The sequence below is a fragment of the Mucilaginibacter aquatilis genome (assembly GCF_009755275.1).
Taxonomy (GTDB): Bacteria; Bacteroidota; Bacteroidia; order Sphingobacteriales; family Sphingobacteriaceae; genus Mucilaginibacter; species Mucilaginibacter aquatilis.
Genome location: NZ_WQLA01000008.1, coordinates 115,344 through 173,014 on the forward strand (window position 1 = coordinate 115,344; position 57,671 = coordinate 173,014).

Genomic DNA, 57,671 nt, shown 5'->3' on the forward strand with positions numbered 1-57,671 from the left:
AATTATTTTTACCCGATTTGGTAGTAATTACAATAACACCGTTAGCTCCACGTGAGCCAAATATGGCTGTAGCTGATGCATCCTTAAGTACCTCCATTGAGGTAATGTCTGACGGATTGATACCTGCAAGCGGATTAGTTAACGATGTGCTGCCCCTGCCCGAACTGGCGGCTTCGGCATTGTTTACATCAATTTGCACCCCGTCAATAACGTAAAGTGGCTGTGTACCTGCGTTAAATGAGTTGGTACCACGTATGGTTACGTTAACGGCACTACCCGGCTCGCCCGATGATGAGGTAACCTGTACACCCGACAAGCGGCCTTGCATGGCCTCCATAAACGATACTGACTTGGCTTGTTGTATCTCGCGCTCCTTTATACCTGCTACCGAACCGGTAACATCTGATTTGCGCTGCGTACCATAGCCCACCACCACAATATCATCAAGCCGGCTACTTATTTGCTTTAGTGTTACGGTAACCGGCGTATTATCAGCAGGTACCTTAACCTCGCGCGATTCAAAGCCAACCATGCTAAATACCAGTATGGCATTAGCATCGGGCACACTAATACTGAACTGACCTGTTGCCGAGGTTACCGCAGCGACACCGCCCCCTTTGAGGCGAATATTAACGCCGGGTAAGGGTTTCTTGTCTTCATCGGTAACGGTACCTTTTATTTGTAAAGCCGCCCCAGGAGCATTTTGAGTTGGGCGAATAGGTATTATCGCAATGGTTTTGTTTTTAATAACGTAAGTAAGCGGTTGATTTTCAAGGCATTTTTTTAATGCCTCATCAACACTAACCTGCTCTACTGTAATTGATATGTTTTTGACTTGCTTAATCAGTTCAGCATCATACAAAATTTCGTATCCGCTCTGTTTCCTGATTTCCTCCAGCACCACTTTTAAGGTGGCATTGCGTTGTGTAATACTTACTTTTTGAGCTATGGCAGTAGCGCTCACTTCCAAAAGAGCAAGCAGCAGCAACGCGAAAGTAAGTTTCATAATTAGTAAAGGTTTTTGCGCATAGAAATAGCACCTGCAAATTTTTGCAGTTAAATTTTCATACATTTGGTTTAATTAGTTTAGTAATTGGTTTGTGTCGATTACATTCTTATTTACGGCTGATTTAAAAATGCCGGGAGCGTTGCAGCGCTTTCGGCTTTTCCTTTTTTCAACCGCCGGTGAAAATTATTTCATGACGGTTACCTTCCTTCCTGTAATTTTGTAGTTAATGCCCCCTGTTAGTTTAATGAGTTCCATAAAATCGGTTAGGCTGCGGTTTTGTGATACGGTACCACCAAAGGTTTTATTTTTAACATCATCGGCAACTTCAATATCGACACCGTACCAGCGGGCTGCAATTTTCATTACTTCGCAAATATTCTCATCACGAAAAACGAACAGGCCGCCCTTCCAAGCCATAGTTTGATCAATATCTGCATCCTCAACCTTAAAACTTTGTTTTACCGGATCAACAATGCCAATTTTTCCCGGAGATAATAAAGTTTTATGTTCGCCGGCAACCAACTCAACCGAACCTTCAAGCAACGTGGTATTTACAGTATGCTCGCCCGGGTAGGCAGAAACATTGAAATGGGTGCCTAAAACGCGTATAGCAGTTCCGTTAACAGACACGGTAAATGGTGCGACTTTATTTTTTGCTACCTCAAAGTAGGCCTCGCCGCTAATCTCAATATCGCGATGGGATTTACTAAACAACACCGGGAACTTTACCGATGATTGTGCATTAAGCCAAATTTTGCTACCGTCTGATAATTCTAACTCATAATGTTCGCCAACCGGAGTGGCAACAGTATGATAAACCAATGGTTGCTGATCAGTTGCAACGCCTCCGCGGTATTTGATATGACCTTTGGTTACCTGCTCAATTTGCGCAGATTTATTGTTTAAGCTTTGTGATTTACCAGTGCTCAAATCCACTTGTTCGCCATTGGCTAATATGAGTGCAGTGCCTTTATTTGCAACGGGTTTTTTTGGCTTGTAGGTGATTTGTATAGTTGCAGTAGGCCGTGGAAAATTTAAGATCAACACTGCTCCTAAGGCAAAAACTAATATGGCAGCAGCAGCGCCTATCCATTTAAAGTAGCGGACATTGTTGCTTTTGTTAACCTTAGTTTTTTGTATGTGGTTGTCTATTTTTCCTTTTAACAGCTTGTAGGCAAATAAATGCTTTGCCGGTATCTCATCTGGTTGATCGTCATCAAATGATATACCGTCAGAATAAGACATCAATGCAGCCTCCTCTTCAGGGGTGCACTTTCCGTTTAAATATTTAGCTGCAAGTTTTAGGTATTCTTCCCGGTCCATTTGGTGTGGTTCTGTTATATGAGTGCCAAATCAATATGGCTGACTCACACGCTTTTGAAAATATTTTTTGGAAAAGCTTTTTTTGAAAAGTCATATTATTTTTTGTTATTTGGGATAACCAATTATATGTCCAAACTATTTGATCCTGAATTGTGGTCGGCTATACAAGCCGACGATGATCAAGCTTTTCGTGAGCTTTTTGAAAAGTATTGGTATAAACTTTTTAAAACCGCTATAAAGTACCTGGATGATGAACATACCAGTTTGGAAATAGTGCACGACATATTTATAACGCTTTGGAACCGCAGACACCAATTGGTAATTACATCCTTCCCAGCCTACTTGCTTACAGCAGTACGATTTAACTGCTACAAGCACTTAAAAATTAATGCCGCTAAACCGCATTTGGTTGATACATCAGAAAATGATATAGATTATTTGTTGCCTGTTGTAGAAAACATTGCCGTTAACCGTTATGGTAAAGACGAGCTTTTTTATAAGTTAGAACAATACCTTAAGCCCCTCCCTGCCAGGTGCAGAGAGATTTTTATTTTAAGTAAAAAGGAGGATCTGTCTAACGATGAAATTGCGGAACGCCTCAAAATCTCAAAAAGAACAGTTGAAAATCAAATAAGCCAGGCTACACGTTTTTTGAAAAGTCATATTGAAATTACCGACTTACTTTACATACAACTGTTAGCTACTCTCATCGTATTTTAAAACGGTGGAGGATGCCTGCCTATGCATCCCATCACAATGCTTCTGACTTAAAAAACTAACTTCTCGGCATTTACTTATCGCGTACGCACCTAAAACCTAAGTTACTCATACCCGAGTCGAAGCTGCTTTTCATGCGACGTGCCGAGCGGTAACCGGAGCAATAGCTATCATTGCACATAAATGATCCGCCTCTGGTCACTTTCTTTTTTGCGTAAGGCTCCTCGGGGTCATAACTACTTACAGGTCCTTTAGGGTTGTTTACTACTGCAGGCAAGTTTTTGTACGCATTAGCACTGTACCAATCAGCACACCATTCCCAAACGTTACCTGCCATATCATAAAGCTTGTACCCATTAGGTTTAAAACATTTAACAGGTGCCAAATTGTAAAACCCGTCATTTAACGTGTTGTTGTTGGGGAATTCCCCTTGCCAAGTATTGGCCTTGGGTTTACCCGCATCAATGTGCTCGTTACCCCACGGATATATATTATTATACAGGCCGCCACGTGCTGCATACTCCCACTCGGCCTCGGTTGGTAAGCGTTTACCTACCCATTTGCAATAGGCTGTAGCGTCTTCCCAGCTTATATGTACAACGGGGTAGTTCTCTTTCCCTTTTATATTACTATTCTTTCCGTCAGGGTGCTTCCAGCTGGCACCGGGCATCCAACTCCACCATTGGCCATAGTCTTGCAAATTAACTGCATGGCTTGGCGGTGTGAATACCAGTGAGGCTGGTTTAAGCAGGCTATCTGGAGGCTCAGGCGTTCCGGGTGGTAATTGTTGTTTTAACTGGCTCCATTGCGGTTTGCGTTCGGCGGTAGTAATATAGCCCGTTGCACCAACGAACTTAGAAAACTGTGCATTGGTTACCTCATGTTCGTCCATCCAAAAAGCTTTTAACTTAACTTTATGTTTAGGTAGCTCATCGTCTGCAGCTTCATTGCCGTCACCTCCCATCATAAAGCTGCCTGCTGGTATAAGTACCATATTTTCAGCAGCTATGTCTCCATTTGTTTTTACGTATATAACTTCAACTGCGCTTTCTGTTACTTTTTTCCTGGCGACGTTATTTTTATTTGATGGACTATGGCATGAAAATATGTCTAGCAAAAGTACAGCGCTAATAAAGCTTATAAAGAAATCAGATTTAAAATGCAAAAACTTCATGCAGAGGATTCAGCTAAGCCCAAAGGGTATTTAAATTATCTTAAGCAGAGAAAAAAAAGCTAATATACTGTACATTCACTAAGTATCTGCGGGTGCAATAAATAATTCATGGTTGTGCCGCGCTGTAAGTACAAGTTAGTATTGTTTTAAAACTTTATATTCCCATCTATATTTTTCATTACTTAAACATTTAAGCCTTTTATTTTTTATAGAATATAAATCAATCTTATTGAAAAGCCACGCACATCAGTCTTGATGACCTCTGTATGTAGCCTTTTATGACGGATAACTAATTAGCTACACAGATAGGTACTTTTTAATATGAATATTTTATTGGTGTCAGGTCCTGGCATATCACTGAAAGAGCCATACAACAGCGGTATTGAAGCGTTTATGGTTTCACTTGCCAACCAGCTTATTGATGAAGGGCACAATGTTGATATTGTTGCCGAAGAGGCCGATGCTGATGCAAAATTCACACTCGTAAATCCGTTTTCAGCCTCCACCTCAAAGCAATTTGAATACAACAATATTGCGGAAGAAAAAAGTCAGTTTGAAAGACTCAGCACTGATAAATATGATGTTGTGCATTACAACATGTTTTACCCTCACCTGATAACTGCTGGGTTGAAATTTAATAAACCTCTGTTTTTAACATTGCACTCACCGGCAGACGACAAACGCGTCTCAGCGTATCAGGAACTGGCTCAATGTGGCAATATTACATTTATTGCGATATCGGAAAGAGTAAAACAACAATGGGATTATGCGCTTGGCCTGGATATACCGCTTATATCTAATGGTATAGATATAAACTTATGGCCTGCAAATGGCAAAAGGGGTGGTAAATATCTGCTATGGTCGGCACGTATTAATGAAGAAAAAAACGTTGCCGCTGCCATTAGCCTGGCAATATATATGCAACTACCGCTCATTATTGCCGGAAGGATTACGGATCAGCATTACTTTGATGAAATGGTTAAGCCTCATCTCAACAGTCAAATTCAATATGTTGGGCATGTAACACAACGAGAACTTCGCAGCTTAGCCAAAAATGCGATAGCTTACCTTGCCACCGCCACTTGGCAAGAACCTTTTGGCCTGGCGGCGCTGGAAATGCTGGCAAGCGGCGTACCTGTTGTGGGTTTCACCACCGCAGTACCACCCAACTGGAAACATGAAAGCGTTTTAACCATAGCTCCCCCCCGATGGCAAGACCTGGCAGAATTAGTTGAGCAAAGCCAAATCATTAATTCAGATACCTGCAGAGTATTTGCATCAAATATGAATGTTAAAAGTATGACTGTTGAATACCTCGACCTCTATAAAAAAGTATTGCTAAATGAAACTGTATTTATGGAAGACATATTTACAGACAGCTGCATAATGCAAATTGCCTCTGAGCAACCCCAATCTTCAAATTAAGCTGGCTCATGAAAATTGCCGTTATAGCCAAAACCCGATTACCCATAGCCGAACCCTTTCGCGGAGGCTTGGAGGCTTTTACGCATTCACTGTGTAAAGCCTTTATAAAATTGGGGCACCAGATAACCTTGTATGCTCATGCCGATAGTGACCCTGAATTAAACGTTAAAGCATTTTACGGTAGCGAACACAGGGAAGACAAGCAGTTTGAGCTTTACGAAAATGATGAGTATTTATCCATATTAAGGGATATTGAACAACAAAACTTCGACATCGTTCATAATAATTCTACACATGAGTTACCTGTAATTTGGGGCATGAAGGCTCAAATTCCAGTAGTTACTACCATACATACGCCTCCAACCAATAAGCTGAAAGCTGCAATTAAAATATCATCGCATTCAGCAAACCTGCATTTTATTTTGCCTTCAAAATCTTTTCAAAGCACTTGGGCGCCGTACACTAACAATGGCTCAACGGTTATTTATAATGGTGTAGACCTTGATAAATGGCCACTTGTACGCACTAGCAGCAACTACCTATTTTGGTTTGGGAGGATTGTACATGCCAAAGGACTTGATATAGTTTTAGATGCCGCGCATGAATTGAATATGCCCTTAAAGTTTGGCGGGCCAGTTGATGATGTGGAGTATTTTGACGAACAGATTAAACCACGCATGACACCTGATGATACGTCCCTTGGGCATTTAACACAAGCAAATACGCTATCAAACATGAAGGGAGCAGCGGCAATGGTGAATGCTGTTAGATGGGAAGAGCCGTTTGGCCTTACAAATATTGAAGCCATGTCGGCAGGGGTGCCTGTAGCGGGTTTTAATCGCGGAGCTTTTCATGAACTTGTAGATATTGACAGCGGAGTTGTTGCCGATCAAAAGAACGTAGCCTCTCTTACAAAAGCAATAAAAGAGGCCATGTTGCTTGACAGCGAAAAGGTACGGCAACACGCGCAAAAATTTTCTTTAACTACAATGGCTGAGCGCTATATAACCTACTTTGAGAAGTTATTATGAAGATACTCATAGTTGCAGGACCATTTATTTCGCTGCGCGAACCATATAGCGGAGGTACCGAAGCGTTTATTGTTGAACACGCCAACGAATTGGTGCGTACCGGGCATACAGTAGATGTGATAGCAAAAGATGCTGATGAAAGGAACCTTTTCCAGGTAATTGAATTTGGGGAAAGTGAGCTTAGCATGAAAGATGATTCGTACAGGCCAACCAATGAGGAGGTCGGGCAGCAGAACTACCAAACGCTACAATACGGAGCATTTGACGTTAGCGGGTATGATGTTATCCATTATAACTCATACATACCTGAAATTTACTCACTGGGTGCGCTATTTAAAACCCCGGCCGTACTTACCGTGCATTTACCCCCATCAGAACGGTTTGAACTGATGTACAAGTTTTTTATAAAGCATGCTCCGGTTACACCTATCGGAATTTCAGGCAGAATGAGCGAACAGTGGAAGACATCTCTAGGTCAGGACGTGGAGGTAATTTTAAATGGAATACCACTTGAAAATTGGGAGGTAAACGCACGTAATACCGACGGGTATTTACTCTGGAGCGGGCGTATTGCCAAAGAAAAGAACGTTGAAGCCGCTATTCATCTGGCAAATCACTTACAACAGCCACTTAAAATAGTAGGCTCTATTTTCGACCAGAACTATTTTAATGACCATGTTAAACCACAATTGAATGAGCATATAGAATACATATCTCACGTTACACAGCAACAGTTACGTAAATTGGTGGCAGGCGCTTCTGCATTCTTAGCAACCGCTACCTGGGAGGAGCCTTTTGGTTTAGCCACCATTGAGATGCTTGCCAGCGGTTTACCTGTTGTAGGATTCAGCAGTGCTATACCACCTGAACTCCGAGATCCGCAAGTTTCAATTACTGCTGATTCTCACAACTGGCAGGATTTGATAGAACCACTCCAAGTTGCTAAAAAGTCAACTCCTGAAGCCTGCAGAAACTTCGCAGCATCGTTCGATATGGCAAAAACTACTGCAGCCTATGTTAGGGTTTATGAACGCTTGGCTAAAGAGGCACATTCATGAGCAAGCCTACCCTATTTTACTTTGTGCACGCACACGGCAACGGGCATAGGGCAACGTTTAATATGTTATACCCTGCATTATTAGAGTTTTTTGACGTAATAGCAGTAACTACAAACAGTGAAATAACCGGTTATATTAACGGTAAGCATGATGTTAAAGTAATTGAGCTGCCCCCAAAATATCCTGACGGCTACGTAATACCTGAGCATACGTTTTCTAGAGCTTTTGAAGTTACCCCATACGCTGTTGAACCTGCCCAACGTGCAAAAGCACTTGCCGAAGCCATAGAACATTACCGGCCGAAAGCATTTTATTGCGATGGCGTTCCTGAGCTGGCCATTATGGTAAGAGGCATGGGTGTACCTGTTGTTTTAGTCCATTTGCACGGTGATGTTACGGATGACCCCACTCAGGTGTTTGCACATCAACTTGCAGATCATATCATAGCACACTTCCCTTCATTTGTTGAACAGGAAGACTATCAATTTGCATTTAAAACCTTTTATAGCGGATATATCTCAAAGTATGCCGAACTTGATATAGAACAAAACTCACTACCTGAAATCAATAACGTGACCGTACTATTAGGCTACGATAATTGTGAAGAGCGTATACTAAAAAATATTACCCAGGATGAGAACACCCGTTTCACTATCGTAGGCAATAAGCAAAGTTATAATTTAGGTAATAATTGCACACTGCTTGGCAAAGTGGATGATGTTAGCAAAGCTATTGTTGCAGAGATAGTAATTACTGCAGCCGGACAAAACACCATTGCCGAATTGCTGTCGCTTAACAAACGTTTAATTTTACTGCCTGAACCTCGGCCTTACAATGAGCAGGCAGTGCATGCTCAGGTCCTAGCAAATAAGGGTATTGCGCTCTTGGCTGAAGAAACTTTTAACGCAAAACAGTGGCAGGAGCTGATAGCAAAAGCTAAAACTTTCAAACCTAAAAAAAGCCTAACAAGTGCATCATCACCCCAATTAATAGCGCAACAAATGAAAGAGTGGTATGCCTGAATTTAGTATTGTAACCATTGTTAAAGGAAGGCGTAAGCAATTAGCTAACCTGCTTCAGTCTGTGCAAGCTTCAACTCTCCTACCGTATGATGTACAGGTTGTTTGTATGGACAATGCTGATGAAATTATGCCTCCTTCCGGCCTGAATGTGAGCATTCATGTAATAGATGATTCGCACAAGCTGCCATTAGCTGCCGCACGCAATGCAGGTATAAAGGCTACAAAAACAGGCAATATTATTTTTATTGATGTAGACTGCATTGTATCGCCAACCTTATTTGAAAACATGCTGGCGCAATTACAACCTCAAAACATTATTACAGCTTATCCTTTATATCTGCCGTTTGTTCCGGAGACAGGCAATTATGCCGCACTAAAACATGAAGCAGTTAGCCACCCTGCGCGGGAACATTTACCGGTGGGCGAGCCGGTTGAGCATCTGCAATTCTGGTCGTTAATTTTTGGGATTCAAAAACAAACGTTTGAAAATATTGGAGGCTTTGATGAATCTTTTTTAGGTTATGGTGCAGAGGATACTGATTTTGCCATGATGTTTAATCAGCAGGGAATCAAGTTATTCTTTGTTCAAAATTATGTACTGCATCAGTATCATGATAAGCACGATCCACCTTTAAATTACTTTGATTCCATCATTGAAAACGCCATGCGGTACCGTCAAAAATGGAATATTTTGCCCATGCAACGCTGGTTAAAAGCATTTCAAAAAATGGGCTTAATTAAAATGGATCAGGCAGATAACATAACCATCGTTCAAAAACCCACGGATGAGCAATTGAGAGGCAGCATTTCGCAAAATCCATATTAAAAGCCCATTTTCACATAATGTTATTTACGCTGGTGCTCCAACTCTTCAATTTGATGTTCTAACTTCTTAATGTTTAAAGCGCGAAGGTTAATAGCACATAAAATCATCATAACAGCAAAAAACAAAAAAGATACTTCCCAGCTAAAGTTATTTTTTGCGGGACTGATCAACGCCGCCCCTACCATCGATCCTACTGCACCTATAGTCATGTAAAATGTAAACTGACTTGCAGATACCCGCTTTGAGCAGCATTGCATAGCAATGGCAAATACACCAATTTTAGCAAAGGCATTCACCCAACGGTAAACAATTATATAGCTGTACAGGTAATTCGAATCCTTCCAGTATTGGCTAAGAGAACTCAGCAGTAATGTTTGTGCGCAGATGAAAAAGAAATAAATATAAATCATGCGCTTGATACCGAAACGCTCAATAAGCCATCCGCCTAACAAAATACCGGCAATGCCGCCGGTAAGGTCGGCCACGGCAAACGCATTTGAATAATAAACATGCGTCCAGCCGGTAATCTTCACTGCGAATATTGGGAGCAGCTTTTCAAAATAGTTATATGATCCTTGCGACAAAAACAGTAGCGAAGCCAGCAGAAAGGCATTTTTCAGACTAAAGGCAGCGTACAGCGAACGGTACATTTCAACCCAACTGTTAATCTGGATTTCCTTATTAACGGGGTTTGCCTGCCCCTCCGACCACGGAAGCAGTCGTTCTTCCTGGTGTTCCCTTATAAGTAATGGCACTAACGTAACCAAGCCTACCATAATCCCTATGGTAGCTGTTGATACAAAAAAGTTATATTTTTCGAGCAACCAAGTGCTTAAGGCTAGCGCACATGAGCTTCCAATCATCCTTGCGCCGCCCATAAAAGCATTGGCGCGCGCTTGCTCTTCAGCAGGTATGTTATCTACAGCAAGACCATCGGTTGCAGCATCCTGCGCAGCCCCAAAAACCGATACCAGGAACCCGCCTGCAACCAGTAACGATAAATGGTTGAGCGGATCTTTTATACATGCCATTATCAGCAAACTTATAAATAAGCCTAACTGGCATATAATTACCCAGGGGCGCTTACGGCCCATGGGTAAAAATGTATATCTATCCATCATTGGCGCAATAAAGAACTTAAAAGTCCATGGCATGGCACAGGCCACATCAAAGGCACCAATTTCTGTAACGGTTTTATTGTTCATGGCCATCCAGGCCGGTATACCGATAAACAAGATGCCCATGGGCAAGCCTTCGGCAAAATACAAAGCAATAAAGGTAAAATATCTCAACGAAACACGTTCCGCCAAAGTAGATAACCGTTTGTTTAATTTCATAGGTAGCGGCTGAAATCTATCTCTCCTGATTAAGGAAACACCGGAAGTTTAGTAAACTGACTGGCAAGCGGCTTAGGCACATTTGGGTTGGTGTTAATTTCAACCTGCGGGTAAATAAACCGCTGTGGCTTTTGCGTACCGATATACAACGGAATAGGCAATTGCACCACCGGCACAGCACTTGCCAGGCGGCGGTAATCATTAAATGCCTCATACTGCATCAGGAAACAAATGTAACGTTGTGAAATAATTTCATACAGTAAAGCTACCTGCACATTAGCCGCACCTGTACTATTAGCCAAGCCAGCAACACCAAAGTCGGCAAGTGTGTAGGCATCATACCTGCGGCCGGTTGCATCAAAAGTGCGTCCGTTAATAATGCCATTGTTTAAGCTTGCCCTCACATTATTTAAAGCGTTCAAAGCTTCGTTATTTTGCCCTAACCTTGCCTGTGCTTCGGCCAAAATTAATTGGTTTTCATAGTAAGTAACCAACGGCTGAGGCGCAGCTGCCACAAACGCGCCATCAACGGTATTACCATCCAAACTGTTAGTAGCTGTAATACCCTTTTTAAAGAAGTAGTTATACAGTGCGGTTTCATCTGTTTTAGTATTGGCCGAACCTATGCGCGACTGCATCAGTTTTGGTAAATAAGCGCCATCAAAACCGGTATCGCCAATCCGCGATACGGCAAAGAAATCATAGTTCTGATTAATGTCAACTCCTATAGCGGTGCCGTGAGGCATCAACGCATCGCCAGCAGAACTGCTTATGCCCTGCTGTGCATATCTTACAGCCTGTGCATAGTTGCCGGTATGCAGGTACAAACGCGCTTTAAGAGTGTTAGCGGCGGCAAGCCATTTTTTAACATCGCCTTTGTAAATAAAGTCTTTTGCAGGGTAAGCAGAGCCTGTAGCTGCCGAAAGGTTGGTAATGGCATTGTCCAATGTAACTTGCAGCGCACTATATACATCAAGTTGCTTGTCAAATGCTGGTGTTGGGTACCTGGCAGCATCAAAAGCCTGGCTGTAAGGCACATCTCCGTACAAGGCTGTAGCTTTGGCTAGAACCATAGCTTCTAAAACCTGTCCAATTCCTTTTCCCCAGGCATTACCTATGGAGTCTGCCTTCAACTGCATCAGCCTTGCCTGGCCAGCCACCGGGTATAGCGGGCTCCAGGTGAAGTTTTGGGCAGATACAATGTATTGCGAATAACCGAGGTGAGCGCGCGCCAATCCGTTCAATTCGCCCGCCCACATGGAGGCTATCCTTACATCGGTATCTTCATGCAGCAAACCTACTCCTAATAAAGTTCCACCCATTAGTGTGGGCAAATCCACATTGGTTACGGCATTAGGGTTGGTATTGATATCGGGGTTTTCAAATAATTTTGAACAGCTGCTTAACACGCTACTGGTGAAAGCGGCACATATAATGATTACAGTAGTTAAATTCTTCATATATAGCTTAAATGCAAACCGGAATTAAATTAATACCTGATTTGTAATGAAAATAATAAGGAGCGGGTGTTAGGGTTATTGAACCAGTCCTGACCGCGGGACAGACCGGCTCCTGTTACATTAGTCTCAGGGTCAACGCCGGTGTACTTGGTCCAAAGCACCATGTTTCTTCCCGTAACGCTAAAATCTACCGCAGCAAGATGTGTTAAACGCTGAAATGCCGGCGAGTTCAACGTGTAAGTAAGTGTAACCTCACGTAAACGGGTAGCACTGCCATCTTCTACGAACTGTTTGTACGAAGCCGTGTTACTGGCCGAGCCACGCCCCTGCCACCACGCCTGGTTAATAGCTACCGGGCCTGCACCAAAATCGGTAACATAGCCCTGGAACGAAGTACCTGCCGGAATCAATGCACCACTTACATCTCTAACACCCCCTGCAGGTGCAATGGCTGTTTGCCCTTGATCAGCATGAGTACCTATGCTGTACAGCGAACCACGTGTACCGTTAAAAATTGCGTTACCTGCAACCCTACTGAACAGCACGTACAACGACAGTTTCTTGTAGGATAGCGTAGTACCCAGGCCTCCCTGCCACTTAGGGTTAGGGTTACCCACAATTTCGTTACTTATACCCGGCTGAGGAAAACCATTATTATCTAAAATATACTTACCCGACCCGTCTTTAAGGAAATCGGTAGAATAAAACGAGCCAAACGCCTGACCCGGTATGAGTGATGCTAATCCCAGGAAGGCATCAGGCAAGGTATACACCGTAGTACCGGCCAAAGAATTCACCTTGCTGCGGTTGGCTGAAAAATTAGCCGACAGGTTCCATCTGAAGGCGTTAACATTCAACACGTCAGCACCTGCATCAAACTCAATACCTTTGTTTGACAACACGGCTGCGTTGGTATTGCGAACGGTAAAGCCTGTTTCGTTAGGTACGTTAAGCGACAGGATAACATCTTTGGTTTTATTGGTGTAAACGGTAGTTGAAAAAGTTACGCGGCTTTTAAACATGCGTAAATCAAGGCCTAATTCCGTCTCAGTTTTACGCTCAGGCTTTAAGTAGTTGTTACCTTCAACAAAGCTTCGGCTGTAACCTCCGCCGTAAAGCGCACTTGCTGATGAAAGGCCACGGGTAAAGGTATCGCCATAAATTGCCGGACTAAATGCCGTAAAGTTTTGATAAGGTTGCGGCTGTATACCCACTTGTCCCCAGGTTGCACGCAGCTTGGCAAAATCAAGGAATGTAAGATTATTGAACGCCTTTAATTTAGTTAATTGCCAGGCCAGCGCTGCCGACGGAAAGAAAAAGCTGCTGCTGGTTTTGTTGCCAAAGGTGGAAGCACTTTCGCTACGGCCGGTTAGCGTTAGGTAAAACATATCAAGCGCTTCAACATCAGTTTGAAGGTAGTAAGCGTAAGTTCTTATGAGTGAAGTGGTATTGCCGGCTATTAAATTAGAGTTAAGGGCATTGGTTAAAATATCAGGCGCTGTAGGAACAATTAAATTTGAAATAGCATCTGAGCGTGTGCTGCGTCGTCTGTTGTTGTAATTAAAACCTACCAGCAATGTGCCTTTAAACTGGTCGCTCCAGGTTTTATTGGCACTGGCAAAAACGTCAGTATTAAACTGTTTTTCCATCAGCAGGTTTTTTGATAAGTAACCGTTTAAAAACGTAGCCGAGTTGCGCGCAAAGCGCTCGGTACGGTCTTCGGTAAAGTTATCAATACCGGCACGGCCTGTAACGCTTAGCCAGTTTACAGGTGTAATGTTCAGTTCAAATGTTCCGGTGAAACGGTCCACATCGCTGCTGTTGCGATTATTGTACAAATTCCATATTGGGTTGGCATATATCGTTCCGAGATCTTTTCCCAACGGGTTACGGTATGATACATGCGCATTTTGGAACATCTCTCCTGTTGTGCTGGTGTAGGTTCCGGTATAGTAACGGTTATCAAAATCGGCCGGTGTGCGGGTGGCCGCCAGCATCAGTCCATCCACGTTGTCGCCTTCCTGGTTACGCTGTGAATTGATTTTTGCATAGCTGATGTTGGCAGATCCACGCAGCCAACTATTAAATTGTGAGGCAGCATTAACGCGGGCGGTATTACGGCCATATTTGCTAAATGCTTTGGCAACACCATTTTGGGTAAGATTACCATAGCTCATCAAAAACGTTGATTTGCTATCGCCACCACTCAGCGTAAGGTTATTCTCCCAAAAATGGCCGGTTCTGAATATGTCTTTATAGTGGTCGTAAGTTTCGGTAGAATTTTTCCCACCGTGTGGATTAGCCGCATTACCTGATGCTATGGCGTATCGCTGCGATCCGTCAGGGAAGGTAACATAACCCTGGTAGCCTGAAGCGTTTGGTGATGTGATGTAAGTATCGCTTCCACCTGTACGTGATGCAATTAAATCACCAAAGCTTACTTTGTTACCCTGATTGTAAAACCCACCGGAACCTTGCCCGTAAGCAGTTTGTAATGAAGGCAGTTTATTTACCCGATCAAACGAAATGGTTGATTTATAAGTAATATTTAACTTTCCGTTAGTGTTTCTACCGCGTTTGGTTTTGATGATGATTACGCCATTAGCCGCACGGGTACCCCATAAGGCCGCAGCCGAAGCACCTTTTAACACCTCCATGCTTTCAATATCCTCAGGGTTAATGTCATTAATACGCGATTGCTGTACAATACCATTTGCAGCAGCGGCACCCAAATTATCATTAGAGTTGCTTACCGGCATCCCGTCTACAATAAACAAGGGTTGTGCGTTGCCGTTAATGGTATTTTGTCCGCGTACCTGTATGTATCCGCCTGAGCCCGGGTCACCGCCGTTACGGGTAATTAATACCCCTGAAAGCTTGTTGCTCATTCCGGTTAGCAGGTTGGTTTCGCCGCTTTGCGCTATGTTTTTACCTTTTACTGTTGATACTGAAGACGCAAATTTATCGCGCTGGGTTTCAACACCAATAGCGTTGACAATCACTTCGCTCAACTGCCTGCTATCAGGCTTAAGCTGAACGTTGATTACATTTTGATTATTAATGCTTATTTCGGTGGGCTGCATGCCAACCTGTGTGAAAACCAACACGCTTGCGTTGGACGGAACGCTTAGAGAATAGCGCCCCTCGCTATTGGTATTTACCCCAATGGTAGTACCTTTTACGGTAACAGAAACCCCGGGTAATATTGCACTTGTTTCGCTTTCGGTAACCTTTCCGGTTATTATTCGTTGCTGAGCAAAGATGTTTGAAAACGAAAATAGCACAACAATACTTAACAGTAAAGTTTTGATCATAAATAGTGATTAGTAGTTGAAAAAATATAAAATGAAATTTTAATAGGTGCGTATTTTAAAAAGCCCGGCCAGGCCCCTCTCCGTAGTGCAGCTAAAGGAAAAAGCGGTAAACATAGACAATTAAATTTAAAATTAAATTGGTGTCTTAACTAACTGGCTACATTACTTACAACGACTATGTTTAAAGATTTAAGTTAATATACAGGACGCACTTTTTGTGATAAGTTAGCTGCCAACCATTGTTGTTAAAAGATATTAATAATCTCAACAATTACTATAAAAGCCTGTTGCTTCATAACATCAAAATTTATCTATAAAGAAAAACATGTCAGAATCAACACAAAGAAAATTGGAGAACCCGGCGGGTAAGTACCCTGCTCCTCCGTTTAACAGACAGCCGCAACAGGCACCCGGTTTAGCCTCAAAAATGGAACCCCTGCCAGATCATGGTGAAGAAAGCTATAAAGGATCAGGAAGACTACAAGGCCGTAAAGCTCTGATTACGGGTGGTGATTCGGGGATTGGCAGGGCAACCGCTATTGCCTATGCACGTGAAGGCGCAGATGTTGTGATAAACTATCTTCCGGAAGAACAAAGTGACGCCGATGAAGTGATTGCATTAATACAGGCAGCCGGACGCAAAGGAGTAGCCATACCTGGAGATATCACAGACCCGGAATTTTGCAAAGAATTGGTGTCAACAACCGTATCAGAACTTGGCGGGTTGGATATACTGGTGAACAATGCGGGCAGACAGCAGGCCATTGACTCTATATTAGATATAACGGAAGAAGGGTTTGATGCTACCATCAAAACCAACATTTACGCGCCGTTTTGGATTACCAAAGCTGCGTTGCCGCATTTACCTGAAGGTTCGGCAATTATTGCCACCTCATCGGTACAGGCATATGATCCGTCGGAGAACCTTTTTGACTATGCACAAACTAAGGCAGCCAATGTTGCTTTCGTGAAGTCTTTAGCTAAACAATTAGGTTCAAAAGGTATACGTGTTAACGGCGTAGCACCCGGACCGGTATGGACCCCGTTGCAGGTAAGCGGTGGCCAGCCTCAGGATGCTATTGAAAAATTCGGTTCCGTTACACCGCTAGGCCGCCCGGGTCAACCTGCAGAGCTGGCTTCAATTTTTGTGCAGTTGGCCGATGCTGATGCAAGCTATGCTACCGGCCAGGTTTATGGCGCAGCAGGTGGTAACGGTCACCCATAAAATTGTTTATATAAAATTCCTTTTATTGCCGGGCAGTTCTTACTGCCCGGCTTTTATTTTAGCCGCTAAAACCCATGAAACAACCCGATATTTCCTCACTGGCGGTAATCAGTGACCGTAATACCTGTGCCCTGCTTGATAAAGATGCCACCATCAGCTGGTATTGCCCCGGCGCCTTTGACCGTGCGGCACTCTTATCATCCCTTATTGATGAATATAAGGGTGGGTATTGGGAAATTGAATGTGATAACAAAAACTTTATTGGTCGGGCTTTTATTGACAGAAGCAGTGTACTGCAAACCAACTTTGAGGTAAATAGCGGCAAACTATCAATAACCGATTTTATGCCGCTTGCGTCAAAATTTAATGGCATATGCCGTAAAATAAGCCAGGCACCGGCAACTGTTACCGGCCGGATTCGGTTGGTAGGGGATTTTGGCTTAAAACCCTTAAGCCTGCACCATTCATCCACTCATACCATTGTATTGCCCGAGCAGCAATTGTGGCTTCATTGTTCACATACCCTAAACATTGTTAATGATATCATTCAATTTGACGCTCCGGCTGGTGACCCATCCTGGATAGCGCTGATTGACAGCGAACAGTTTGATTGCAATATGCTTGACGATGCGCTGGCATCTACTTTGGCGGCTTGGAAAGAGATTGAAAAACATATTGATTACAGCGGTTCTTTTGAGGCGGAAGTGCGTGACTCTTTACGTGCTTTGCAGCAGTCAGTTTACGAGCCAACCGGCGGCATTATTGCCGCTTCTACAATAGCACTGCCCGAAGTTGTTGGTGGCAAGCGCAACTACGACTACCGTTATGTATGGATGCGCGATGCAGCACTGATCACTTCATCGCTGGTAGCATTGCAAACTGACGGACAGGTGGAGCATGCATTCATGTCATTTGTATCAAGTGCCATGAAGAAAAATAATCAATCGCATGTATCCTGTTTTTACGGAATTGATGGCTCCGTACGCACGGATGTTAGAGAACTGCCTTTGATGGGCTACAAAAACAGCAGCCTTGTGATGGAAGGCAATGCCGCGGCAGATCAATTTCAATTAGATGCGGAGGCTAGTATACTACTGGCTTGCGGTGCCATTTACGCAAAAACAGGCGAACGCCCTGAATGGGAAACGGTTGAAGCTATTGCAGACTATATATGCAAAAATTGGGAAAGAAAAGATAACGGCATATGGGAAGAAGAGCGGGTGCAGCATTATACATCAAGCAAGGCATTAGCAGCACGCGCTTTAGAAGTTATGGCTCCGTATCAAACCAATACCGAAACAGCTGAACGATGGTTGTATAACGCAAAGCTTATCCGAAACTTTATTAAGGAAAATTGTATAACCAGTTACGGTGCTTACGCTGTGCACGCCGGATCGGAAGACGTTGATGTAGCATGTGCCCTTTTTGCACCATTTGGCTTTGACGAGCCAGCCAACCCCCATCTGCAAAAAACAATAGCAACTATTGAAGAGCGTTACGAAGAAGGCAATTTGTATCGCCGGCATTTACTTGAATTTGATTCGGCAAAAGAGGGTGTATTTTTAGCTGCCAGCTGTTGGATGGCGCATCATTATGCCCTTGCCGGGAAGATTGAAAAATCAGAGGCCATATTACAGGCTGTACAAAGCTGTGCCAATGATCTTGGTTATTTCAGCGAGGAGTTTGATTTAAAAGAAAACATGATGTTGGGCAATTTTCCACAAACGTTTGTACACTCCTCATTTATATGTGCTGTCAACGGTTTAAATGAATGTTCGGAAAAGAATATCTAAGCTCTTATGCAGGTACACTCTAGCTTTAACAGGTGACTCTTTAATTATTTGTACTTCGCCTTATTGCACTTGAAAAATCTTCTATGAACACTTTATAGATAGTTGGTTGCTCAACTATGCCATCATCTTCATAAGACAACACATTATTGTGTATACTGCCACTCCATCTTAAAGCTTCACTATACATGTTAAGCGATAGTAAAGTTCCTCCAGCAATAGTGCTAAAACGCATGGTGACTGTTCTACGCTCTCCAACTTTAGATGACAGAATTTTTTTGTCTTTAGTATACGACTTGGCCCTTATAAAACCACTGGATTTATCTACGTCCTCAATAAAGTAATCATGATTCTCAAGATAGTCAAGGGCTTGTTTAAAGCATGTATCGGCGTTAAGTGCAAGCTTTGCATGTTTAAAATCTTTTGATTGAGCAAAGGCAGTGTTGATTCCGGAGAATACAAACAACGCCAGTGCCAGAGTGATAAGTATTTTGCAGGTCATAAGGTAGCTTTAGTAGTTAACGCTAGATTGAAGCAGTTAGTGTAACTGATTTTATCGGACATTTTGAAGTTTACTATCACGCATCAGCAGCTAATTAGTGGCATATCACAACAGTTTCAACCGTTCATCATTTTATGTAGCCGTTCAACACAAATTATTATTAAGTAATTTAGCCCACATGCATATTTGGCTTAAATAATAACAAAATGAAGAAGATACTTTTAACCTGCATCCTTGCACTTGTTACACTTGCCACTTATGCTCAAACCATTACCGGCACTTGGTATGGCACCCTCAAAATTGGCGAAAACCCTTTGCACGTAGTATTCCATGTTACCAAAAGCGGAAATGACTATGTAACAACTATGGATAGCCCCGATCAGGGTGCAATGGGCATAGCAACCGATAAAACGCAATTTTTGAACAATGAGCTTACCATAGAAGCTGCAAAGTTTGGTATGAAATATACCGGTACTTTTAAGGCTGATAGTAATAAAATTAACGGCATCTTTAAACAAGGCCCAGCAAGCCTGCCACTTGTACTAACACCAAACAAACCGGCGGATAGTAAAAAAGCATCCGTTAAGCGCCCGCAAGATCCAACCTCGTTTCCTTACAAGCAGGAAGACATTACTTTCAACAATGTGAAAGCCGGCAACATACTTGCTGGTACGCTTACTATACCTACAGGTAAAAAGCCGGAAAAAGTAGTCATATTAATCAGCGGATCGGGTCCGCAAGATCGTAACGAGGAGGTAGCGCAATTTAATCACAGGCCATTTTTGGTATGGAGCGATTGGCTGACCAAACAGGGTATAGCCGTATTGAGGTACGATGACAGAGGTGTTGGAAAATCTACCGGGAAATTTGGTACTGCCACCAGTGCGGAATTTGCAGATGATGCTGAAGCAGCGGTTAACTATCTACAGTCGAGGCCAGAGTTTAAAGGTATTTCGATTGGCCTTATGGGCCATAGCGAAGGCGGTATGATTGCGCCAATGGTTGCAGCACGCAATAATAAAGTAAAGTTTGTTGTACTACTGGCAGCGCCTGGCGTGCCTATCAATGAACTTATGGTGCAACAAAGCACTGACCAAATGCGCCTTTCAGGTGCGCCTGAAAATATCATAACACAATCTGTATCCACAAACAGCAAACTATTTAAGGCAATGAGGCAGTTTAACAACCTACCCGAGGCTGCCTTTAAAGCAAAAATGGATACGGTAATATATCAGCAATTAAGGGCAACACCTAAAGAAGCCCTTGGTGGTCAAAGCATTGATGATGTAGCAAAACGTACAACCAGCCAAATTTATACGCCATGGTTCAGGTACTTTATAGCGTACAATCCTGCTGCTAACATTGAAAAGCTGCGTTGCCCTGTGTTGGCACTTAACGGAACGCTTGATATGCAGGTGCAAGAAAAGGCAAACCTTGCCGGTATTAAAGCTGCGTTAATAAAAGGTGGAAATAAACATTTCGAAGTTGTAACCTTACCGAAACTTAACCATCTTTTTCAGCTGGCCAGCACGGGGTCTGGCAGTGAGTATGCAAAAATAGATGAGACCGTTAACCCATCAGCATTGGTTAAAGTTAGTAACTGGATAACCCAGTTGAAGTAATGGAAAAAAAACAGTCATGGTTTTGGCCGGTTCAAATTAGCTGCTGGCTGCTCATCGGCTTCCTGAACTGGATTGTTCAGTACTCCAGCGGATCGTTTAGTAACGTTAATTTGTACTTAAACCTGGCCGGTATGTGCGCGGGAGGCTTTGCAGTTACCAGCCTCTACCGTGCGTACTTCAGAAAATACAAAGCAACAATTGAAATTAACGCGCCTAAGCTTATTGCATTTTTATTTGCATCGGCCTTTGTACAAGCGGCGTTATGGTTAGTAATACTCATAATTATGATGCTGCCTTTTTTGGGGAACAAGCCGCTATCAATAATGCCAATACTGTTTCAAATTGTTCCGTTAATGGGTATAATGCTGGCTTGGGATTCGGTTTACCTTGGCTACTATCTTGTAAGGCGCTATCACTCAGCCGAGGTAGAAAAGTGGCAGCTTGAGGCCGAGGTACGTCAAGCTCAGTTAGGCACATTGCGAGCTCAAATAAATCCGCACTTTTTGTTCAACTCCCTAAATAACATAAGGGCGCTAATTTTAGAGGATCCAGGCCTCGCGAGACAAACTTTGACCCGCTTTTCGGAAATATTCAGACATGCTTTACAGCATACAGACGGACGGGAAATTAACTTGGCCGAGGAGGTTGATATACTAAAACAGTATCTTGAACTGGTTAAAATTCAATATGAAGACAAGCTTACTTACCATATTAATGTAGATAAAGCTTGCCTCACAGAGTGTATTCCGCCCATGGTGCTGCAACTGTTAGTTGAAAACGCCATTAAGCATGGCATTGCACTGCAAAATGATGGTGGCGAGATACGAATTAACATTAGCCGTAACAGTAACGACATGGTTTTAATGGTTACCAATACCGGCACCTTGACTATTAACAACCGGCTGGAGGATAGTCTTGGCATCGGTCTTAACAACATCAAAGAAAGGCTTAGACTGCTTTATGGCAACAACGCAGCTCTTGAAGTAGTAGAGCAGCCACCTTACGTAACTGTAACTATTATGATTAAGAAATGATTAAAGCTGTAATTGTTGAAGATTCGAGGTTGGCGCGTGTGGAATTGAAAGAATTACTGCGTGCTCATGGTAACATCAATATAATTGGCGAGGCAGATTCTGCCAATAAGGCATTAGAGCTAATCAAACTTACAAGTCCCGACCTGGTATTTTTAGATATTCACTTGCCGGGAGCAAGTGGTTTTGATGTACTAGAGAAACTTGACTGTTTACCTGCAATAATATTCACTACAGCGTTTGAGCAGTATGCCCTACAATCATTTGACTATCATACCATTGACTACCTGTTAAAACCGATTGTACCGGAGCGGTTAGCCAAAGCTATTCTCAAAGCTTCGGCTCATTTTGTCTCTAAGCAAGTACCGGATAAAACACCCGATGAGGATAACCGGATATTTATTAAAGACCAGCATAAAGCGTGGCTGGTGCCCTTAAAAGATGTCAGATATTTTGAATCGAAAGGCAACTATATTCAGGTGTTTTTTAGCAATCAAAGTCCGCTTATGCTGCGCACTTTGCAGCAACTGGAAGAAACACTTAACCAAAAGCATTTCATAAGAATAAACAGGCAGCAGATTGTAAACCTAAAGCACGTTGTAAAGGTTGATTTATCATTAGGAAACCGGCTGAAGCTTACATTAAGCGATGGCGTTACAACCGAAGTATCACGCAGGCAAGTAGCAAAATTTAAAGAGCAGTTTGAACTCAATATCTAACAGATTACTGCTTTTTATAAGCCAAAAATTCGACCTAAGCGCCGTCTTTCGCCTGATCGGCAAAGGCGGCGTTATAGTAGCTATTAGGCTTTAAATATATAGCATTATGCTGAAAATCGAGCACTGTATTAAAACGTTTTAAAATATCGCTGCCTAAATAGTGAACGTTTGTACCGGGCAAAGGCTTACCCTCTATCATGATTTGTGCAGGAACATTTTTTAGCCGAAACTTACCAATTTGCAAATCTTGTAAAGCAGCTGTAATTACTGGTATCTCATTGCCCCTGCTGCCATGCATAATTACCTTTTTAATCACCTGCGTTTTTTCTACAGGAAACTTTGCGTTAACCAGAACGTCATTATCAAGCATTGCAGCGCGCTGGTAACCTAAATCAAAAAAGAATAAGCTTTTACTGGTTACGCTGCCCTGTGATATATTACTTTCAATAAAAGGTTTATTTCTAATGTAGGTGATGTTGAACTTTTCGTAACCTTTGTCTTTAGTTAAGTGTTTTGGCATTGCTGAATGGATGATCATTTTTTGCTTGTCATAATCAAGTTCTACAACCATACCGTCAAATATATCCCACCCTAATAAGCCATCCACCTCATGTCCGACAGTGGTTATGTCATATATTTTGCTCTTAAAATCTTTACTGCCTATGCTGATAGCGTAAGGAGTATTGTATAGTTTCAATTTTGCCTTAATCTTGTTTTTAAGGCTTTCGCTAATTATACATACGTCTGTTGCACCAGTATCAAAGTTTAACAATATTGAGTCAGTACCGTTAATTACAACAGGTACATAGTTAGTGTTATACTTATTGATTTTAAACGCTACCGTATCATGAAAAGCGTTGGCGCTGGCGCTATAATTTTTAAGCTCCGGGCTTTGGATACGGGTTAAGCAAGAATCTCTACCATTTAAAAGCACAATGAAGTCTTTTTGCTGCCCAGGCTTTAATTTAAAGCTTATGGAGTCTATATCTGTTTTAAATACAAAGTTAGTAACGCGGGTTAGTTTACCACTAGTAAACACATCAGTTTTCACAGCGGGGTCAATATACCAGTTGTAAACTGCCATATTTCCTTCATGAAATTTTGCTTTGTTTGAATTGGCTTTTACTACCGGCAGATGATGCTGCGCAACTACCCGGCATGCTATAATGAAGAATAATAAGGTCAATTTTAGTTTCATGAAGAATCATTTTTAAAATCATATGCCTACTTAGTATTCAATCCCTAAACAGATTTTTGATCTTTATTACAATGTGCGTTAATGATAGTGATTATTTCTTGCTTTTGGGCAAGTGTGAACGGAACAGACCTTATATCTTTATACACCATACCTTTCAGGTTTAACCTGATGTTACCGCCGGTCCACTTATTTTCCTCAAGTTCTGCAAAGCGCACCTCCCTGTAAGGTATAAAAACAAGAGAGTCTTCCAGGTTAAAAATATTGAACAAAGGTTTCACTCTCGATGGTGCGCCATCACCCCAAGGCAGATAGTAAACACCTCGTTCATCAAGCTTTAGCCAAACAATTTTTCTCGATTTGATTATGTACGATACGCCGCTAATTATAATTAACAGATTGATTAAACCTAAAAGAATTGAGGAAATCCGGTAAAAAGCTCAGCATAGAATTTTAAACCGGAGATGAAAGACTTATCAATTAACGAAAAGATTATCAAAGGCAATAATGCTACGAAAATAAGTATTACACCTATCAACGTAGCACGTGTAGCCGGGAAATGGTAATGCCTGGTCATCACTACCTTTAACAGTTTTGTACAATAGCTTGTTTAAGCCGCTATCAACAGCAACAGCCTGAAACCTCGGCATATTTTCATCTTGTTACAAAATCAAGATAGAACAAACTTGCTTCTGCTTTTATCATAGCGTACTATTCCAGTCTCCATTAAGATGTGATAAGCCTCGAAAACAACATCTCTTGAAACTTTGTACGTTGTACTTAACTTACCAATTTCTGGCAGATAGTAATCGCTATTTAAATTTTGGACACTTATTGTTCTTATTAACACATCAGCCAATTGTTGTTTCAGTGGCTTACAGGCTAAAAAATTAGGCATCCAGGATACTGGTAGTTGGTTTTCCATTTAATGTTCAGTTATTGCCTTATAAGTTGTTGTGGGATAAGAGTACTGACTTTGCTGACATCTTTGCCAGCTACTTTTAATGAACCGGCATAAATGGTTCTGAGTCTTGCTGGTCATGAGCATTCATGCCTTTGGCTTTCCAATAGTTTTCAATATGCTCCAGCGATTGACCTTTAGTTTCTGGCAATAGTTTGTAAACAACTACAAATGCCACTACACAAAAGAAAGCAAAGAACCAAAACGTGCCTGCACTGCCAAAGTCTTTCAAAAGTATGGGGGTAAGCTGGCCAACAATGGTATCAGCTATCCACATAGTCATAATACTTATGGCCAAAGCGCGACCCCGTATAGCGTTAGGAAAAATCTCTGATGCAACTACAAATTTTAACGGACCTATTGAGAAAGCGAAAAAAGCCAGGAACGAGAGTACACATACCAGTAACCATACGCTGCTGGTAGCACCTGTGTAAAAGCAATAGCCAGTTGCTATAAGCGTAATGGCTGCCCCGGCTGTGCCGTACAGGTATAAAGGCCGCCTTCCCCAACTATCTACCTTCCAGATAGCAAACAGGGTAAAAATCATGTTTGCAGCACCAAATATGATCTGACTAATAAGCGAATTACTTAGCGATATGCCTGCACTGCTTAGAATGCTCGGACCGTAGTAAACTATGGCGTTTATACCGCTAAACTGCGAGAACAATGGTAAAAGTATACCTATAAGTAAGGCTTTTCGCATGCCGGGTGCAAATAACTCTTTGTATGATCCTTGAGGCGCAGCTTCGCTATGGCTAATGGTGTTTATGCTGCCTTGATTATGAGATATAGCTTGCAAAATTTCAGTTGCTTCATTAGTTCTGCCTTTTTGCATAAGCCACCTCGGACTTTCTGGAACAGTGACTAAACCGCCCAGGAATGCAACGGCAGGTATAGCACCCAAACCAAGCATTGCACGCCATATTTGCTTTATAAGTATAAGTTGCGAAGCAGATGTAGCTGCGTAATTAACTAATGCCGCATTAGTCAGGTAAGCTACCAATATGCCAAATGTTATGGCTAGTTGGTAGTAAGTAACCAACCGGCCACGAATGTTTGCCGGGGCAATTTCCGATATATATAACGGAACCACGTTACTGGCAATACCAATACCTATGCCGCCTATAAGGCGCGAAACTACTATGAGCGTTAACGTGGGCATAAAGGCGCAGCCCACAGCCGATAGCAGGAACAACGCGGCTGACAGCAACATAGGTACCCTTCGGCCCAAACGGTCGCTTAGCTCACCTGATAGGGCAACACCTATAATGCAGCCTATTAGTGCTGATGATACAAACCAACCCTCCTGCACAGCCGTGAGTGAAAATTGAGTTTTAACAAAAGGCAGCACGCCGGATATAACAGCCATATCAAAACCAAATAAAAACCCTCCTAAAGAGGCAACTATGGTGATAGCAATAAGGCTTATACTTTTATTCTTCATCATTAAAAAAATTATGGAATTGGCTATTAAGCCGGTTACTTTCTATTGTTTTGTAACTGGCTTAAACGGGTATATAATTCGGCTATGCATGCTTCATCAAGCAGCCATTTAGGCTTCTTTAAACCCTCGGCATTGGGCAACCAGGTGTGAGTAATAAATCCGTATTCATCACGCGAATTGGTCCACGCGTAATTCAAAGCATCTTCAACGGCTTTGATGTAGGTATAATTACCGTCAACATTATAAAGTGCAGCATAACCTCTGAATAGTACCGTAACAAACCAGGGTAAATCAATAGCTATAGGCAGATTTTTATTACGTGATTTGCTCGAAAAGTATTTGTAACTATCTGCTGCCATTTGCTGGGCCTCACGTAAATACTGCTTATCATTTGTAAACTGGTGTAGTAAAACGGCTGCCTCAATCAACGACCCGGTGTTGTAGGTCCAGTAAACATGATTTAACTTGTTACTACCTGTTTTTATATCGTTAGCAATAACGCCGTTGGTATCTTTAAGAGTTTTATACATCCAATTGTAATACCGTTTGCCAGCTTCCAGGTAAGCTTTATCCTTACTTCCCTGATAAATTTTTAGTGCCGTTAGCGTAGCCATCCCATTACTGCATGCAGGTTTTTGGTCTTTATGCCCTTCCAGCCAGGTAACTCCCCCACCTGCGTCATTGTTCCAACCACTCTCAATAAACTTAAATACCTGTTTGGCACGTTTTAAGTACAAAGGATTGCGTGTTACAAGGTACGATTCCATGTAGTCGATACCCACCAAACCGTTATCATCGTAATACCTGTCGGCCTTTTCAAACTTTACCGGATAAGCCTGGTAGCCCAATGGCTGCCGCTTGGAATCGGCATATAATTCAATTCCGTGTACCAGCGTATCCTGATAACGTTTATACTTAAGCTTATAAGAACTGGAAAGATGCATAAGGGCGTTTGTTGCCGAAAACACACCTGAAAAAGGCCATAAAAAGCTAACCTGCTTTTCGGCTACGCCGCCGCCCTGCATGTAATTTAATGAGTCTTTTTTGTTGTCAGGATAATTCTCTTTAAACAAACCCGGTTGTGCCGGTACACGGTAACGTTTCCAAACTAAATTATACATGGTTTCGGCCCGTTGCAAGTAGTTATGAGCCTTTTCATCTTTAATTTGAGCAGACACATGCACTGCAGCGCAGCAAAACACAGCAACCGTCAATATTTTCAATTTCTGCATAACGCGTTATAATTTGGTGCTATTGTATGGATGGCGGAGGCGTTTTGGTTCCCCACTTTTGATTGGGTTCTTTACCCATTACAAATACTAACTTGCCACCCTTCATTAGTTCATCGCGGTACATCCAGCAATTTTCGACAGGCTTACCGTTAAAGGTGAGGCTTTGTACATAAACGTTGTCTTTTGCGTTGTTGCGGGTTTCAATTTGTAAGGTTTTACCCGCCGCCAGGCTTATGCGTGCATTATTAAATATAGGACTACCAAACTGAATAATGGGACGCTGATCGGTAAAGCCTTTTACATCAAACAAACCTAATGAAGATAGCACATACCATGAGCCAAGCTGTCCCTGATCTTCATCCTGCCCATAACCGTAACCATGAATTGATTCGGTGCCGTAAAATTCGTTGCAAATACTACGTATCCATTTTTGTGTAAGCCACGGCTTGCCCGAGAAGTTAAATAGCCAGCCAATGTGCAGGTTAGGTTGGTTGCCCTGGTTATACAATGCGTTCACCCCGGCAAATGCATCAATGGTTTTACCACCACCAAAGCCATTCTTTTCTGATGCTTCAAATATGGTATTCAAGCGCGAATTGAATGTTGAGTCGCCTACCGCGTTAATTAAGGCTTTAGGGTTGTGAGGTACAAAAAAGGTATACTGCGTGGCATTCCCTTCCTGAAATCCTCTCCATGGCTGCATTGGGTCAAAACGCTCTATGAATTTGCCTTCGGCAGTTTTAGGCTGAATAAGCTTAATTGATGAATTGAATAATTTATCCCATCCTTCAGCGTAATTAATAAGTTGCTTGTAATCGCTGGTTTTACCCAGTGCTTTTGCCATTTGGGCTGCAGCAAAGGCACTGTAGCTGTATTCAAGCGTGTGCGATGCAGAAAAATTTGATCCTGTGGAATCGGTCACAAAGTTACTGCCGTCGCCATCAAGATGCGGCACATAACCATATTTTAAAAATGCTCTGGTATCCATTTTGCCCGAACCCACCAAGCGGTTTTTCCAACCCAACTCGTTGTTTTTAACGGCCTCGTAAGCTAACTTGGCATCAAAACTACGTATACCCACCTGGTACGCAGCGGCAATGGCTAACCCTACAAAGTTGGTACCTACGCCCGATGCGTACTCGCTGTTGGCAATACCATCACCAAACCAACCCTTATCTTTGTATAGCCTGAGTTGTGTATTTACAAACCGCTCATACCATTCCGGGTAAGCCAATGACCATAACTGAGTAAGGTTCCAGTAACCACCCCATATGGCATCGGTATTAATGAAGCCATGTTTTTTCTCCTCAGCTGACAGTTGACCTATAGTTGCACGATGTTTTGGATAAGCTCCATTAACATCACTGGCTAAGCCGCGGCCAAGTAAAGCATGGTAGAGGCCTGTATAAAACTTAATTTTATCGGCTTCAATACTGCTTTCAACCTGTAGCTTGTTTATTTCCTGCCTCCAGGTTTTTTTTGCTAACTGCAAGGCGCTGTCAAATTTTAGCTTTGCCGCCTCAGCTATAAAGTTAGCCTTTGCATTTGCCACTGAAGTGTAGCTTAGTCCTACCTTTACTTCAATTTTTTCACCCGCGAGTGTTTTATAATTCAAGGCCAGGCCAGCGCCAACGCCCTTGGCTGCTTTTTGCCCGGGCTTGGTACCTGCCTTGGTAAAGGCTGTTACCGATGACGGTTTTTTACCAAGCTCGCCATAAATGAACATGGCTACTTTTCCCCCCGGGTCATAGCTTGCCACATACTTTGGGTATGTGTAAACATAACCCGAAAAATGTGTAGCATCAATCATGTGTATCTCGGCATCTGTTGCCTCGCCGCTTTCCCCTTGTTTACGGCCAATATCTAAAATGATGTGCGCATTAGTTGACTTTGGAAACGTGTAACGGTGAAAACCTACACGTTTGGTTGCGGTAAGCTCGGCGGTAATTTGATAATCATCAAGCTTTACTTTGTAATATCCAGGCTGTGCTACTTCATTTTTACGATTAAATGCAGAACGGTAACCGCTTAAGGGTTTGTCGAGTTCTCCGGGCACTACTTTAAGCTCGCCGGTGGTAGGCATAAAGCTCACACCCCCAACCTGCCATTCATGAAAATGAACAAAGCCTTCAATTGAATTATGCCTTACATCATAACCAACAGCTTCCCAACCCTGCGCATTACCATAACTACCGTTGGTTGATGGTGCAAGTTTGGCCATTCCGCCCGGGACCGCCGCCGGTGTAAAGAAAAACCAGCGACTATGTGCTGTTCCTATTCCGGGGTTAACATATTGTAATACATCCTGCGCTACGGCCTGCCCTGTAGTAAAAGTGGCTAAAGCCAGCGCTGTTTGTAGCAAGAATATTTTTTTCATAAAAGAGATAGAAAATTTAGAAAAACCTGGTATTGTTAACGGTATTTTGACAACATCACCTGCACACGTTGCATCCAAGCCTGGTCTACACCTTCCAGGTTGCTATATCTGCCGGCACCATTTAAACCTGCATACTGGTAATATCCGTTTAATGCAGGATTTTTAAGTATTACATTAATAGCGTCTACATTTGCTTTGGCATAAACCAGCCAGTTACTGTTTTGGTCTAACTCGTAAAGCTTTATCATGGCTTGCGTAGCCCAACCGCTGTAGCAGCCGTTTACACGTAAATCATTAGTGTTGAAAATAAATACGTTGTAACTTTTATCCCATAAGCCCCTTATCATGGCATTACCTAAAGCCTGGGCTTTAGTTTTGTAGGTGTTATCGCCCATGGCATCAGCATATAGTAATTGCGCTTCAACCATAATGGCGTTATCATAGGTAAACTTCACATTATTTTTAGAGCCATTTTTTTCTATTTGCCAAATGTATAAGCCCGAGTTGCTATCATATAACTGGCTGTTAAGCCAGTCGTTTACTAAAATAGCCCAGTCTTTATACTGCGTAGTGCCGGTTATTTTGTAGAGCCTTGCAAACAGCTGCATGGCAAGTCCGTTTGACTGGGTGGGCTTTACAGTTTTCTCAGTAGTCCACCAAAAGCCGCCGCTAAAGGTATTATCCCATTGACCGCTGTTTATTAGCCATTTGGCACAAGATTGTGCCGCTGCCAGGTAATCACCTTTAACCGTACCTGTGGTTACATCATAAGCATCTAAATAAGCCATACCGGTAAGTGCATTATCATCAGTGTACTTAACGCCACTGGCACCGGTTCCGTCTAAATTAGCATAAGCATAGTAACCTCCGTTGGCATTTGACTTATCCTCAAGTTTTTTTAGCCAATTAAAGGTGTTGTTCATGGAGGTCATAGAACCTGCCTGCCCGTTAGCAACCATAGCGGCATCAGCATAAATATGACTTGCTACATACCACTCAAAAGCGCTTGTGGTGTTAGTAGTTGTATTTACCTTGTAACTACCAAAGGGAGTGCCATAGCCCGAATTGATAAAGGCTTGCGTGGCTTTAGCATTAGTGAGGTATACAGATTCAGTTACCGGGTTTCCACCATCTCCACCTCCTCCGTTGTTACCACCGTTATTTTCACTATCAGGTGTAGTTTTTGATTTACTGCAAGAGGCAAACAAAACGCCAAGTACAATAATCAGGTTGTAATACTGCTTTCTCATGGTTTATCAGGTAAATGAGGGTAACGCGGTAGTAATTACACCACTCACGTTACCCGTTTTGTTTTAGTTTACTTATTGGTTAGTTTACGGCTGTTCCGGTATGTGAATAAGCGGCATTAGCTTTGAAATAAACATCTACTTTAGCGTTATGCGTATCAATAGAAGGATCAAACTTATAGGTGTTGTTCCATTGATCATTAGTAACCGGAGTAAGGTTAAAATAACTTGCCGGTTGCCCTGCAGGAGCCACGTTATCCCTGTTTACACTACCCATATACTCTGCCCCTGCCGAGGTATGTAGTATGAACTTATAACGTTCATCACGTCCCCATGAAAACTGGTAGAAAGTAACCGGGATACGTGCATTGCTCCAGGTACTGTTACCTGCATAAGCAAGCTGACCTATCTCAGTGTTATATGCCGACATAAATAAACCAACCGACTGTATACCAACAACATTGCTTGTAGCCACATTAAAGTTAAGCCTTATGCGGTATGCACCTGTAGTGGCACTAATTGCAGTTGTTTGTTCGCCTTGCTGAATTGTGCCGCTGCCGTTTAAATAATACTTTGTGCCTGCAGTGGTTGCTTTATCAGTAAACTGATAAGTACCTGGCTGTAACGACGTATAGAGTTCAAACACGCCTGGCGAAGTTTGTTTAAATGCTATTGCTTTAGTAACATCAGCTGCGCCTGCCTCAGTAGCTGAACCTGTAAGGAACAAGGTGCTTGGTGCAACCGCAAAACCAGCCGGGCGGGTTATCTGCAATGTATTTATGGCACTACCGATTTGGACGTTAGCAGCCTTTGATGCCATCACCGTCCACTTAAGCGTGCCGGTGCTTGAGGATGCTATGCCTGCCAGTGAAGCAATTTTGTTCAATGTATCTTGCGGAATGGTAGCCTGCTGCTGAACGCCTGTTCCATCGGCTAAAACGCGGTACGCTGGTTTACTAAAGTTACCATCGGCTTTATCAAAGGCAACTTCGTATAATATAACGCCACCCTCAGAGGCTGATGCTGCGTTCCATTTAAACACCACGCTGCTACCACCCGGCTGCAGGTTTAAAGAAGCGGAATTTACCGGTGCCGAAAGCGTACTTACAGCAGTAATATCACTATTTAATTGGCGAGTGTCCTTCTTACATGAACTAGCTGTAAAAAGTGCAAGCATACCTATGGCAATATTTATAACAGAGGTTTTCATCTGAATAATTGATTTAATTGGTTTGGTTATTAATAGCCAGGATTTTGAGTAAGGTTAGCGTTCAGCGTTTGGTCGCCGCTTGGTATAGCCCATAAGTAATCGCGGTTGGCGTTGAAACGTCTTAGCTGAACGCGGATGTAACCATTATCGGTAGTCGGATCGCCCGAAAAGCGTGCGCCATGTACGTACCTGTTCAGTACGGTTTCAGCTATTCTCCAACGTCTGATATCGTCAATACGAATACCTTCCATGGCCAGCTCGGCCCGACGCTCACGTCTTATAACGTTAGTTAAATCACCCCCCGGATAACTTACAGCTGCCGCATCTGAAAAACCTGCGCGGGTACGCAGCGCTCCTATAGTACGGTTCCAAACAGCAGCATCCATTTGTCCTAAACTATTTTTTGCCTCAGCGTAGGTAAGCAATATCTCTGCGTACCTGAAAAGGTGAAGGTTATTGCCCGATGTAAAGTTTGCAAGAGCCGATGGGTCAAAATATTTACGCCAGTAGTAAGCCGTTGGCGATGAACTTTGCCTGCCTGATGAGTACTCATCGGGACCAGGACGGGTTGGATCACTGCCCGGACGGATATAAATGATTTTACTGGTACCGTTAACACCTCCGCCGTTATTCCAGTTATACCTGTCGTAAACAACTGTTGCTGTCAGGCGTGGATCGCGGTTAACGTAAGGATTGTTCTCATCATACCCTGAGCCTGCTTCGGTAATTCCTTTACCATTAAGCATAATATAATCATCTACCAGCTCCTGTGTTGGCGCTAAGGCGCTTACGCGTCCGCCTACACTGTTAGGGGCAAAATCCCAAAAATCTGTCCAGGTACGGGTAGTGGCAGGCACATATTGTAAAGACAATATGGTTTCAGGATTATTGCGGTTTACCGATGGATCGCTAAACAAGTTGCTGTAATTTGATGCTAATGAGTAAGTACCGTTAACACTGCTATTATTCATCAATGCTTCGCAAACGGTTACAACCTCGGCCATGCGGTTACCCTGGTACAATAATACGCGTGCTTGCAACGCCAGTGCAGCACCTTTAGTAATGCGGCCGTTTTCGGCAGGTGATAATTGATCTTTTGATGGTAATGAAGCTACAATATCTTTTAACTCATTGATCACAAAATTCACTACCTCTGCACGTGGAGTTTTAGCGATTACCTTTGCTTCATCCTGCGTCAAGTCTGTAGTAACCAAGGGCACGTCACCATACCATTTAGTTAGGTTAAAATGCTCAAATGCACGGATGAATCTTACTTCAGACTTTAACCTGTTTAAGGTTGCGGTGCCAAGCGTTGTATTCCTATCAACGTTTTCGAGAAATTGATTGCATGATTTAATAGTGCTGTAGTAATAAGCCCAATCTCCCGCAAATTTTGGAGTAAGCGAATTAGCGTTACCACTTGCTATTTGTATGAGGTCATTATTGTTTTGAGAGTATGCGTTATCAGATAATCCTTCGGCACCAAAATATAAGCCGCTGTTGTACATTAAGCTGTAGTTATTGTTCAGCGCGTTATATACGTTGGCATCTGCTGTCCAAAAATTAAGTATGGAGTAGGCATCTGTTGGTGCTAAATCGAGTTTACGACAGCTGCTCACAACAATCAATGCCGTTATTGCTAAATATTTAGTAATGTGTTTCATAATCCTTTTTTAACTGGTTAAAAGGTGATATCAAGGCCGGCACCGATGAAGATGGGCAGTAAGTAGTTGCGTGCACTATTAGAGCCTGTATTAGGGCTTACGCTATTACCGAACTCGGTAGTCTCCGGATCAATAAACCGAAGTTTACTTAGCGTTAACAAGTTTTGCCCTATTGCTGAAACTCTTACACGTTGCATGCCTGCTTTACGGGTAAGCGCGCTAGGTAAAGTGTATCCGATGTTAACGTTTTTAAGCCTTGCATAAGCTGCATTGTAACGGTAAACATCAGAGCCATTGCGCCAGTTGTTAGTATTAGATGGCGAACCTATGCTGGCCAATCTTGGGTAACGTGCATCGGGGTTACTAGGCGTCCAGTAGTTGGTCATGTGCTCGTATAGTGTTGCACCGTAGTTGTAATGATACGGCTCAACAAGTTCGCCGCGCAAAAACGCGTCACGCTGGCCAACTCCCTGTACAAAAAGCGTTAAATCAAATCCGCCCACTGCAAGGCGATAGGTAAAACCAAAAGTGTAATGCGGGAAAGGATTACCTATTACTTTTTTATCATTATCATCAATTTTACCGTCGCCGTTTAAATCTTTAAACTTAAGATCACCCGGGCCTACAATGGCACCAGCCGGTTTGGGTAAGGTGTTTACATCGGCCTGGTTTTGAAAATAACCATCAGTTTCATAGCCATAATATTGTGTAAGCGGCTGACCTACTTTACGCAGTAACTGATATACATCTTGGTTATAAATAATTTGCTGAGTATTTCCAGTAAGTTCAAGCAGCTTATTTTGTGTGTTACCAATGTTTGCACTGAAGCTTTGCGTTACTTTCGGAGTTTTCCAGGTGTAGGTTAATTGCGCCTCCCAGCCCCTGTTTTGCACTTTAGCAACGTTGGCCGTAGGTGGCGTAGCACCAAAAACACTTGGAACGTCTAATGGGTTCTGCTGTATTTTTCTGGTAGTTTTGTCGAAATAGTCAAATGAGCCGGTAAGTTTATTATTAAACAAACCAAAGTCGAAGCCGAAGTTTAAGGTGGCCGCTTCTTCCCAGGTTAGTAATGGGTTTGAGAGGTTGGTACCTGCACCGCCTTGAATTACACCATTGTATCCGTAAGCGCCAGGGTAGTTGAAGTAAGTAGTAAGGTAAGTATAGTTACCTGCTGTTTGGTTATTACCTACAATACCATAAGTGGCCCGTAGTTTTAAACTGTTCAGCGTGTTTTTCAACGGCTCCATAAAGCTTTCGTCAGATATCAGGTAACCTGCGTTAACTGAAGGAAAAAAGCCGCTGCGCTCACCTTTAGCAAACTTTGATGAAACATCATTACGGAATACAAAATCAAGGAAGTAACGTTGCTTATAATCGTAGCTAAAGCGTCCAAAGGCCGATTGTAAGCTGTTAGCCTGAACTCCGATACTGTTGTATGAATTTGTTGCATCAATCAGCGTTCCGGTAGTGGCATTACCAAACACAGGATCGGTTAACGTTTTTTGCAGCTGGAATCCGCGCTGATTAGTGATCTCGCTTGATACACCTAGCGTAGCATTCAAGTTATGTTGCTTAAATGATTTGATATAGTTCAAATACACCTGCGTGTTAAAGGCATGTGATTTTGAATTATTATCAAACGTAGTTAAGTCGTTACCATAAACGCCGGCAGGCAAATAATTAACCTGCGTTCTTCTGAATAAGTTACCGTTGTTTTGTATGGTACCGCCAAATACACCGGTAACGTTCAACTCTTTGGTAATATTGAGTATACCGGTAAGGTTACCGAATATACGGTCGTTATCGGCCTGGTTAAAGCCACCTTTTTCCAATACGCCATGCTCATTGTATTGCGAAGCGATTGGGTTAGTGAGGTAGTTTCCGTTTTCATCTTGCCAGCTGTAATTGTATGGCACCCTGTTGGCATCAGCAAAAACGTTGTTATTGCCTACACTGTTGGTTTTGTTGCGCGACTTGGTGTACTCAAGTATACCCGAAAGCTTGAAGCGACCCACAGTCACTGACTGGTTTACCCTTAAATTATATTTTTGATAACCAAACTTACTGCCACTGCCACCGTTGCCAATAAAGTTGCTGAGTTGGTTTAAATAGCCTGCAGATATAAAGTAAGTGTTACTTGCACCGCCACCGCTAACACTTAAGTTTTGCGACAGTTGGGGTGCATTGTATAATAGATGATCAACATCCCAGGTACCGTTACCTTGTGCGGCAAGTTCCTGTATTTGGGCTGGGGTAAATGACGGGGGCAACCCTGAATTTACCAACGACTCATTTTTGTAGTATGCATTATCGGCTGCATTTACTTTCCTAACTAATATGTTCGGCTTTTGCCAACCGTAATTACCGTTGTAATTAACCGTTGCTTTTTGATTAGGCTTACCGCTTTTTGTAGTTACCAATAACACACCGTTTGCACCGCGTGAACCATAGATGGCTGCCGCGCCTGCATCTTTTAATACGGTTACGCTGGCAATATCATTTGGGTTAAGCAAGCTCAAATCTCCAATAGACTGAGAGACAATACCATCAATAACTAATAGTGGATCATTGTTACCCGTTGTTGAAACACCCCGGATATTGATTATGGGCGTAGCACCCGGATCTAAAGTACTTTGCTGAATAACTAAGTTGGGTGATTCGCCCTGTAAGGCCTGAACAGCGTTGAGTACTGGTTTTTCATTAATGTCACGGGCTGCAACTACGCCTATAGAACTGTTGATAGTTGCCCTGCGCTGCGTACCATAACCTACAACTACTACTTCGTTAAGCGACTTTGACGTATCAGGTTTTAACGATATATTAATTTGAGTTTGCTGGCCTATGGTTACCGTTTGTGATGTAAAACCAATAAACGAAAATATTAACACCTTGTTAGCCTCACCCTCGGGCACGGTTAACTTGTAATTGCCGTTTACATCAGTAAGCGTACCAAGTTGTGAGTTTTGGAGCTTAACGGTAACGCCGGGTAAAGGCAAGCCCTGCTCGTCCTTAACCTGCCCGGTGATAATTACATCGGCACTCTTCCTGACCGTTGTACTTGAAATGGTTGGGTTAGCCGTTGCCTCGGCTTGTGCTGCACTGCAGCAGGCCAAAAGGAGCAGCAACCCAATCCTGGAGTAACGCCGGCCCGAAGGAAGCGTCAAAGGATTTAGTAGTTGTTTAGATCTCATATGGTTAAATAATTGATGGTTTTAACATGCTTTAAGCAACCTTTTTACAGGCATTACGCACTTATAAAAAGTTTATGGCTGCTTATTTTAAAAAGGCTTTTATAATTTTCAGCGGCGTGCTACCTAAATTGGTTAACGTGTAGCTACCTGCTCCGGCCGGTACAACAAAGGTTTCGGCGTATGCAAACGTCTGGTTTGCGCTTCCAGGTGTTTTAACGGTTACGCTCTCCCCTTCTACTACCATCAGCACGTGGCAACCACCGTTTAATTCAACATGCGCTTCGTTGGCAAATTCCAGCCGGTGCACATCGTAAAAGTGTTCTGAATGTGTAGGTAGATGAATAACTTTTACATCATCAGTTTGGCTTAACACAGCAGGCTTTGAAATCAGTTCTTCCTGCACGCGTTGCCCTTTACGAGTAAAATCAAGGTTATTAAAGGCGTGATCAATATTTATTGGTCTTGGATTGCCTTCTAAGTCAAGGCGAAGCCAATCATACATTTTAAAAGTGAAGATGTAGGGTGTAGCGCTAATTTCAAGCACTAAATTGCCGGCGCCCGCGCTGTGTACCGTTCCGTTAGGTATTAAAAACAGGTCGTGCTTTTGCGCAGCGTGTACCTGTACATAGATTTCCATATCCAGCGGCTTGCTTTCAGCCTGGCTGCTTTCCAATGCCGATTTAAACTCCTCCGGGTTTATTGAATCCTGGAAGCCAAGGTAAACCTGTGCGTCAGCATCGCAATCTAAAATATAGTAGGTTTCATCCTGGGTGATACGCTCGCCAAAGTTTTCCTGAATATATTCGAGAGATGGATGGCACTGAATTGATAAGTTACCGCCTTTAACAGTATCTAAAAAGTCAAAACGTATCGGAAACTCATCGCCAAAAACCTCAGCGTGGCTACCAAGTACCTCCTTGCCGTTTTGAAACATCAACATATCAAACGACACTTCAAGCAACCAACCGTCACTTTCAAACACCAGCCCGTTTTCGGGTACAATGAGTTCAAATGACCATGCATAATTCACTGCATCGGGGTTAACGCCTTCAATGTTTGATTTAATCCATTGTCCTCCCCATGCACCAGGTTCAAACCAGGGGCGCACGCGTAAAGGCATAGTAGTTAAAGTTTTCAGGCCACCTCTTAGTGTATTACCGGTCATCCAGTTAACATTATTTGGCCATTGTCCGTCGGCTATTACATCTATTTTGCTCAGTATATTTTTCTTATGTTCGTTTAGTAATACCCAGTCAACAAAGTAAAACCGTTTGTACATGTAAAACGGTTCATAGGTGCGCTCACTGCCTAAGTTGGTGATAGACTCAGCGCGCATTCTGAACTGTAATTCGTTCTTTGGTAAATCAAAATACACCAATACACCGTTCCAACCGGCCAAAGCCGCACCAGTACCAATAATGATATTAATATCTGCTTCGGCATCTGGTGACTGCATCTCTACAGCCGATTGATCAAAGTAGTCTACTAGTGTTAGAGTGCATCTGGTACCCCAAACAGACTCATAAGTGCCCATGAACGGAGCAACCATATCATCAATTACTGATGCCGGCTTTAAAAGCGTTGCTGCATCAACCCAGTTAACTTTAAGTCCTTTATTTTGTAAGCAACTTTGCAAAGCTGTTTGAACCTCTCTCCAAAACACACCTACATAACCATCAATAATTACCGTTTTTTGCCCGGCAATCCATTCGGCCAAACTTTCATACCCATTTTGTACACTACCGGCGTGAAGTGAGCAAGCTGGATAAATGTTGTATCTGGCCGACTTTGAAATTGACGTATCAATGCGCTGAGGCATCAGGTATTGCGTAGTTTTTCTCGCGTCGGTAGTATTGCTGCCCGGCAGCGTTTGAACAAGAGTAGATTCGTTCATATAATGTTATAATGTATGTACATAATAATAAGCAAAGCCTAAGGATGCTTATTTATATTCGAGGAATTCAGCAAAAGCTGACAATTGGTTTATTGTTTATATGTACAAACATAATTATAATTTACTGATTGCAAATTTTTTTTGATTTATTTTTTATGCTGATATAAAGCGAGTTGAAATATGCATAAACGATATATGTACATACATTTAAAGTTTTAAATAAAAGCCTTATTATTGTACTAAGTACACAATGAGAAAGTATAGCATCGATCATAAAAGTCCGGTTCCATTACATGCACAGGCCGAAACGCTGCTTAGGCAGCTGATACAAGAAGAAGATTACAGAAACGGAAAGGTACTGCCTAATGAGGTTGAGCTTGCAAAAAAGCTTGCCATCTCTCGCACAACGCTTAGGCAATCAATAAACAAGCTGGTTTTTGAAGGGTTACTGGTTCGTAAAAAGCGCTCAGGTACGAGAGTTGCTCAAAATGTGGTAAGCTCAAAGTCAAACAACTGGCTTTCGTTTTCGCAGGAGATGAAGCTGCGTGGTATTCCTATTAAAAACTTTGAACTGCATGTTACATGGGTAACACCCGATGAAGAACTGGCAGCTTTTTTTGAGATAAAACCCGATCGTAAAGTACTTAAACTGGAGCGGGTACGCGGCCGACCCGACGAGCCTTTTGTATACTTCGTATCGTACTTTCACCCAAGGGTGGGCTTAACCGGTGAAGAAGACTTTAAAAGGCCGTTATATGAAATGCTTGAACAGGAGCATTCAATTATAGCTACCCTGTCAAAAGAAGAAATTAGCGCGGTTGCAGCCGATGATAACATAGCCGATAAATTACGTTTGCCGGCTGGTAGTCCGCTGCTTTTCAGAAAAAGATATGTTTTTGACCCTGGTGAGCGGGCAATTGAATATAACTTAGGTTATTATAAAGCAAGCAGCTTTGTGTACACCGTTGAAAGTACCAGGTAATTACAAAGCTATAATGGCACAGCCTTACAAATCTGTATCTGCTTGTAAATATCAATCCTCAAATCGTTATTTAAGCAGATATAGATGTTACTGTGTAAATGCCTGTAACTAGCTTAGGCTATAAATGATTAGCAGCAATAGCTGCAAACGCTTCTTACCTACTTTTGTATTAAGTTGAGCACAGTTTTATAAGCATTGTCCTTTTCCCATCTTGCTATAAGCCAACCAATAAAACTTAGGGTGAATATATCGTTGTTTTCTTGTGCATTTGCCATTGCGAGTACCGAATGTTTGTATCGCTCGTCATCAATTACATTAGGGTTGACCAAATATCGCTCAACAAGTTTAAGGTAATTAAGCACCCGCTGTTCTGATGTTTTTAACAGGTAACTTTTATACCTGCGCCTAAAGCTTTGCAGACGCGAGGTTGCCAGTTCAATGTTTGAAAATTGTGCATAAATCAGCACTTCCATCAAATGCTTCCTGATGCTCCAAAGCATACCCATCTTCTTTTCATACCAGGCATCGGTTTGGTTAAGCATACTTACATATTTCAAACTTGCACGGTTGTCATTTAAGGCCAAAAACATAGCCAGGCAAATGCGTAAATCTTCTATATCTTCAAGTTTGGCACTATGCTTTTTACCACTAAGTGCAGCCTGAAGCACATTTATCGCAGCATCAGCAAAACCTGAAAAAAACTTATTGAGAGCGTACAGTAACTCGTACCGCATATAAAATACGTGATAATACTTTCCTCCTTGCATAAGCTCCATCATTTCACTTAAATGATGCATACTCTTTGCAAAATTCTTTTGCCTTAAATGGAAGTTTGCCAGGTAATACAAAACATGTATGTGGTAGTAAGTATGGGACTTATTCTCTGCTGACCTAAGTTCGATAAAGCGGCTAACCCGGTTAACAAATCTTTCAATCAGTTGATAGTTCTGCTGTATGGCTGCATACTCGTTAGCAATAAAAAGAATTTGGTAAACAGATTTATGGGTCATTAAATCAGCCATTGAAATTTTATACCTGCGAATGGTTGCTATGACAAGACTTGTAAGGTTTACCACCCTCCCCTCCTGGTGTATAAACTGCAACTGCTGCCTCAGGTAAGCATATGCTACGTTCAAATTAGCTTCGCGCTGCATGTATAATTGATTTTGAGTAAAGCGTGCAGTAATTACATCAAAACTTGCGGCTTGCGGCAAATGAGCATATTGCAGTTTGAGCAACAAAATTTCATTGAGCAAGTTGAATTGTTCTGCACGCTCCGCCGATGCTTCGGCTTTTTCCAAGCATTTAAACGCCAATTTTACCAAATCATTTTCCAGCAGATAACGGGCAACAACTAGTAAACGCAATGCGCTCTGACTTTCGGAGTGGCTGCTTTCAAATGTTTTACCAGATAAAAATATCACCAAATTATCTTGAAGCCGCTTACGCAATGCATGGTAGGCATCTTTATTTTTATCCGGATTATATAACTTATTAAGACTATCTATATCGTCAGCTCTTATTATATTCAGTAAATCCAGATTCTTAACGTCATTGCGTTTATTCTTACGCTGTAAATACCACTTAAATTGCTTAAAATCCGTTTCATCAAGTAATTTAACAAGCTCATTCAATGAGTCCATACGCTGTTGCTAATAGTTATAAAACTATAAAATTCTACATTTATATCGTCAGTTATTTTAATATTTAAGCTTTTAGAGTTAGCGCTGTCGGCCCATCTTTGCTTTCATAATAACATCAAAAAACAAATATTATGGAACCGCTACAAAACAAAATGGAAGAAGCTACAATCAGCAGTAAATACGCAGATCGCGTTAGAAATCCTTACAAACCTACAGCTGCGTTTACCGGAGCATCATGGTTTGCTTTATTGGCCGGCGTAGTTGGCTATTGCATTGGTTTATGGAATGCCAGCATGCAATTAAATGAAAAGGGTTATTATTTCACTATTTTACTATTCGGACTATTTGCCGTAATCTCTGTACAAAAAAGCGTTAGAGACAGGGCCGAAGGACTTATTGTTACCGACCTATACTATGGTCTCAGCTGGTTTGCCACTATAGCTGCAATGATCTTACTAACTATAGGACTTTGGAATGCAGACTTGGCAAGAAGCGAAAAAGGCTTTTATGCTATGGCTTTCTGCTTAAGTATGTTCTCGGCTATTGCTGTACAGAAGAACACCCGCGACTCAAAATTGTTAGCTGACAAGGAGCTGTAACGTAGCGGTTACCAACCCGCAGTGCATTGCCTTGCAAGCCTGCGGGTTTTTTCTATTCCAATGAAATTCATTTTGATTTGTCAAATACATTTTGATATCTTTATGATATCAAAATAAATAACAAGTTGACATGGAAAACGAAAAATCAATCAAACCACTTTCTGGTTACGGTGCACTGCTCCTTTTTTTAGTATTAGGTGCAACATGCGTTTACCTGGGTATACAGGAGTACATAGCCGCTTGCGTTATTGTAGCCCTTATTGATTTAATTTTATTATCAGGCCTTATTATCATTAATCCAAACGAATCTAAAGTACTCACACTGTTTGGTAAATACTCAGGAACCGTTAAAGCAGATGGCTTTTTTTGGGTTAACCCCTTTACCGTAAAAAGAAAAGTATCACTTAAAGCCAATAACCTTAACGGACAACAGCTTAAGGTTAATGATAAAATGGGTAACCCTATTGAAATTGCAGCTGTAATTGTTTGGCAGGTTAATGATACCGCTAAAGCAGTTTTTTCGGTTGAGAACTATGTACAGTACGTAAACATACAAAGCGAAGCAGCAGTACGCCATTTGGCCAACACGTTTGCATATGACAATATGGAAGATGAATCTGCCGAGGTTACCTTGCGCGATGGAGCCGACCAGGTTAGCGAGATGCTGGAAAAGGAGCTTAATGAACGCTTGTTCCGCGCCGGCATCCAGGTACTTGAAGCGCGAATCTCTCACCTGGCTTACGCACCTGAAATTGCTAACGCCATGCTGCAAAGACAACAAGCATCAGCAATTATAGCAGCACGTAAACAAATTGTAGAAGGTGCGGTTGGCATGGTTGAAATGGCGCTGGCGCGACTGTCTGAAAAAAATATTGTAGAGTTTGATGAAGAACGCAAAGCAGCCATGGTAAGCAATTTATTAGTAGTACTTTGTGGAGAACGTGCGGTATCGCCGGTTGTAAACACAGGTACACTATACCATTAATTAATTACCAGCTCATTAGAACTGGCTTAGGTTAAGCTATTTAAAATATGAAGTTTTTAATTTTTACCAGCCGAAGGCTAACACCTTTGATATGAGTAATTATGGCTGAAAAGAAATCATTTGCGTTAAGGGTAAGTGCCGAAATGCTCAAGGAGATTGAAGAATGGGCAAACGATGAGTTCAGAAGTATAAACGGACAAATTGAATACTTACTTAACAAAGCAATCAACGAACGTAAAAAGTCGACAAAAAAAGGCAAGGAAGCAAAGTAACGGGACCGGTATAACTCTTACTAAACATAAAAGCTGCACATGCAAATAATGTACAGCTTTTATGTTTTGATTTAATATTATGCAGCAATAACCTGCTCAACCCTGCTTATAAGCTGTTCCAGGTCAAATGGCTTTGCCAAAAACCCATCGGCTCCGGCTTCAGTGGCTATACGCTCGCCCTCACGGCTGGCAGAAATAACAATTACACGCAAATGTTCGGTGTCGGGGCTTCTACGCAACGTTCGCAAAACCTGATCGCCAGAGAGCACGGGCATCCACAAATCAAGCAGCACAAGGTCTGGTTTCTCGCGCTTTATTTCTTCATATATCTGCAAGCTGTTTTGAACTGGTATAGTTTGATAACCGCTATCACTCAATATCAATCCCAACATATCTAAAATACCTTCATCATCATCGCAGATCAGTACTTTTTTATCACTCATAACTGATCCTTTCATTTAACGGAAGCGTGAAACTGAATGTAGAACCCTTACTAGGCTCGCTTTCAACCCACAAACTACCACCATGATTTTTAATTATCTGATCGCAGATATATAATCCAATTCCCATACCCGGGAAGCGCTGTTGTATTTCTCCAACGCGGTAAAATCTTTCAAATATTTTCTTTTGCTCATCAAGGCTTATGCCCATTCCATAGTCGGTTACGGCAAACTTTAAATAGTTGCTCACACGCGACAAGTAAACCTCCACCCTGTTTGCGTCAGGTGAGTATTTAATAGCGTTTGACAGCAAATTATTTATAACTTGGGTTATATGTGATTCATCTCCTTCAAAGCTATCGGTTGCCTCACCTTTAACTATTATTTGATGACTTTGATTGGCAGCCTGCAGGTTTTCTACTACCTCATATACCGTTTTATCAAAGTTAAAGGGTTCTTTGTGTAATTCAATGTTGCCAGTTTGAATACGCGAAACATCAAGCAGCTCTGCAATAAGGCTATTCAATCGCTCTACATATACACCGGTTTTAGCCAAAATTTCTTTGAACTTCTCCGAGGCATCTTTAGGCAGCAGCCTTTGCATTATCTGCACATAACCTTTTATAGTTGTAAGTGGCGTTTTAAGCTCATGGCTGGCAATAGAAAGAAAATCATCTTTACGGCGCTCAATATCGCGGCGGTCTGTTATGTCTTCTATCGCAATTAGTATGCGGTCGCGGTAATGCCCTTCCAATTCAATACGATGGGCGTTTAGCAGCATCAACTTGCGGCCAATATGCGGAAAGTCGTGCTCTACTTCGAACTCCTCTACCGGGTTATTGGTTGGCAATATTTTTTCCAATAACTCTTTAAGTTTAGGTATATTCCATTGGCCGTTACCTAACTCGTACAAACTTTGTCCTTCTGTCTCTTCTTTCGAAACTTTGAATGTTTTTAAGAAATGACTGTTTACACTTAGCACAGTTAAATCCGGATCAAGCACAATTAAGCTTTCGCGTACAGTTTGTACAATACTTGCTAAATACTCTTCGTTTTCGCGTAAGCTTTTGGTACGTTCTTCTACACGCTGTTCCATGACATCTTTTTCATGTTCCAGCTCAGCCTCAGCCTTCTTACGGCGCGATATATCATTTTGTACGCCTATAAAATAGCAGGTATTGCCCTTAACATCTTTAATAGGTGACATGTAAAGCTCGTTCCAAAACAGCGAACCGTCTTTCCTGTAATTACGAATTTCAAGAACTATGCTTTCACCTTTAGCTATAGCGTCCTTCAGTTGCTGGCGCTGAATTTGATTCCGATCGTCTTTTTGTAAAAAACGACAGTTATGTCCAATTATATCCTTACGGCTGTAGCCGGTTATGCGTTCAAAACCCTTGTTGCAGTAAATAATGGGATTATCAGGTTGTTGGTTATCTGTAAGAATAACACCCGATAATGAAGCATCCAAAGCCTTTATCAGCAGACTAAGATCTTGCTTAACTGTATCGTTTGAAAAGCTGAATTCTCCGTTGTTTAAACTATCCAATGTATCTTATTTTTCTGGAGTTATTTAACAGTACGCCTATTAAATAGTTTTACATACGAAGAAGTAAAAGACTTAATTGAGGTAAATGAAAAAAAAATTAATTTATAGGTTATTAGTGCCTTGCGCGGCGTTTTAATATACCTCCGGAAGCTTCTTTGATAATGCCAGTAAAGATGAATGCTTTGGGGTCAAGATCGTGCACAATATTACGCAGGCGCCTTACCTCAAGCCGGGTTACTACAGTGTAAATTATATCAACCGGATGGCTTACGTCAAAACTATCTTTTAAAAATCCACGTTCACCTTTGTAAACTGTTATACCGCGACCTAAATTCATCACAAGTTCTTTTTTAACAGCTTCACTTTCGCCCGATATGATGGTTACTCCGGTATACTCTTCCAAACCTTCAATTACAAAAGTAATAGTTCGCGAAGCTGTGTAATACGTAAGTATGGAGTATAACGCAGTAGGTAAGCCTAACTTAATACCGGCTATTAAGAAGATAACAATGTTTATACCGAGTATAATCTCGCTTATGGTGAAGCTTATACGTTTACCGGTATACAAAGCCAACACCTCAATACCATCAAGCGCACAGCCTCCGCGCATTGCCAAGCCCACACCAATGCCCATAAACACACCACCAAAAATAGAAACCAGTAGTTTATCGCTTGTTACTGGTTCAAAAGGAATGAGTAGTAAAGCCAGGCCTAGCAAAATAACTGCTATAAGAGTTTTAACAGCAAACATTTTGTTAACATGGTAAGCTCCCATTACAATAAACGGAATGTTTGCCAGTACAATTACGTAAGCAATGTTTGAGTGGTAGGTTTCGTGTATTAATAGTGATATACCGGTTACACCGCCATCAAAAAAGCTATTGGGTACCAAAAAACTTTTTAAAGCAAAACTACAGAACAGGATACCAAGGAGGGTGTAAAATATGTCGGTTAACCAGTGCGGCAGAAGTCTATTTTTCATGAAGGTGTAAGCGAGCTTTAATTTCTGCTAAATTAAGTTCTTTTTGCGCTTGTCGGGTATTAATTGATGTTTTTGTGAAATATTGATGCTCTTGCAAAAATTTCACCTGCTTTTTATCCCAGTCTTCAGCGTTGGTCACAGCCCCTAAATGCTTAAGTTCGGTGTATAATTTTTCACTTATTACTGCAAAGTCTGTACGTCCCAAATAATCTAAATCTGCATCAGCCAATATTTGCTCTACGTGATTTTGAGGCGCCTGGGGAAGCCGGGTTGCGCGTATCATACTGCGTATAATGGCTATCTCCTTGTCATTATACCCAAACTCAGGTAAATACTGCTTTGTTATTCGGCATGATACTTCCTCGTGGTCAGTAATACCTTCAAGGTAACCGGCATCATGATACCATGCAGCCGCCAAAAGCAAATCAGTTTCGGCTTCGTTTACGCCTTCAGCCCTTGCAATAGTTAAGGCTGCGTTGTGCACATCAAGTGTGTGGTTTGCATTATGGTAAGTAAAATGTGGCGGCAGTTCCTGCGTTAGTTTTTGCAAAATATATTGCCCTGCCCTCTCAGCTCGCATAGGTTTATTTTATGCAGCTAATATATAAATAGTTTGCTTTGCTGCACGCTTTGTGCTGTTTGAGTATACCATTATTTAATTATCTTTAGCATTCATTCTTTTTATACCTGGGCCTATGAGCTTTTTAACTTACTTGTCTATTTTTTTGCTGTTTAACTGGCTTAACAGGGCTGTTAAAATGACGCAGTTAAGTTTTAAGTGGAAAGCAGTTTTAGGAATAGGCCAGGGCGCCGCAGCAGTAGCTTACTTTGTTTTAAAAAAGCCTTTGAGCGATGAGGTGCACCTGCTTATAGGAAGTATTGCCTTAGGAGCCATCATCAAATACTTTAATGAGCAGGAAGATTTTAAATCCTTCCGCTCATACTTTGAATCTCACTACCCGCTTATTGCTGTTGGAATACTGATATTTCTTATTTCCATTGTTGTACCAAGTTTTTACGATGAGTATGATCAATACTTTTTGCTACCGTTAGTTGCAGCTTTTATTTGGGTTATTAGCCGTTGGGCGGCATCAAAAAAACAACGGGAAGAGCTTCTTTTATACAAAGCCAAAAATGAGGAACTGGACCGCCTTGTAGCCGAACGCACTGCTGAAATTCAAAATCAGAAAGAGGAACTGGAAGCAACTATTGAGCTTTTACAAAACACTCAGCAACAGCTTATACAGTCAGAAAAACTTGCCTCGCTTGGTGAGCTTACAGCCGGCATTGCGCACGAAATCCAAAACCCGCTTAACTTTGTAAACAACTTTGCCGAAGTAAGCAGCGAACTGCTGGTTGAAATGACCCAGGAGCTTGCGAAAGGCGACCTTGAAGAGGTAAGATACATTGCTGATGACATCAGGCAAAACCTTGAAAAAATTTCACAGCATGGCAAACGTGCCGATAGCATTGTAAAAGGTATGCTTCAGCACAGCCGTACAAGCAATGGTCAAAAAGAGCCTGTAAACGTCAACAACCTTGCCGACGAATACATGCGGCTGGCTTATCATGGTTTACGTGCTAAGGATAAAAGTTTCAACTCTGAGTTAGTTACAAATTTTGACAACTCATTGCCTGAGGTAAATATTATTCAGCAAGATGTAGGACGTGTGCTGCTCAATTTGTTTACTAACGCGTTTTATGCCGTGCATCAAAAACAAAAAGAGCTTGGCCAAACCTTCCGGCCAAAAATTGAGGTTTCAACGCGTTTGCAGCACAACAATATTGAACTAACCGTTAAAGATAACGGCACTGGTATACCTGAGGCCATACGCGATAAAATTATGCAACCCTTTTTTACAACCAAGCCTACAGGCGAAGGTACCGGGCTTGGCTTGTCGCTCAGTTATGATATTATTGTAAAGGGTCATAACGGTAATATTGCCATTGAATCTGAAGAAGGGAACGGCTCTGTGTTTATCATTACCCTGCCAATTATTTAATTATTACTATATTTAGGGGCATTTATGAAAATTTTGGTTGTTGATGATGAGGCCGATGTTCAGCCGTTGTTTTTACAATGTTTCCGTAAGGAAATACGGAATCATGTTTTTGATTTTGACTTTGCCTTTTCAGGAGAACAAGCTCTTGATTATTTAAAAGATAAGCATTCAGAGGTTGTGCTCATACTATCAGACATAAACATGCCCGGCATGAGCGGTATCGAATTGTTAAGTACCATACGCAAGGATTATGATAACCCACCGCCGTTGGTGATGATGATAACAGCCTATGGCGATGAGGAAACACATACCAATGCGCTGCAGCTGGGCGCGAATGACTTTTTGACAAAGCCGCTTGATTTTAACTTACTTAAAGAGAAACTAAACACGGTACTACATAATGGCTAAAATACTGGTTGTTGATGATGAAGCTGACTTGGAGATACTGGTTAAGCAAAAATTCAGAAAGAAAATCAGGGAGAATATTTATGAGTTTGTTTTTGCGCAAAACGGCGAAGAAGCCTTAGAACGTGTGCAGGAACATGCCGATATTGATATTGTTCTGAGCGACATAAATATGCCGGTTATGGATGGCCTGACTTTGTTAAGCCGTTTACCTGATGCCAACCCTATGCTTAAGGCGGTGGTTGTTTCGGCCTATGGCGATATGCAGAGCATTCGCTCGGCAATGAACCGGGGCGCTTTTGACTTTGTTTGCAAGCCTGTTGATTTTGACGATCTTGACCTTACCATGCAAAAAACCATTGAGCATGTTAAGCAACTGCAGCAAACCATTAAAGCCATAAAAGAAAACAACATATTAAAAATGTATGTTGACGAAAACGTACTTAACTTCATGACACATAAGGAGTTTGAAAACAGCTTGCTTAAAAATGAAGTTTTGAGCGGTACTGTTATGTTTTTAGATGTTTGTGGCTTTACAAAAATAACCGAACAGGTACCTGCCAACACCGTGGTTGAACTTTTGAACAGCCTGTTTGACCGTATTGTTAAAGAAATTATTGCACAAGGAGGCCATGTTGACAAGTTTATGGGCGATGCTGTAATGGCTGTTTACCGTGGCGATTACCATTTAGACCGTGCAATTGATACGGCCCTTGCCGTGAAGGCACAAATGAGTTCAATTCAACCAATAGTAATTGGCGATAAAACCTTCGAGGCTAACATTTCGGTTGGTATAAACTCCGGAGAAATGGTGTCAGGCAATATCGGTTCGGCATCATTAAAACGTTTGGATTATACCGTAATTGGCGACTCGGTGAACCTGGCGCAACGCCTGCAGTCGGTAGCCAAAGCAGGGCAAATTGTAATTACCGAACCTGTTTACCAACAGGTTAAGGAATCATTCAAGTTTGAAATGCTTGGTGAGGTTTCATTAAAAAACAAGGCAAATCAATACACCATCTACAACGTTTTAGAATAAGATTAAGCCTGCTACTGTTCTGTTTGGCTGTCTTATACAACCATTTCTACCGTTTCGCGAAATACGGCATGAAAATCAGGAGATTGTAACCAATCCATCGTGCGGTGAATGCGGGTATCAAGCGGCCCCCAGCGGTGCGGCTCGCCATCCATGCTGATTACTATACTTGGTGTTTTAAAAGCTGCCGACATATGCGATACTCCTGTACAATTTGAAATAAGCAGTGCGGCATCCCTTATTAAAACGCCTACAGCACCCATGCTGGTTTGCCCTGCCGTATTAATGCACTCATGCCGCATGTGCGATATTACATCGTCAATTATAGGGGCTTCTTCTTTTGTTCCTGTTATAACAACCTTGTAGCCCTGCTCCGCGCAATGATCTGCCAGGGCAGCAAAGTATTGAACCGGCCACTGCCTCCACGCTCCGCGCGAGCCTGGGTGAACACATACGTAATCTCCCGGTTCAATATTTAGATTTAAATTCTCCAACGCCTGTTCGTCATTTTCAGTAAGCGGAAACTCAAGCTCTTTACCCTGCGGTTCGATGCCTAAAAATTCCATTAGTTGTATATGCCGCTCAATTTCATGACCAAAATCAGGGTAGGTCATAAACAAATCGTTGTTTGGCGCATAATGCCCCTCTATGGTGTAGCCGGCTGTATGCTTTGCACCAAATAGTTCTATCATTGGGTTAATTACCGATCCATTACCCTGCATTTGTATCGCCAAATCAAAGTTCCGGCTTTGTACTTCCTGCAAAAATGGAGGAAAATCTCTCGCGTCAAATGGCTGTTCGGGCAAACCCGGATAACCCGGAAAATGAATAAAATCGTCGAAATAATGATTGAACCTTTCGGTAAACGATTTACCCCAGGGCAAACCTAAAAGTGTGATAGATGCTTGCGGGTATGCATTGCGCAATGCTCTCACAGCAGGAATTATACATAGCATATCTCCGAGCTGTAAGGCTCTGAAAATAGCTATGCTTTTTATTTCGTTAACAGATAATTTCATTTTTCTCAGATAAATAACACGCGGTATTTAAGGGCACCGTACCACTGCCAGTAAACCGACAAAAAAGGTATTAAAAGCGAGGTGACTACCATTTCAAAAATATGGCTGGCAGTCAAACTTGTAGCGCTTAAACGTTTATATATAAAATAGATGGTAAACGTTACCCAACCAACCAGGCCGGTTACCAAAAGGTTTTCATTTTTTGATAGCAAACCTGCAATAAGCAACGCAAAGGCAATTACAATAGCATAATACAAGTAAGGCGAAACACCACGGATTTTCTTTTTAAATAGCTTGGGGTGTTTTTTGTACAGCAATGCATCAAACATAGTTTTCTTTTGCTCCTTTATGCTTACCCCCCACTTAGCACTCCTTACCGGATGCACCACTACAGCATTACCCACTTTTTTTATGGGCGTGCCATTTTTAAGGAGTTTAAAGTGCAAGTCACTGTCTTCGCGCCAGGCCATACTAAAATTCTCATCGAAGCCGCCTGCCCTTTCAAGAGCCAATTTGGTACAGGCACAATTAGCAGTTATGAAATCAGCCGTTTGCAAATTGGCCGTATTAAGCTCGTAATCAGTTGGGCGTTCATCATTAAGCGGTACTATTACCTTACCGGTTAAAGCAATTTCTTGTCCTGGGGCGCAATTATTTACCATGTTTTGCAGCCAGCTTTTTTGCGGTATGCAATCGTCATCGGTAAATGCAATAACGCTTCCCTGTGCACTTTTCCAACCTAAATTACGTGCAGCAGCCGGCCCCTTTTTACCAGGTAACGCTATGTAACGCACAGCCGGCTTTTCGTAACCGCTAAAGCGTTCCACCTCTTTAAGCGTATCGCTGTCGGGCCCATCACTTACCACAATTATTTCATACGCAGCCTTGTCAAACTGCTGCTGCAACAAGGCTTCAAGACACTTGCGTAGTAAATGCGGACGTTTGAAAGTTGGTATTACTACTGATGCGATAACACTCATTTTTCAATCACAAACGATCCGATAACCAATGCATCGAACGGTGAAGTCCAAAAACATTCAATGGCATCGCGAGGAGTACATACAATAGGTTTTCCTAATGTATTAAATGAGGTATTTACTAACACAGGCACACCGGTTTTACGCTGAAATGCCTTCAACAAATCATAGTAATTTTTATGCTGATGCTCGTTGATGGTTTGAATACGTGCGGTACCATCGGTATGCGTTACCGCCGGTATTTTATCAATTTTATCGGCTTTTACGTCGTAGACAAATAACATAAAAGGCGAGTATCTGCCGTTTTCAAACCAGTTGGCAGCTTCCTCCTCTAAAACAACAGGTGCAACCGGTCTGAAATCTTCACGGTCTTTAACTTCGTTTAACCTTGCCTGCATTTCGGCTGTTATAGGCGATGCCAGTATTGACCGGCTGCCCAACGCACGCGGACCAAACTCCATACGGCCCTGGTACCAACCTATAATTTTATTTTGTGCGAGTATATCGGCCGTTTCTTCAGCAATGTTCTCCAGTTTACGATAAGGCACTTTCCACAACTTCATTGATTTCTCAATTTCCTCATCGGTATATTCAGGCCCCCAGTAACAGTGGGTCATTTCAAACTTGCGTTCATCAGTTTTACGCTCTTTGGCATCTACCCAAAGGGCAGCACCAAGCGCTGTGCCATCATCGCCAGAAGCTGGCTGTACCCAAATATTTTTAAAAGCACCTTTATCACGTATTCGTGCGTTTGCTACGCAGTTTAACGCAACACCACCCGCCAGGCACAGGTTTTCTTCGCCTGTTTCCTTTTGCAACCAACTTGTTAGCTCAAGCATGCTTTCTTCTAAAACAAGCTGGAGTGAGTGTGCTATATTAAAATGGTGAGCAGTGAACTCTTCATGGCGTAAACGTTTCGGACCAAAACGTTCTTCAAGGCGCTGGTCATTAATTGTATACTGTCCGTTTGCACCTAACTGTACAATTTCACGGAAATCATTTACAAATTCGGGCTTGCCGTATGATGCCAGTGCCATTACCTTGTACTCGTCTGATGAATGCAAAAAGCCCAGGTAAGTAGTTACATCTTCGTAAAGTAAACCTAAAGAATGGGGCATATTTACCTGCCCAATTCTATTTAACTGATTACCGTTGCCAACGCTGTAAGTAGTTGTTGCCTGCTCGCCGCGCCCATCAACCGTCATTACAGCTGCGGTTTTAAACGGTGAACAATGGAATGCGCTGGCTGCATGCGATATGTGGTGCTCAACAAAGTGCCACTTTTCGCGCGGAATATCACAGCCTATAAACCGCTTTTGAAGATGATGCGGGTAGCCATCACGTAACTGCCCCGGAGCGTTAATAATTGATGACAGGAAAAGTGGATCCCATACATTTGTAAAGTCTTGATCTAAATGTGAACTACCTTCTTCAAAAGGTATTTCAATGGTTGACTTGCCTCTGTATTTTTCACCAATAAGTAAATACGGATCAAATGAATAAGCTATATGGTCAACGTCGTTTATGTGAATGCCTGCTATTTTAAGGCAATAATCAATAGCGTGAAACGGTAGTTCCCAGGTTGAAAAGGGAACCGGCCTTTTGCCGTGCTTGAAATGCGTAAAGCGTTCTTCTTCGGTAGCTGCGAGCAAAACGCCATCTTTGATAATACACGCTGCCGAGTCGTGAAATACGGCGTTAATGCCTAATACGTACATTGGAGTAAGGTATAACTGTTATATTTTTGGTTTGTTACACCTTACTACAAATCACACTACCCGTTGTTTACTTTTAGGTAAATAATTTGATTATTAAAATTTATTTACTTAAATAAAGGTAAAAATTACGTATTTGGTAAAAAGCCGTTTTCTTGAATTTAATTAAACGGAAAATGCTTTACATCATTAAGCCGCCTTATTATAAACAGATTCGGCACCAAAAATTTTCATTATGTTTTTGCGCAGTATTGTTGAGGGAAGGTATAATCCATCAGTTACCCTTCGGCCTAAATTAGCCCGTAGCTTACGGCGTAGCTGTGTGCGCATGTGTATCACCAAACGATGACGACGTATTTCGCCGTGCTCATTCACCTTATTAAGCAAGCGTAAGGATAATAACGCCAAAACTCCGCCTATTACAAAGAAGTAGTTCCACCCGTGCAAAGCAAGTAACTGAATATTTGAAACGTTGCCAGCGCTGTTCCATTGTATTGTCCAGTTGAGTTGATGTACGGCAAAAAAATCAGCAAACAAACCACCCAGCATAGGCGCAATAGTAGATGATATGGCAACGAGCATATTTTTGGTTGATATATATGCAATGGCCTCATTACGCGGAGCCAGCTTGATACCAATATTTGATAGAGCTAAATTAATACCGGCTGTAGCCACGCCACTCAACACGTGTATTACCCCTAATAAAGTCAACGTTGTTTGGGTATTGCCGTTTACGCCTGCAAATGCGTAGGCTATTATGCAACCAACATACACAGGAGCACAAATACTAACGATATTTTTATTGCTGAACTTGTCAGAATATTTACCCCAAAGCTTTATGGAGATAATGCTGCTCAACTGACCAGCTATACCTAATGCTATAATATAAGCAACGGGCAAACCCAGCGTTTTCATCATATAAACTGCAAAAAACGGGGTAGCCAAATTAAGCGCAAATGCCCAAAATGAATTAAATAACAATAGGTTTCTAAAGTTGCGGTTTTTAAGGGGCTTGGTAAATAGAGCGAAGAGCTTATCGTCAATAACCTCGGCCTTTGGCTCAGGTGTGCGTAACAGTAGGCCAACACTTACCATACCTAATATTCCTCCCAGCATAAACAGCATGTTGTAGGTAAGAATTTCATAATGCGGGTAATGAGTTTTAACGTAATCAATACCCACTGCCGTAGCCAAACTTAACGTAACGTTTAAAGTTTGAGCCATCCTGCTACGGTGCGAAAAAAACGATCCTAAACGCTCGCCCGGAATGAGGTCTTTCATCCATGAGTTCCATGCTGCTCCGCCTATATCGCCAAATATATGCTGAAAGAACAATAGCATAATGAGCACCTGAACGCTGGTACCTGATGTAAACACAAACGGTATAACACCAATAGCCAGCAAAGGTAACCGGGCTAAAAAATTAAAAATAGTGGTTATAACCTTGCGGTTATTAAAGCGGCGCACCAGCCAAATTGCAGCAAGCTGAAAGATAGTTGTAAAGGTAGGTAGTGCGGCTAAGACTCCTAACTGAAAGTTGGTGGCCCCCATGTTGATGGCCATTGCCGTTAAAAAGGTTCCGCTTGTAAAAACAACCATTGCTTCGGCAGATAGGCCATCGGCAATAACTAAGTTCAAGCCGTTATTTAACTGGCTTGTTGTAATCTTTTCTGTTGGACGAATGTTCATACCATACAGCACCCGCCACACGGGTGCCCGTTTTGCATTTAATAAATAGTTTAATTAGGGATGGGCTTTTAACCCATGCAAAAATAACTACAAAATCAACGCCATAGTATTTTACGTCGATGAAAATTACAACCGTGAAGTATAAATGAACTTAACTTTCCGTTAACTAACAAATTCAGCATTAATCAATGCATTAAAAATCTGCAGTAAGAGCTGCGAAAGTCAACAAAATGAGGAATAATTTACAAAGAAGCGCTTCCCCGGTTTGGGGAAGCGCTATATGAAGATATAACCTGCTTTAAATGTTTATTTTTTCCAGATGGTGCATGGCAGGGCCGGTTACAACGTTACCGTCTACGTCATAACGTGCTCCGTGGCAGGGACAATCCCAACTTGTTTCGCTGGCGTTCCATTTTACAGTACATCCCATATGCGGGCAAACCGAACTTAACGTGTGCAAAGTACCATCATTATCCCGATAGGCAGCCACTTTTTTACCGTCAATTTTAACAAGTTTGCCCATGCCGGCTGTAATCTCGTTTAATTGTTGTAAATCTTCGGCCTTAAAGCGGTCGGCTATAAAATGCCAGGCCACGTCGGCATTTTCTTTTACAAATTCGGTAAAGCCATCAACTGGCTTAAATCTTTTAATGCTGAATAAATCGGCCAAGGCATTTTCTTTGCCCATTACCAAGTCGGCCAGTATTGTCCCGGAGATACTTCCCAGCATCATTCCGTTACCGTTGAAACCAGTGGCGGCGTAAATACCATCAGCACGATCGGGCATTTGGCCAACATAAGGCAAGCCATCTGCAGGCACATAATATTGCGATGACCACTTATAAACAACCGCTTCTACATCATAATACTGACGTGTGTATTGTTCCAAATCATTAAAAGCGGCTTCTTCATCATCATGGCCGGTTTTGTGATCATTTCCACCAATCAGCAAATACTTTTCGCCGTCAATAATGTGTGTTCTTATGTAATGATAAGGCTCCTGCAAATCGTAAACTAAAGCATCAGGATAATTGTCGCCCACAAGTTTAACGCCCAACACATAACTGCGATAGGGAGCGCAACGCATGTTTAGGTTATTTATGCCCGGCGGCATGTGTGTTGCATAAATAACCGTTTTTGCCTTTACGCCCGCACCAGCTATTTTTGCAACATGTATATCAATGCTTGTTTCAACTTCTTCTACCCTGCTGTTTTGCAAAAGCAAACCGCCAGATTTAATGAATTCATCGGCAAGGCTGTTTAAGTATTTAATTGGATGAAACTGTGCCTGCCCCGTAAATACAAGCGCTTTTTGGTAAGGAACGTTTACAGGTACATATTCAACATAATCAACGTCAACTCCAACCTTTGTAGCGCCTTTATAAATATCATCTAACTCCTTGGCTTGTTTTTCGTCTTCAGCGTAAAGATATCCGGGCTTAAAACTCAAATCACAATCAATATTGTATTGCTCAACATTTTGTTTGATTATGTTTAATCCTCCCTTTACAGCCTGAGCAAACAGTATAGCACCTTCTTCGCCAAAAGCGCTTTCAGCTTCTGTGTAAGTAGTATCGGCAAAAGTATTAATGTGCGAACTTGTACCACCTGTGGTACCATACCCAACGGTATACGCTTCGGCAACTACAACCTTTTTTCCGGCTTTTTGAAGTTGCAAGGCGGCAGTTAAGCCGGTTATGCCCGCTCCAACCACAAGGCAGTCAAAAAGTTCACTTAAATCACCGTTATTATTAACGTGCAATATGTTGGATTGCTGCCATGGGCTGGCCAAACTGCCATCACGGTTAAGATTTGAGATGATGTTGTTCATAGATGCATTTTTTATCTACTACAACATTTTTACAACATGTGTTTTTAAAAAATAACTTATAAACAATTCATTGCATTAATAATTAAATTACTTATCACTAAATAAAACGCAAACCCGTAGTCATCCACTCTCTAAATTGAAACGTTTACTGAACAACAAGGTTCACTTCTCTATACATAATCAAATAATAACATGGAGTGTACCGTGCCAAAGCGTCTCTAATTAATCTTTAATTTTTTAATTTTTAATAAATATCTTATTCTTATTAACCCCTCATTTATTAGAATCATAATTAAAAGCATACAATTTTAATTATAAACAATATTTTAAAACTAAAAGTCAAAAACGGTGTCATTATTGAGAAGCAACTTAAGCAAGCATCACTAATAACAACACCTATGAAAATCTTTACCTGGCATATTCATGGCAGCTACTTATTTTATCTGTCTCAGGGAAATTATACCATTTACATACCTACCAAGCCCGAAAAAACTGAAGGATATTACGGCCGGGGTGAAACATTTCCGTTTGGCGATAATGTCAT

At 41.9% G+C, this 57,671-nt stretch carries 47 protein-coding genes (2 of these 47 cut by a window edge); 19 read left to right on the top strand and 28 right to left on the bottom strand.

Going from position 1 to position 57,671, the window contains the following annotated elements; all coding sequences use genetic code 11:
• Both GO816_RS17875 and GO816_RS17880 read right to left on the bottom strand, forming a co-directional pair.
• Positions 1–1,006, bottom strand: the beginning of a protein-coding gene (locus tag GO816_RS17875) for a TonB-dependent receptor (protein ID WP_198171570.1). 2,441 nt of this gene lie to the left of the window's left edge; the window shows 1,006 of its 3,447 coding nt (coding positions 1–1,006); it begins with the start codon at positions 1,004–1,006; its stop codon lies beyond the left edge, outside the window.
• 186 nt (positions 1,007–1,192) lie between these two features.
• On the bottom strand, positions 1,193–2,332 hold the full coding sequence (locus GO816_RS17880; RefSeq protein ID WP_157543324.1) for a FecR family protein: 1,140 nt from the start codon (positions 2,330–2,332) through the stop codon (positions 1,193–1,195).
• Between the two features lie 126 nt (positions 2,333–2,458).
• Between GO816_RS17880 and GO816_RS17885 the strand changes: the two genes are divergently transcribed.
• Positions 2,459–3,052: an RNA polymerase sigma factor gene (locus tag GO816_RS17885; RefSeq protein WP_198171571.1), complete on the top strand. Its 594-nt coding sequence runs from the start codon at positions 2,459–2,461 to the stop codon at positions 3,050–3,052.
• 70 nt (positions 3,053–3,122) lie between these two features.
• On the opposite strand, the gene GO816_RS17890 is transcribed toward GO816_RS17885, so the two are convergent.
• The gene (locus GO816_RS17890; RefSeq protein WP_157543326.1) at positions 3,123–4,223 is read right to left on the bottom strand and encodes a formylglycine-generating enzyme family protein; all 1,101 of its coding nucleotides are present in this window, start codon (positions 4,221–4,223) and stop codon (positions 3,123–3,125) included.
• A gap of 321 nt (positions 4,224–4,544) precedes the next feature.
• Between GO816_RS17890 and GO816_RS17895 the strand changes: the two genes are divergently transcribed.
• From GO816_RS17895 to GO816_RS17915, 5 genes are read left to right on the top strand one after another with little or no spacing between them, the layout of a single operon-like run.
• Entirely contained in the window at positions 4,545–5,648 is a 1,104-nt protein-coding gene (locus GO816_RS17895) for a glycosyltransferase (protein WP_157543327.1), read from the top strand.
• Between the two features lie 8 nt (positions 5,649–5,656).
• Entirely contained in the window at positions 5,657–6,679 is a 1,023-nt protein-coding gene (locus GO816_RS17900; RefSeq protein WP_157543328.1) for a glycosyltransferase, read from the top strand.
• Entirely contained in the window at positions 6,676–7,737 is a 1,062-nt protein-coding gene (locus GO816_RS17905) for a glycosyltransferase (protein ID WP_157543329.1), read from the top strand. The genes GO816_RS17900 and GO816_RS17905 overlap by 4 nt, the downstream gene beginning before the upstream one ends.
• Positions 7,734–8,759 carry a glycosyltransferase gene (locus GO816_RS17910; RefSeq protein ID WP_157543330.1) on the top strand — a complete coding sequence of 342 codons (1,026 nt, stop codon included), beginning with the start codon at positions 7,734–7,736 and terminating at the stop codon, positions 8,757–8,759. The genes GO816_RS17905 and GO816_RS17910 overlap by 4 nt, the downstream gene beginning before the upstream one ends.
• Positions 8,752–9,585 (top strand): glycosyltransferase family 2 protein, encoded by an 834-nt coding sequence (locus GO816_RS17915; protein WP_157543331.1) that lies wholly within the window; start codon positions 8,752–8,754, stop codon positions 9,583–9,585. Before GO816_RS17910 ends, GO816_RS17915 begins: the two co-directional genes overlap by 8 nt.
• A gap of 20 nt (positions 9,586–9,605) precedes the next feature.
• On the opposite strand, the gene GO816_RS17920 is transcribed toward GO816_RS17915, so the two are convergent.
• From GO816_RS17920 to GO816_RS17930, 3 genes are read right to left on the bottom strand one after another with little or no spacing between them, the layout of a single operon-like run.
• Complete coding sequence (locus GO816_RS17920) at positions 9,606–10,922, bottom strand: MFS transporter (RefSeq protein WP_157543332.1); 1,317 nt, start codon at positions 10,920–10,922, stop codon at positions 9,606–9,608.
• Between the two features lie 29 nt (positions 10,923–10,951).
• Positions 10,952–12,382: a SusD/RagB family nutrient-binding outer membrane lipoprotein gene (locus GO816_RS17925; RefSeq protein ID WP_157543333.1), complete on the bottom strand. Its 1,431-nt coding sequence runs from the start codon at positions 12,380–12,382 to the stop codon at positions 10,952–10,954.
• Positions 12,383–12,411: 29 nt separating this feature from the next.
• Positions 12,412–15,696 carry a SusC/RagA family TonB-linked outer membrane protein gene (locus tag GO816_RS17930; RefSeq protein ID WP_157543334.1) on the bottom strand — a complete coding sequence of 1,095 codons (3,285 nt, stop codon included), beginning with the start codon at positions 15,694–15,696 and terminating at the stop codon, positions 12,412–12,414.
• A gap of 325 nt (positions 15,697–16,021) precedes the next feature.
• Here GO816_RS17930 and GO816_RS17935 point away from each other — a divergent pair, with 325 nt between their 5' ends.
• Positions 16,022–16,921, top strand: coding sequence for an SDR family oxidoreductase (locus GO816_RS17935; RefSeq protein WP_157543335.1), 900 nt, complete (start codon positions 16,022–16,024; stop codon positions 16,919–16,921).
• A 74-nt stretch (positions 16,922–16,995) separates the two neighbouring features.
• Positions 16,996–18,714 (top strand): glycoside hydrolase family 15 protein, encoded by a 1,719-nt coding sequence (locus GO816_RS17940; protein WP_157543336.1) that lies wholly within the window; start codon positions 16,996–16,998, stop codon positions 18,712–18,714.
• 40 nt (positions 18,715–18,754) lie between these two features.
• Here GO816_RS17940 and GO816_RS17945 read toward each other — a convergent pair whose 3' ends face one another.
• Entirely contained in the window at positions 18,755–19,213 is a 459-nt protein-coding gene (locus tag GO816_RS17945) for a hypothetical protein (RefSeq protein WP_157543337.1), read from the bottom strand.
• 206 nt (positions 19,214–19,419) lie between these two features.
• Here GO816_RS17945 and GO816_RS17950 point away from each other — a divergent pair, with 206 nt between their 5' ends.
• The 3 genes from GO816_RS17950 to GO816_RS17960 are packed head-to-tail and all read left to right on the top strand — an operon-like array spanning position 19,420 to position 22,585.
• Positions 19,420–20,835, top strand: coding sequence for an alpha/beta hydrolase family protein (locus tag GO816_RS17950; protein ID WP_157543338.1), 1,416 nt, complete (start codon positions 19,420–19,422; stop codon positions 20,833–20,835).
• Positions 20,835–21,869: a sensor histidine kinase gene (locus tag GO816_RS17955; protein ID WP_157543339.1), complete on the top strand. Its 1,035-nt coding sequence runs from the start codon at positions 20,835–20,837 to the stop codon at positions 21,867–21,869. Before GO816_RS17950 ends, GO816_RS17955 begins: the two co-directional genes overlap by 1 nt.
• Positions 21,866–22,585 (top strand): LytR/AlgR family response regulator transcription factor, encoded by a 720-nt coding sequence (locus GO816_RS17960; RefSeq protein WP_157543340.1) that lies wholly within the window; start codon positions 21,866–21,868, stop codon positions 22,583–22,585. The genes GO816_RS17955 and GO816_RS17960 overlap by 4 nt, the downstream gene beginning before the upstream one ends.
• Positions 22,586–22,619: 34 nt before the next feature.
• Here the strand turns inward: GO816_RS17960 and GO816_RS17965 are convergent, their stop codons facing one another.
• The 11 genes from GO816_RS17965 to GO816_RS18015 form a co-directional block, all read right to left on the bottom strand.
• Entirely contained in the window at positions 22,620–23,783 is a 1,164-nt protein-coding gene (locus tag GO816_RS17965; protein ID WP_157543341.1) for a pepsin/retropepsin-like aspartic protease family protein, read from the bottom strand.
• Positions 23,784–23,827: 44 nt separating this feature from the next.
• Positions 23,828–24,052 carry a hypothetical protein gene (locus GO816_RS17970; protein ID WP_157543342.1) on the bottom strand — a complete coding sequence of 75 codons (225 nt, stop codon included), beginning with the start codon at positions 24,050–24,052 and terminating at the stop codon, positions 23,828–23,830.
• A 398-nt stretch (positions 24,053–24,450) separates the two neighbouring features.
• Positions 24,451–24,705, bottom strand: a complete 255-nt coding sequence (locus GO816_RS19020; protein WP_157543343.1) for a GntR family transcriptional regulator — start codon at positions 24,703–24,705, stop codon at positions 24,451–24,453.
• A 76-nt stretch (positions 24,706–24,781) separates the two neighbouring features.
• On the bottom strand, positions 24,782–26,188 hold the full coding sequence (locus GO816_RS17980; protein WP_198171572.1) for a sugar porter family MFS transporter: 1,407 nt from the start codon (positions 26,186–26,188) through the stop codon (positions 24,782–24,784).
• 32 nt (positions 26,189–26,220) lie between these two features.
• The gene (locus tag GO816_RS17985) at positions 26,221–27,417 is read right to left on the bottom strand and encodes a glycoside hydrolase family 76 protein (RefSeq protein ID WP_157543344.1); all 1,197 of its coding nucleotides are present in this window, start codon (positions 27,415–27,417) and stop codon (positions 26,221–26,223) included.
• Between the two features lie 19 nt (positions 27,418–27,436).
• Positions 27,437–29,794 carry a GH92 family glycosyl hydrolase gene (locus GO816_RS17990; protein WP_157543345.1) on the bottom strand — a complete coding sequence of 786 codons (2,358 nt, stop codon included), beginning with the start codon at positions 29,792–29,794 and terminating at the stop codon, positions 27,437–27,439.
• Positions 29,795–29,829: 35 nt separating this feature from the next.
• Complete coding sequence (locus GO816_RS17995; protein ID WP_157543346.1) at positions 29,830–31,044, bottom strand: glycoside hydrolase family 76 protein; 1,215 nt, start codon at positions 31,042–31,044, stop codon at positions 29,830–29,832.
• A 79-nt stretch (positions 31,045–31,123) separates the two neighbouring features.
• The gene (locus GO816_RS18000) at positions 31,124–32,251 is read right to left on the bottom strand and encodes a SusE domain-containing protein (protein WP_157543347.1); all 1,128 of its coding nucleotides are present in this window, start codon (positions 32,249–32,251) and stop codon (positions 31,124–31,126) included.
• Positions 32,252–32,280: 29 nt separating this feature from the next.
• A complete protein-coding gene (locus GO816_RS18005; RefSeq protein WP_157543348.1) occupies positions 32,281–33,915 on the bottom strand; it encodes a RagB/SusD family nutrient uptake outer membrane protein in 1,635 nt (544 codons plus the stop codon).
• A 17-nt stretch (positions 33,916–33,932) separates the two neighbouring features.
• Positions 33,933–37,106 carry a SusC/RagA family TonB-linked outer membrane protein gene (locus GO816_RS18010; protein ID WP_157543349.1) on the bottom strand — a complete coding sequence of 1,058 codons (3,174 nt, stop codon included), beginning with the start codon at positions 37,104–37,106 and terminating at the stop codon, positions 33,933–33,935.
• Between the two features lie 82 nt (positions 37,107–37,188).
• Positions 37,189–39,000, bottom strand: coding sequence for a class I mannose-6-phosphate isomerase (locus GO816_RS18015; protein WP_157543350.1), 1,812 nt, complete (start codon positions 38,998–39,000; stop codon positions 37,189–37,191).
• A gap of 250 nt (positions 39,001–39,250) precedes the next feature.
• On the opposite strand from GO816_RS18015, the gene GO816_RS18020 reads away from it, so the two are divergent.
• The gene (locus GO816_RS18020) at positions 39,251–39,982 is read left to right on the top strand and encodes a GntR family transcriptional regulator (protein ID WP_157543351.1); all 732 of its coding nucleotides are present in this window, start codon (positions 39,251–39,253) and stop codon (positions 39,980–39,982) included.
• Between the two features lie 158 nt (positions 39,983–40,140).
• On the opposite strand, the gene GO816_RS18025 is transcribed toward GO816_RS18020, so the two are convergent.
• Positions 40,141–41,625 (bottom strand): hypothetical protein, encoded by a 1,485-nt coding sequence (locus GO816_RS18025; RefSeq protein WP_157543352.1) that lies wholly within the window; start codon positions 41,623–41,625, stop codon positions 40,141–40,143.
• Between the two features lie 131 nt (positions 41,626–41,756).
• On the opposite strand from GO816_RS18025, the gene yiaA reads away from it, so the two are divergent.
• The 3 genes from yiaA (at position 41,757) to GO816_RS18040 (ending at position 43,481) form a co-directional block, all read left to right on the top strand.
• Positions 41,757–42,224: an inner membrane protein YiaA gene (yiaA, locus tag GO816_RS18030; RefSeq protein WP_157543353.1), complete on the top strand. Its 468-nt coding sequence runs from the start codon at positions 41,757–41,759 to the stop codon at positions 42,222–42,224.
• A 130-nt stretch (positions 42,225–42,354) separates the two neighbouring features.
• A complete protein-coding gene (locus GO816_RS18035) occupies positions 42,355–43,209 on the top strand; it encodes an SPFH domain-containing protein (RefSeq protein WP_157543354.1) in 855 nt (284 codons plus the stop codon).
• A 101-nt stretch (positions 43,210–43,310) separates the two neighbouring features.
• Positions 43,311–43,481, top strand: a complete 171-nt coding sequence (locus tag GO816_RS18040) for an Arc family DNA binding domain-containing protein (protein WP_157543355.1) — start codon at positions 43,311–43,313, stop codon at positions 43,479–43,481.
• A 77-nt stretch (positions 43,482–43,558) separates the two neighbouring features.
• Here GO816_RS18040 and GO816_RS18045 read toward each other — a convergent pair whose 3' ends face one another.
• The 4 genes from GO816_RS18045 to GO816_RS18060 form a co-directional block, all read right to left on the bottom strand.
• A complete protein-coding gene (locus tag GO816_RS18045; RefSeq protein ID WP_157543356.1) occupies positions 43,559–43,924 on the bottom strand; it encodes a response regulator in 366 nt (121 codons plus the stop codon).
• Entirely contained in the window at positions 43,917–45,470 is a 1,554-nt protein-coding gene (locus GO816_RS18050) for a PAS domain-containing sensor histidine kinase (RefSeq protein WP_157543357.1), read from the bottom strand. The genes GO816_RS18045 and GO816_RS18050 overlap by 8 nt, the downstream gene beginning before the upstream one ends.
• A gap of 112 nt (positions 45,471–45,582) precedes the next feature.
• Positions 45,583–46,452 (bottom strand): YitT family protein, encoded by an 870-nt coding sequence (locus tag GO816_RS18055; RefSeq protein WP_157543358.1) that lies wholly within the window; start codon positions 46,450–46,452, stop codon positions 45,583–45,585.
• Positions 46,442–47,032, bottom strand: coding sequence for an HD domain-containing protein (locus tag GO816_RS18060; RefSeq protein WP_157543359.1), 591 nt, complete (start codon positions 47,030–47,032; stop codon positions 46,442–46,444). Before GO816_RS18060 ends, GO816_RS18055 begins: the two co-directional genes overlap by 11 nt.
• Positions 47,033–47,210: 178 nt before the next feature.
• Here GO816_RS18060 and GO816_RS18065 point away from each other — a divergent pair, with 178 nt between their 5' ends.
• Genes GO816_RS18065 through GO816_RS18075 form a run of 3 tightly spaced genes read left to right on the top strand, consistent with a single transcriptional unit; the run spans position 47,211 to position 49,899 of the window.
• Positions 47,211–48,455, top strand: coding sequence for a sensor histidine kinase (locus tag GO816_RS18065; protein WP_198171573.1), 1,245 nt, complete (start codon positions 47,211–47,213; stop codon positions 48,453–48,455).
• 24 nt (positions 48,456–48,479) lie between these two features.
• A complete protein-coding gene (locus GO816_RS18070; protein WP_157543361.1) occupies positions 48,480–48,863 on the top strand; it encodes a response regulator in 384 nt (127 codons plus the stop codon).
• A complete protein-coding gene (locus GO816_RS18075; RefSeq protein WP_157543362.1) occupies positions 48,856–49,899 on the top strand; it encodes an adenylate/guanylate cyclase domain-containing protein in 1,044 nt (347 codons plus the stop codon). Before GO816_RS18070 ends, GO816_RS18075 begins: the two co-directional genes overlap by 8 nt.
• 32 nt (positions 49,900–49,931) lie before the next feature.
• On the opposite strand, the gene GO816_RS18080 is transcribed toward GO816_RS18075, so the two are convergent.
• From GO816_RS18080 to GO816_RS18100, 5 genes are all read right to left on the bottom strand, one after another.
• Positions 49,932–50,915: a glycosyltransferase family 9 protein gene (locus GO816_RS18080; RefSeq protein ID WP_157543363.1), complete on the bottom strand. Its 984-nt coding sequence runs from the start codon at positions 50,913–50,915 to the stop codon at positions 49,932–49,934.
• Between the two features lie 5 nt (positions 50,916–50,920).
• Positions 50,921–51,895: a glycosyltransferase family 2 protein gene (locus tag GO816_RS18085; RefSeq protein WP_157543364.1), complete on the bottom strand. Its 975-nt coding sequence runs from the start codon at positions 51,893–51,895 to the stop codon at positions 50,921–50,923.
• Positions 51,892–53,610 (bottom strand): carbamoyltransferase family protein, encoded by a 1,719-nt coding sequence (locus GO816_RS18090; protein ID WP_157543365.1) that lies wholly within the window; start codon positions 53,608–53,610, stop codon positions 51,892–51,894. Before GO816_RS18090 ends, GO816_RS18085 begins: the two co-directional genes overlap by 4 nt.
• A gap of 186 nt (positions 53,611–53,796) precedes the next feature.
• Positions 53,797–55,296 (bottom strand): MFS transporter, encoded by a 1,500-nt coding sequence (locus GO816_RS18095; RefSeq protein ID WP_157543366.1) that lies wholly within the window; start codon positions 55,294–55,296, stop codon positions 53,797–53,799.
• A 298-nt stretch (positions 55,297–55,594) separates the two neighbouring features.
• Positions 55,595–57,127 (bottom strand): FAD-dependent oxidoreductase, encoded by a 1,533-nt coding sequence (locus GO816_RS18100; protein WP_157543367.1) that lies wholly within the window; start codon positions 57,125–57,127, stop codon positions 55,595–55,597.
• 398 nt (positions 57,128–57,525) lie between these two features.
• On the opposite strand from GO816_RS18100, the gene GO816_RS18105 reads away from it, so the two are divergent.
• Positions 57,526–57,671, top strand: the beginning of a protein-coding gene (locus GO816_RS18105) for a glycosyltransferase family 4 protein (RefSeq protein WP_157543368.1). It continues 808 nt past the right edge of the window; only the first 146 of its 954 coding nucleotides appear in the window; its start codon is at positions 57,526–57,528; the stop codon falls past the right edge of the window.

Excerpts from the sequence above, each read along its gene's own strand:
- GO816_RS17880 (WP_157543324.1), bottom strand. The coding sequence starts at position 2,332 with ATGGACCGGGAAGAATACCTAAAACTTGCAGCTAAATATTTAAACGGA.
- GO816_RS17885 (WP_198171571.1), top strand. The coding sequence starts at position 2,459 with ATGTCCAAACTATTTGATCCTGAATTGTGGTCGGCTATACAAGCCGAC.
- GO816_RS17890 (WP_157543326.1), bottom strand. The coding sequence starts at position 4,223 with ATGAAGTTTTTGCATTTTAAATCTGATTTCTTTATAAGCTTTATTAGC.
- GO816_RS17895 (WP_157543327.1), top strand. The coding sequence starts at position 4,545 with ATGAATATTTTATTGGTGTCAGGTCCTGGCATATCACTGAAAGAGCCA.
- GO816_RS17900 (WP_157543328.1), top strand. The coding sequence starts at position 5,657 with ATGAAAATTGCCGTTATAGCCAAAACCCGATTACCCATAGCCGAACCC.
- GO816_RS17905 (WP_157543329.1), top strand. The coding sequence starts at position 6,676 with ATGAAGATACTCATAGTTGCAGGACCATTTATTTCGCTGCGCGAACCA.
- GO816_RS17910 (WP_157543330.1), top strand. The coding sequence starts at position 7,734 with ATGAGCAAGCCTACCCTATTTTACTTTGTGCACGCACACGGCAACGGG.
- GO816_RS17915 (WP_157543331.1), top strand. The coding sequence starts at position 8,752 with ATGCCTGAATTTAGTATTGTAACCATTGTTAAAGGAAGGCGTAAGCAA.
- GO816_RS17920 (WP_157543332.1), bottom strand. The coding sequence starts at position 10,922 with ATGAAATTAAACAAACGGTTATCTACTTTGGCGGAACGTGTTTCGTTG.
- GO816_RS17925 (WP_157543333.1), bottom strand. The coding sequence starts at position 12,382 with ATGAAGAATTTAACTACTGTAATCATTATATGTGCCGCTTTCACCAGT.
- GO816_RS17930 (WP_157543334.1), bottom strand. The coding sequence starts at position 15,696 with ATGATCAAAACTTTACTGTTAAGTATTGTTGTGCTATTTTCGTTTTCA.
- GO816_RS17935 (WP_157543335.1), top strand. The coding sequence starts at position 16,022 with ATGTCAGAATCAACACAAAGAAAATTGGAGAACCCGGCGGGTAAGTAC.
- GO816_RS17940 (WP_157543336.1), top strand. The coding sequence starts at position 16,996 with ATGAAACAACCCGATATTTCCTCACTGGCGGTAATCAGTGACCGTAAT.
- GO816_RS17945 (WP_157543337.1), bottom strand. The coding sequence starts at position 19,213 with ATGACCTGCAAAATACTTATCACTCTGGCACTGGCGTTGTTTGTATTC.
- GO816_RS17950 (WP_157543338.1), top strand. The coding sequence starts at position 19,420 with ATGAAGAAGATACTTTTAACCTGCATCCTTGCACTTGTTACACTTGCC.
- GO816_RS17955 (WP_157543339.1), top strand. The coding sequence starts at position 20,835 with ATGGAAAAAAAACAGTCATGGTTTTGGCCGGTTCAAATTAGCTGCTGG.
- GO816_RS17960 (WP_157543340.1), top strand. The coding sequence starts at position 21,866 with ATGATTAAAGCTGTAATTGTTGAAGATTCGAGGTTGGCGCGTGTGGAA.
- GO816_RS17965 (WP_157543341.1), bottom strand. The coding sequence starts at position 23,783 with ATGAAACTAAAATTGACCTTATTATTCTTCATTATAGCATGCCGGGTA.
- GO816_RS19020 (WP_157543343.1), bottom strand. The coding sequence starts at position 24,705 with ATGGAAAACCAACTACCAGTATCCTGGATGCCTAATTTTTTAGCCTGT.
- GO816_RS17980 (WP_198171572.1), bottom strand. The coding sequence starts at position 26,188 with ATGATGAAGAATAAAAGTATAAGCCTTATTGCTATCACCATAGTTGCC.
- GO816_RS17985 (WP_157543344.1), bottom strand. The coding sequence starts at position 27,417 with ATGCAGAAATTGAAAATATTGACGGTTGCTGTGTTTTGCTGCGCTGCA.
- GO816_RS17990 (WP_157543345.1), bottom strand. The coding sequence starts at position 29,794 with ATGAAAAAAATATTCTTGCTACAAACAGCGCTGGCTTTAGCCACTTTT.
- GO816_RS17995 (WP_157543346.1), bottom strand. The coding sequence starts at position 31,044 with ATGAGAAAGCAGTATTACAACCTGATTATTGTACTTGGCGTTTTGTTT.
- GO816_RS18000 (WP_157543347.1), bottom strand. The coding sequence starts at position 32,251 with ATGAAAACCTCTGTTATAAATATTGCCATAGGTATGCTTGCACTTTTT.
- GO816_RS18005 (WP_157543348.1), bottom strand. The coding sequence starts at position 33,915 with ATGAAACACATTACTAAATATTTAGCAATAACGGCATTGATTGTTGTG.
- GO816_RS18010 (WP_157543349.1), bottom strand. The coding sequence starts at position 37,106 with ATGAGATCTAAACAACTACTAAATCCTTTGACGCTTCCTTCGGGCCGG.
- GO816_RS18015 (WP_157543350.1), bottom strand. The coding sequence starts at position 39,000 with ATGAACGAATCTACTCTTGTTCAAACGCTGCCGGGCAGCAATACTACC.
- GO816_RS18020 (WP_157543351.1), top strand. The coding sequence starts at position 39,251 with ATGAGAAAGTATAGCATCGATCATAAAAGTCCGGTTCCATTACATGCA.
- GO816_RS18025 (WP_157543352.1), bottom strand. The coding sequence starts at position 41,625 with ATGGACTCATTGAATGAGCTTGTTAAATTACTTGATGAAACGGATTTT.
- yiaA (WP_157543353.1), top strand. The coding sequence starts at position 41,757 with ATGGAACCGCTACAAAACAAAATGGAAGAAGCTACAATCAGCAGTAAA.
- GO816_RS18035 (WP_157543354.1), top strand. The coding sequence starts at position 42,355 with ATGGAAAACGAAAAATCAATCAAACCACTTTCTGGTTACGGTGCACTG.
- GO816_RS18040 (WP_157543355.1), top strand. The coding sequence starts at position 43,311 with ATGGCTGAAAAGAAATCATTTGCGTTAAGGGTAAGTGCCGAAATGCTC.
- GO816_RS18045 (WP_157543356.1), bottom strand. The coding sequence starts at position 43,924 with ATGAGTGATAAAAAAGTACTGATCTGCGATGATGATGAAGGTATTTTA.
- GO816_RS18055 (WP_157543358.1), bottom strand. The coding sequence starts at position 46,452 with ATGAAAAATAGACTTCTGCCGCACTGGTTAACCGACATATTTTACACC.
- GO816_RS18060 (WP_157543359.1), bottom strand. The coding sequence starts at position 47,032 with ATGCGAGCTGAGAGGGCAGGGCAATATATTTTGCAAAAACTAACGCAG.
- GO816_RS18065 (WP_198171573.1), top strand. The coding sequence starts at position 47,211 with ATGACGCAGTTAAGTTTTAAGTGGAAAGCAGTTTTAGGAATAGGCCAG.
- GO816_RS18070 (WP_157543361.1), top strand. The coding sequence starts at position 48,480 with ATGAAAATTTTGGTTGTTGATGATGAGGCCGATGTTCAGCCGTTGTTT.
- GO816_RS18075 (WP_157543362.1), top strand. The coding sequence starts at position 48,856 with ATGGCTAAAATACTGGTTGTTGATGATGAAGCTGACTTGGAGATACTG.
- GO816_RS18080 (WP_157543363.1), bottom strand. The coding sequence starts at position 50,915 with ATGAAATTATCTGTTAACGAAATAAAAAGCATAGCTATTTTCAGAGCC.
- GO816_RS18085 (WP_157543364.1), bottom strand. The coding sequence starts at position 51,895 with ATGAGTGTTATCGCATCAGTAGTAATACCAACTTTCAAACGTCCGCAT.
- GO816_RS18090 (WP_157543365.1), bottom strand. The coding sequence starts at position 53,610 with ATGTACGTATTAGGCATTAACGCCGTATTTCACGACTCGGCAGCGTGT.
- GO816_RS18095 (WP_157543366.1), bottom strand. The coding sequence starts at position 55,296 with ATGAACATTCGTCCAACAGAAAAGATTACAACAAGCCAGTTAAATAAC.
- GO816_RS18100 (WP_157543367.1), bottom strand. The coding sequence starts at position 57,127 with ATGAACAACATCATCTCAAATCTTAACCGTGATGGCAGTTTGGCCAGC.